Annotated in this window: 42 protein-coding genes and 1 pseudogene (1 of these 43 only partly in view); 15 read left to right on the top strand and 28 right to left on the bottom strand. The window is 67.7% G+C overall.

The genetic code is table 11. The annotated features are described in order from the left end of the window. Positions 1–37 precede the first annotated feature (37 nt). The gene (locus tag ABTW65_RS21325) at positions 38–865 is read right to left on the bottom strand and encodes an arylamine N-acetyltransferase family protein (protein WP_350663762.1); all 828 of its coding nucleotides are present in this window, start codon (positions 863–865) and stop codon (positions 38–40) included. A gap of 47 nt (positions 866–912) precedes the next feature. Between ABTW65_RS21325 and ABTW65_RS21320 the strand changes: the two genes are divergently transcribed. After that, positions 913–1,503, top strand: coding sequence for a TetR/AcrR family transcriptional regulator (locus tag ABTW65_RS21320; protein WP_350663760.1), 591 nt, complete (start codon positions 913–915; stop codon positions 1,501–1,503). Positions 1,504–1,696: 193 nt separating this feature from the next. On the opposite strand, the gene ABTW65_RS21315 is transcribed toward ABTW65_RS21320, so the two are convergent. The 6 genes from ABTW65_RS21315 to ABTW65_RS21290 all read right to left on the bottom strand — a co-directional run bounded on the left by ABTW65_RS21315 (position 1,697) and on the right by ABTW65_RS21290 (position 7,718). Continuing rightward, positions 1,697–2,770 (bottom strand): nitrate- and nitrite sensing domain-containing protein, encoded by a 1,074-nt coding sequence (locus tag ABTW65_RS21315; protein WP_350663758.1) that lies wholly within the window; start codon positions 2,768–2,770, stop codon positions 1,697–1,699. Continuing rightward, complete coding sequence (locus tag ABTW65_RS21310) at positions 2,767–3,279, bottom strand: SigE family RNA polymerase sigma factor (protein ID WP_350663756.1); 513 nt, start codon at positions 3,277–3,279, stop codon at positions 2,767–2,769. Before ABTW65_RS21310 ends, ABTW65_RS21315 begins: the two co-directional genes overlap by 4 nt. A 109-nt stretch (positions 3,280–3,388) precedes the next feature. Next, positions 3,389–4,645: a hypothetical protein gene (locus ABTW65_RS21305; RefSeq protein WP_350663754.1), complete on the bottom strand. Its 1,257-nt coding sequence runs from the start codon at positions 4,643–4,645 to the stop codon at positions 3,389–3,391. Continuing rightward, positions 4,645–5,241, bottom strand: a complete 597-nt coding sequence (locus tag ABTW65_RS21300; RefSeq protein ID WP_350663752.1) for an RNA polymerase sigma factor — start codon at positions 5,239–5,241, stop codon at positions 4,645–4,647. The genes ABTW65_RS21305 and ABTW65_RS21300 overlap by 1 nt, the downstream gene beginning before the upstream one ends. A 135-nt stretch (positions 5,242–5,376) precedes the next feature. After that, a complete protein-coding gene (locus ABTW65_RS21295) occupies positions 5,377–6,960 on the bottom strand; it encodes a hypothetical protein (RefSeq protein WP_350663749.1) in 1,584 nt (527 codons plus the stop codon). A gap of 158 nt (positions 6,961–7,118) precedes the next feature. Further along, positions 7,119–7,718 (bottom strand): TetR/AcrR family transcriptional regulator, encoded by a 600-nt coding sequence (locus ABTW65_RS21290; RefSeq protein WP_350663747.1) that lies wholly within the window; start codon positions 7,716–7,718, stop codon positions 7,119–7,121. Positions 7,719–7,766: 48 nt separating this feature from the next. On the opposite strand from ABTW65_RS21290, the gene ABTW65_RS21285 reads away from it, so the two are divergent. Genes ABTW65_RS21285 through ABTW65_RS21275 form a run of 3 tightly spaced genes read left to right on the top strand, consistent with a single transcriptional unit; the run spans position 7,767 to position 10,653 of the window. Continuing rightward, positions 7,767–9,278 (top strand): flavin-containing monooxygenase, encoded by a 1,512-nt coding sequence (locus ABTW65_RS21285; protein WP_350663745.1) that lies wholly within the window; start codon positions 7,767–7,769, stop codon positions 9,276–9,278. Further along, the gene (locus ABTW65_RS21280) at positions 9,275–10,111 is read left to right on the top strand and encodes an SDR family NAD(P)-dependent oxidoreductase (protein WP_350663744.1); all 837 of its coding nucleotides are present in this window, start codon (positions 9,275–9,277) and stop codon (positions 10,109–10,111) included. Before ABTW65_RS21285 ends, ABTW65_RS21280 begins: the two co-directional genes overlap by 4 nt. Before the next feature lie 17 nt (positions 10,112–10,128). After that, entirely contained in the window at positions 10,129–10,653 is a 525-nt protein-coding gene (locus ABTW65_RS21275; RefSeq protein ID WP_350663742.1) for a DUF402 domain-containing protein, read from the top strand. On the opposite strand, the gene ABTW65_RS21270 is transcribed toward ABTW65_RS21275, so the two are convergent. Beyond that, positions 10,648–11,991, bottom strand: a complete 1,344-nt coding sequence (locus tag ABTW65_RS21270) for a threonine/serine exporter family protein (RefSeq protein WP_350663740.1) — start codon at positions 11,989–11,991, stop codon at positions 10,648–10,650. The genes ABTW65_RS21275 and ABTW65_RS21270 overlap by 6 nt on opposite strands. Before the next feature lie 82 nt (positions 11,992–12,073). Here ABTW65_RS21270 and ABTW65_RS21265 point away from each other — a divergent pair, with 82 nt between their 5' ends. Beyond that, positions 12,074–13,201, top strand: coding sequence for a glutamate--cysteine ligase (locus ABTW65_RS21265; protein WP_350663738.1), 1,128 nt, complete (start codon positions 12,074–12,076; stop codon positions 13,199–13,201). A 119-nt stretch (positions 13,202–13,320) separates the two neighbouring features. Here ABTW65_RS21265 and ABTW65_RS21260 read toward each other — a convergent pair whose 3' ends face one another. The 5 genes from ABTW65_RS21260 to ABTW65_RS21240 all read right to left on the bottom strand — a co-directional run bounded on the left by ABTW65_RS21260 (position 13,321) and on the right by ABTW65_RS21240 (position 17,872). Beyond that, positions 13,321–14,436, bottom strand: coding sequence for an FUSC family protein (locus tag ABTW65_RS21260; protein WP_350663737.1), 1,116 nt, complete (start codon positions 14,434–14,436; stop codon positions 13,321–13,323). A 33-nt stretch (positions 14,437–14,469) separates the two neighbouring features. Next, the gene (locus ABTW65_RS21255) at positions 14,470–15,120 is read right to left on the bottom strand and encodes an HNH endonuclease family protein (protein WP_350663736.1); all 651 of its coding nucleotides are present in this window, start codon (positions 15,118–15,120) and stop codon (positions 14,470–14,472) included. A 109-nt stretch (positions 15,121–15,229) separates the two neighbouring features. Beyond that, on the bottom strand, positions 15,230–16,042 hold the full coding sequence (locus tag ABTW65_RS21250; protein ID WP_350663735.1) for an MBL fold metallo-hydrolase: 813 nt from the start codon (positions 16,040–16,042) through the stop codon (positions 15,230–15,232). A 53-nt stretch (positions 16,043–16,095) separates the two neighbouring features. Next, positions 16,096–17,325: a site-specific DNA-methyltransferase gene (locus tag ABTW65_RS21245; protein WP_350663732.1), complete on the bottom strand. Its 1,230-nt coding sequence runs from the start codon at positions 17,323–17,325 to the stop codon at positions 16,096–16,098. Positions 17,326–17,335: 10 nt separating this feature from the next. Next, a complete protein-coding gene (locus ABTW65_RS21240) occupies positions 17,336–17,872 on the bottom strand; it encodes a hypothetical protein (RefSeq protein WP_350663730.1) in 537 nt (178 codons plus the stop codon). Between the two features lie 77 nt (positions 17,873–17,949). Between ABTW65_RS21240 and ABTW65_RS21235 the strand changes: the two genes are divergently transcribed. Further along, positions 17,950–18,525 carry a mismatch-specific DNA-glycosylase gene (locus ABTW65_RS21235; protein WP_350663728.1) on the top strand — a complete coding sequence of 192 codons (576 nt, stop codon included), beginning with the start codon at positions 17,950–17,952 and terminating at the stop codon, positions 18,523–18,525. A 114-nt stretch (positions 18,526–18,639) separates the two neighbouring features. On the opposite strand, the gene ABTW65_RS21230 is transcribed toward ABTW65_RS21235, so the two are convergent. After that, positions 18,640–19,797 carry a hypothetical protein gene (locus ABTW65_RS21230; protein WP_350663726.1) on the bottom strand — a complete coding sequence of 386 codons (1,158 nt, stop codon included), beginning with the start codon at positions 19,795–19,797 and terminating at the stop codon, positions 18,640–18,642. A gap of 232 nt (positions 19,798–20,029) precedes the next feature. On the opposite strand from ABTW65_RS21230, the gene ABTW65_RS21225 reads away from it, so the two are divergent. The 3 genes from ABTW65_RS21225 to ABTW65_RS21215 all read left to right on the top strand — a co-directional run bounded on the left by ABTW65_RS21225 (position 20,030) and on the right by ABTW65_RS21215 (position 22,954). After that, the gene (locus tag ABTW65_RS21225; protein WP_350663725.1) at positions 20,030–21,856 is read left to right on the top strand and encodes a hypothetical protein; all 1,827 of its coding nucleotides are present in this window, start codon (positions 20,030–20,032) and stop codon (positions 21,854–21,856) included. Positions 21,857–21,956: 100 nt separating this feature from the next. Beyond that, complete coding sequence (locus ABTW65_RS21220; RefSeq protein WP_350663723.1) at positions 21,957–22,718, top strand: DUF2975 domain-containing protein; 762 nt, start codon at positions 21,957–21,959, stop codon at positions 22,716–22,718. Further along, positions 22,718–22,954, top strand: a complete 237-nt coding sequence (locus ABTW65_RS21215) for a helix-turn-helix domain-containing protein (protein ID WP_350663721.1) — start codon at positions 22,718–22,720, stop codon at positions 22,952–22,954. Before ABTW65_RS21220 ends, ABTW65_RS21215 begins: the two co-directional genes overlap by 1 nt. Before the next feature lie 6 nt (positions 22,955–22,960). On the opposite strand, the gene ABTW65_RS21210 is transcribed toward ABTW65_RS21215, so the two are convergent. Beyond that, positions 22,961–23,500, bottom strand: a complete 540-nt coding sequence (locus ABTW65_RS21210; protein WP_350663719.1) for a TOPRIM nucleotidyl transferase/hydrolase domain-containing protein — start codon at positions 23,498–23,500, stop codon at positions 22,961–22,963. A gap of 74 nt (positions 23,501–23,574) precedes the next feature. Here ABTW65_RS21210 and ABTW65_RS21205 point away from each other — a divergent pair, with 74 nt between their 5' ends. Together ABTW65_RS21205 and ABTW65_RS21200 are read left to right on the top strand one after the other, a co-directional pair. Beyond that, entirely contained in the window at positions 23,575–24,324 is a 750-nt protein-coding gene (locus ABTW65_RS21205; RefSeq protein WP_350663716.1) for a helix-turn-helix domain-containing protein, read from the top strand. After that, on the top strand, positions 24,318–25,100 hold the full coding sequence (locus ABTW65_RS21200; RefSeq protein ID WP_350663714.1) for a Fic family protein: 783 nt from the start codon (positions 24,318–24,320) through the stop codon (positions 25,098–25,100). The genes ABTW65_RS21205 and ABTW65_RS21200 overlap by 7 nt, the downstream gene beginning before the upstream one ends. 3 nt (positions 25,101–25,103) lie before the next feature. Here the strand turns inward: ABTW65_RS21200 and ABTW65_RS21195 are convergent, their stop codons facing one another. The 8 genes from ABTW65_RS21195 to ABTW65_RS21160 form a co-directional block, all read right to left on the bottom strand. Beyond that, the gene (locus ABTW65_RS21195; RefSeq protein ID WP_350663713.1) at positions 25,104–25,709 is read right to left on the bottom strand and encodes a nucleoside/nucleotide kinase family protein; all 606 of its coding nucleotides are present in this window, start codon (positions 25,707–25,709) and stop codon (positions 25,104–25,106) included. 5 nt (positions 25,710–25,714) lie between these two features. Continuing rightward, complete coding sequence (locus tag ABTW65_RS21190) at positions 25,715–26,668, bottom strand: hypothetical protein (RefSeq protein WP_350663711.1); 954 nt, start codon at positions 26,666–26,668, stop codon at positions 25,715–25,717. Then, the gene (locus ABTW65_RS21185; RefSeq protein ID WP_350663768.1) at positions 26,661–27,461 is read right to left on the bottom strand and encodes a helix-turn-helix domain-containing protein; all 801 of its coding nucleotides are present in this window, start codon (positions 27,459–27,461) and stop codon (positions 26,661–26,663) included. Before ABTW65_RS21185 ends, ABTW65_RS21190 begins: the two co-directional genes overlap by 8 nt. 52 nt (positions 27,462–27,513) lie before the next feature. Further along, positions 27,514–29,049, bottom strand: coding sequence for an arabinosylfuranosidase ArfA (gene arfA, locus ABTW65_RS21180; RefSeq protein ID WP_350663709.1), 1,536 nt, complete (start codon positions 29,047–29,049; stop codon positions 27,514–27,516). 254 nt (positions 29,050–29,303) lie between these two features. Next, the gene (locus tag ABTW65_RS21175) at positions 29,304–30,326 is read right to left on the bottom strand and encodes a LacI family DNA-binding transcriptional regulator (protein WP_350663708.1); all 1,023 of its coding nucleotides are present in this window, start codon (positions 30,324–30,326) and stop codon (positions 29,304–29,306) included. After that, complete coding sequence (locus tag ABTW65_RS21170; protein ID WP_350663706.1) at positions 30,323–31,180, bottom strand: protein NO VEIN domain-containing protein; 858 nt, start codon at positions 31,178–31,180, stop codon at positions 30,323–30,325. The genes ABTW65_RS21175 and ABTW65_RS21170 overlap by 4 nt, the downstream gene beginning before the upstream one ends. Then, positions 31,164–33,029 carry a DEAD/DEAH box helicase gene (locus ABTW65_RS21165; protein WP_350663703.1) on the bottom strand — a complete coding sequence of 622 codons (1,866 nt, stop codon included), beginning with the start codon at positions 33,027–33,029 and terminating at the stop codon, positions 31,164–31,166. The genes ABTW65_RS21170 and ABTW65_RS21165 overlap by 17 nt, the downstream gene beginning before the upstream one ends. Continuing rightward, entirely contained in the window at positions 32,999–34,405 is a 1,407-nt protein-coding gene (locus ABTW65_RS21160; RefSeq protein ID WP_350663701.1) for a transcriptional regulator, read from the bottom strand. The genes ABTW65_RS21165 and ABTW65_RS21160 overlap by 31 nt, the downstream gene beginning before the upstream one ends. 137 nt (positions 34,406–34,542) lie before the next feature. Here ABTW65_RS21160 and ABTW65_RS21155 point away from each other — a divergent pair, with 137 nt between their 5' ends. Next, positions 34,543–35,241, top strand: a complete 699-nt coding sequence (locus tag ABTW65_RS21155; RefSeq protein WP_350663699.1) for a KpnI family restriction enzyme N-terminal domain-containing protein — start codon at positions 34,543–34,545, stop codon at positions 35,239–35,241. A gap of 54 nt (positions 35,242–35,295) precedes the next feature. Here the strand turns inward: ABTW65_RS21155 and ABTW65_RS21150 are convergent, their stop codons facing one another. Beyond that, entirely contained in the window at positions 35,296–36,309 is a 1,014-nt protein-coding gene (locus ABTW65_RS21150; RefSeq protein WP_350663698.1) for a DNA cytosine methyltransferase, read from the bottom strand. 169 nt (positions 36,310–36,478) lie between these two features. On the opposite strand from ABTW65_RS21150, the gene ABTW65_RS21145 reads away from it, so the two are divergent. Further along, on the top strand, positions 36,479–37,423 hold the full coding sequence (locus ABTW65_RS21145; RefSeq protein WP_350663696.1) for a NaeI family type II restriction endonuclease: 945 nt from the start codon (positions 36,479–36,481) through the stop codon (positions 37,421–37,423). 17 nt (positions 37,424–37,440) lie between these two features. On the opposite strand, the gene ABTW65_RS21140 is transcribed toward ABTW65_RS21145, so the two are convergent. The 4 genes and pseudogenes from ABTW65_RS21140 to ABTW65_RS21125 all read right to left on the bottom strand — a co-directional run bounded on the left by ABTW65_RS21140 (position 37,441) and on the right by ABTW65_RS21125 (position 40,991). Next, positions 37,441–37,587 carry a hypothetical protein gene (locus ABTW65_RS21140; protein WP_350663769.1) on the bottom strand — a complete coding sequence of 49 codons (147 nt, stop codon included), beginning with the start codon at positions 37,585–37,587 and terminating at the stop codon, positions 37,441–37,443. A 75-nt stretch (positions 37,588–37,662) separates the two neighbouring features. Beyond that, positions 37,663–37,887, bottom strand: a pseudogene (locus ABTW65_RS21135) (PDDEXK family nuclease); the annotation flags it as partial. Between the two features lie 500 nt (positions 37,888–38,387). Continuing rightward, complete coding sequence (locus ABTW65_RS21130; protein WP_350663694.1) at positions 38,388–39,521, bottom strand: DNA sulfur modification protein DndB; 1,134 nt, start codon at positions 39,519–39,521, stop codon at positions 38,388–38,390. Between the two features lie 549 nt (positions 39,522–40,070). Next, a complete protein-coding gene (locus tag ABTW65_RS21125; RefSeq protein WP_350663692.1) occupies positions 40,071–40,991 on the bottom strand; it encodes an AraC family transcriptional regulator in 921 nt (306 codons plus the stop codon). A gap of 53 nt (positions 40,992–41,044) precedes the next feature. Between ABTW65_RS21125 and ABTW65_RS21120 the strand changes: the two genes are divergently transcribed. Continuing rightward, complete coding sequence (locus ABTW65_RS21120; RefSeq protein ID WP_350663690.1) at positions 41,045–41,737, top strand: class I SAM-dependent methyltransferase; 693 nt, start codon at positions 41,045–41,047, stop codon at positions 41,735–41,737. Between the two features lie 47 nt (positions 41,738–41,784). Next, on the top strand, positions 41,785–42,550 hold the 5' portion of the coding sequence (locus ABTW65_RS21115) for a DUF429 domain-containing protein (RefSeq protein ID WP_350663688.1). It continues 992 nt past the right edge of the window; the window shows 766 of its 1,758 coding nt (coding positions 1–766); it begins with the start codon at positions 41,785–41,787; its stop codon lies off the right edge, out of view.

Genomic DNA, 42,550 nt, shown 5'->3' with positions numbered 1-42,550 from the left:
CCGTCCGTCCCCCCCCCCCCCCCCCCAGGGGACGCCGTCAACGCCGGATCCTCGTACGCCACAGATCGTCTTGGTGACCGGCTGCCTCCCACAGTTCGTCCACCCCGCTCTCGCCGAGATCGTCGAGAGGCACGAGGAAGTCTCGCGCCAGAACCTCCGCGAACTCATCGCGGCCCGCCAGGGTTCGCGGCTCGCCGCGGGTGACCCCGATATGGCGCACAGTCCGCGACAGCAGCAGAGCGGTCGCGCCACCGACAGGCCGTGCGGCCATCAGCGTGGTCACGTACGGCGAGGACGGGGACGTCGTGAGCTCCCGGGACCGCGCGGCGAAGTCGCTCAGCGCACGCGCCTCGGTTCGCAGGTCGTAGCTGCTGACGGTGCCGCCTGGATGGTGATGCACCCGCCAGGTCGTATGGTCCAGTCGCTCGATGCGGTAGACGAGACCGTCCTGGTCACAGGCCATCTCGCGCAGCGGCAACGGCTCGAGGAACCCGTCCCCGATCCCCGCATCGGCCAGCCACGTCTCTCCATCGATCGTCACCAACAGCGCGTTGTGATTGCCCCACTGCCCATCACCGCGCTGGTCGCGCATGACGCCGGCCTCGACCATCGTCACCTCGAACCCGACTGCTTCGAGCAACAGGGCGAGGGCGCCATTCTGCTCGTAGCAGTAGCCACCCCGGCCGCGCACGACGATCTTGTCGAGCAGCGCTTCCGGATCGAGACGGACCGGCCGACCGAGCTGGACGTCGAGATTCTCGTACGGCACGTGCTCGCGCCACGCACGATGCAGGTTCCGCAGGCAGGCCAGGTTCGGCCCGACGGGCCGCGTTTCTCCGAGTCGGTCGAGGAAGGCGTCGATCATAATTTTAGAGTAACTCTAAAATTAATGTCAGTCTAGGATCAGCCGCTATGGGACTCCGCGACACCAAGAAGGAACGGACTCGACGCCGACTCGTCGAGGTCGCCTACCAGCTCTTCACCGAACAGGGCTATGACCAGACCACCACCAGCCAGATCGCGGCGGCGGCCGAGGTCTCTCCGGCCACCCTCTTCAACTACTTCCCGACGAAGGACTCGCTCGTCTTCACCGACGGGCCAGCGATCGCCGAGGTCGGCGTGCTGGCAGTACGCGATCGGCCATCCGGCGAGCCGCCGGCTGAATGCCTCTCTCGGGCGCTGCGAGCGATGATCGACGCAGCTGCGGGCACGACCCGCGAGCCGGGCACCTCGCTGGAGGCCACCCGCCTCGCATTGGCGACGGCAGTCCCCTCCCTGCGGGCAACCTTCGTCGACAGGGCCCTCACGACCCAGCATGTCTTGGCCGACGCCCTCAAGAACGCGTACGCCGACAGCCTCGATGAGGAGACAGCGCACGCGATGGTCGGCGCGGCCTTCGGCGCCGCACTGGCCGTCGGGATGGCGCCATCGGCCTCCGACCGACCGACGGCCGACCGACTTCTCCGCGCCGCCGCGATGGCCACTGCGGGCTTCACGGCCTGAGCCACTCAGGGAAGAGTGTCGAGGAGAGTCGGCAGCGAACCCGCCAGCAGGCCCAGACGGGTCTTCGCGCGACAGACTCGCCGGAGCCGCCTTCCACGACAGCACCAGCTCTACGACGGGACGTTCTTGTCGGTTACCACTCGGTCGACCGACGAGAACGTCCCGTCGCACTTGCAGATCAGAGGATTCCGAGTCAGTCGACCGAAGCGAGATCGTCGATGATCTCGTTCACCGCAGCGACGAACAGCTCCTGCAGCCCGCGGATCAGCTCGGTGCGGGACGCCGTATACGCGTCCGGCGTGATCGTGACCCGGTCCAGGCTGCCGGTGGACAGGACCATGTTGACCGCCCGGTGCGCGGGAACCCCGATGGCCCCGTCAGTCGCGGTGTTGTAGGTGATCTGGTCGAGGGTCTCGCGCTGTCGCTCCGAGGTCGCGGTGTAGAAGTCCGCGAGCGATCGGCGCCAGGTGGCCTCCGCCCTAGCGAGCTCAACGAGCTCCACGTTGCTGAGAGGCTCATCGAGCGCACCTCCCTGAGCCTGTGCGACCTGGCGCTTGGCGAGCGCCTTCATCATGATGGCCCGCTCCGTGTTGAACGACTCGAACATCAGGTGCACGCGACCGAGCGCCTCGATCTCGGCGTCGATCTCGGCGTCACCGACCCGTGGCACCAGCGTCCCGATCTCGAGGAGCTGGTTGGACAGTGCCGTGTAGGCGAGCATCCCCTCCAGCAGAGTCTCCTGCGTACGGATCTTGGAGCGCGTCTCCGGCAGGGCGTCCACCGACCGCCGGACGTCGGAGATGGCATCCGCGAGCGCCTGGTCCTCTCCGACGTCGATCTGCTCGGCCTTCGCGGTCCAGGTCGTGATGGCCTCATCGGTTTGCGCCTGCAACGGCTTCATCACGACGCCGGGGACGCCCGCCTCGGCGCCGTCGCGCTCGAAGGTCACGTCGATCGCCAGGCCGATGGCGCTGGGCAGCACCTGCGCGACCGACTCGGCCCTGCGCACCGACGACGTCGACGTGGCGGTCGGAGACCCTGCCGGATCGGTGGCCCGGTCCGCGATGACAGGCCGGAGCGCCACCCCGGCGATGCCGATGATCCCGACCGCCAGGACGGTCCCGGCGGTGGCGACCAGGCGGGCCCGGAGCACGCGTCGGCGGCCGCGGCGTACGTCCTCTAAGGGGTCCGCGCGTGGGACCGGAGCAGTGACGCCGATGCGGTGGAGGCGCTCGGTCAGCAGGGTGTCGTCGTCGAAGGTGTTCATCGCCGGCCTCCTCGGGCAGCATCGGGGGAAGCATGGCCGGGACGGAGGGCATGGCGAAGGTTGGCCAGAGCGACCGAGGTCTGGCTCTTGACCGTCCCGGTGCTGATGCCGAGGTCGGCAGCGGTCTCCTCGACCGACAGACCCCAGTAATGCCGGAGCACCACAACTCGACGCTGACCTGCGGGAAGGGATCGCAGCGCCGTCCAGAGCTCATCGAGCTCCTCGGCGCCGAGGCCGACCGGTGCCGGTCGGTCCGTGATCTCTCCGGCGCGCTCGTGCCGCCACGGGCGGCGGCCCTCGTCCAGGTGGCTGTTGATCAGCACGCGGCGTACGTAGGCATCGACGCTGTCGGCCTTCCGCACCTTTCGCCATGCCGCGTACACCTTCGACAGCGTCAGCTGCACGATGTCCTCGGCGCGATGCTCGTCACCGCACAGCAGGTAAGCCGCGCGGTACAGATGCGCGCGTCTGTCCCTGACGTAGGCGGTGAACTCCTCGTCCCTGCTCAACGTCTCTCCTCCTCCGATTCCAACCCCCGACGCCCTATTGACGTAGCCGGTTGCCGATCGGTTGGGGTCGCGGGGCTGTTCGCGGGTCGCCGTCAGCGACGCCTGACGCTCAGCCCTTCGGCTGCCATGTCTGATCGAGTACGAAGTCGACAGCGCGGTCCACCGGGATCGCGCCGTCGCCGTACACGCTGACGGTGTAGACGGGACCCTGGAAGACGACGAGGTTCACCGGGTCAGCGGGCTTGCCCATCCAGCGGCGCTTCTTGCCGAGTCCGATGAAGACCTCGCTGCCATCGACGGTGCGGATGATGCAGCGCTTGTAGTCGGCGCGGGCGCACGCCTTGTCCATCTGGATCGGGTTGAGCGTCTCCTCCAGCCGCACGTCGACAGTTCCCGGCTCCCCGCTGGAGGAGCCGTCCGACGTGTCCTTCTTGACGTCGGTCAGAACGACGTACGCCTCGTGGTCGAAACGCATCGGCATGCCGTCGTACGACTTCGCCGGGGTTCCGGGCGGGACCAGCACCTTCAAAGCGGTCCTGCCCAGCTCCTTGGCGTCGACCTCAGGCGGCAGATCCAGCTCCGGTACGACCAGCCGGGGGTCGGCTGCGGCCGCCATGACCTCCTTCTCCCCGAGGTCGACACCGGAGACGGGGATCGACGAGTTGTTGCCGAACAGCGAGTCGAGCGTGATCGCGACGACCGTCCCGTCGGATCGCTCGACGGCATAGGTTCGCGCACCGTCGTGCGTCGCGATTCTCGCCACCTTCACCCCCGGGCGGTCGGCGTCCTCGCAGGTCCAACCGGGGTCCTCGCACAGGAGGCCGGCTCCATCCCAATCGAGCCCGACTGCCAGCTGAACCATCCCGAGACCGTCCTCGCCTTCGACGGTCCACCCCAGCTTCGTACCGATGGTGCGCCCGCTGCCGGCGTAGCTGCCCTGCATGTTGGAGACGGTCTTCTCGAGATGCTCTCCGGTGGGATCCAGGTACTCGGCGAGGACGTCTCGGTACTCCTGAAGCACCGGGACGTCGCGAGACCACCCGACTCCGTTCCCGTTGAAGGCCGCGGGCCACAGCCCCCTGCCGTCGCCCCCAGGGACCTTCACCGGCGCAACCACCCGGTCGGGCACCGGCGACGGCTTCCCCGACATCTCCAGCGGACCTGCGATCTGCTTGTCACCGCTCAGCAACGACGTTCTCTGGGCGACCACGACACCCCCGGTCGCCACGACCGCCACCGCTGCGGCAGCCGCGACGGGCACCATCCACTTCTTCGTACGACTCTCCTGCGAGATCGCCTGCATCAGTTCCGCCTCTCGCCGCGCCTTCACGTGGGGCCGCAGCCTGCGTTCAGGAATTCCGGTCATCACTTCTCCCCCTCACCCATGAGCGCGGCGACCCGCTTGCGTGCGCGGGAGAGCCGGCTGCGTACGGTCCCGACAGGGATGTCGAGAGCCTGGGCAACTTGCAGATACGAGAGGCCGTCCCAGGCGATGAGCATCAGGATCTGACGGTCCTTGCGGCCGAGCCGGTCGACAGCCACGAGGAGCTCGGACATCCGACGCTCCTCGTCGAGGCGGCGTACGACTCCGTCCGCGTGATCCTCGGCGTCGTCGAACCGCACCAGCTGCAGCCTGCCCGCCAGCGCGTTCTGCCGGCGGGCACCACGGGTGGCGTTGCGGCAGACGTTCTCGGCGACCGTGTAGAGCCACGGCATCAGCGAGCCGTCGTAGGCCACCGCCCGGTCCCGCACCCGCCAGACCTCCAGGAACGCCTGGGACATCACGTCCTCGGCGAGGTTCCAGGAAGCCACGCGGCGGAAGCAGAAGTTGTAGACCGGGTCCGCATAGCGCCCGAACAGCTCCGCCATCGCCTCGTGGTCGCCCCGGCGCAGACGCTCCGCCAGACCGCTGTCGTTCTCCGTCACCACGAGCCCGAAGCTCTGCGACTCACTACCTCTCACGCACCCTCTATGTCCGGGAGGCCCGAAGTGGTTCCAGCTCGGGCCTCCCTTTGTCAGGCCGTCATCTGCGTGCCGGTCCTGGGGTGACCGGCTCCTGGCGATGGTCGGCACGGGCAGCGGGGGTGTAACAGCAGGTCAGCCGCGGGTCGGCGCCGGCGGCAGGTTCTTCGCGGGGTCGGGGATGACGAACACCTTGCCGATGAGGACGTCCTTCGTCGTGACCGGGACGAAGCGGATCCGCTCGTGCGCCTCACGCGTCGCGGTGAGAGTGACCCACTTGGTCCCTACCGTGGAGGAGTAGGCGTTGATGGTGCCGAAGTACGTCCCACTGACATAGACCTTCGCCCGACCCCACCTCGGGCCGACTCGGTATTGGATCCGCAGCTTCTTGGCCGAGTAGCGATCTTTGGTACGTGCCGGCCGGTGGTAGTAGTCGTCGAGCATGCGCACCGACGTCCAGGCCTTGCCTGCCACCGCAGGACCGGCGCTCGCGGTCCAGTCGGTCATCGGCATCAGCGGCGCATGCGAGCACTTCCAGCTCGTCCACGGCGAGAAGTTTCCGGCCGCGTCGAACGCCCGGACCCGGTGGCAGGTTGCCGAGCCGGCCCAGTCGACGATGACCGGCATCGACGTGCTCGTCGTCGCACCCGAGCCGCCGTCGTAGTAGGAGGTCGAGCCGCCGTGCTTGGTCGCAACCTCGTAGCCGGTGACCTTGACGTTGTCACTGCCTCTCCACGACGCCTTCACGCTGTAGAAGCCGTTGCTGTTCCGGGTTGTCGGGAACGTCGGAGACAGCGAGAAGCCGATCATCTTCGGGCGCGTGGTGTCGGAGCTCTCCACCGGGTCGGTGACCGGCCACAGCTCGCTAGGCGACTGCCGGGTGACCACCCTGCTCGACCCCAGTGGGGCCGTCGACCGCAGCGCCCACAGACCGACGAACCTGAACGGTCGGGAGTCGTCGGAGATCGCCCGGACCTTGATCGCGCCGGTCAGGTTGGCGGACTTCTGCAGCGTGACGACCTTGTAGCCGGACTTGCTCGCATAGCCGCTGACCGTGCCGAGCAGCGTCGAACCGATGAGGATCCGCGCCTTGCCGTACTTCGGGCCGGTGCGCACCTTCACCCGCACGCCCTTGGCGAGGTAGCTCGCGGACCGAATCGGATTGTTCGACGCCCCGTTGTTCCTCGCGTAGTAGTCGAAGACACCGTTGTCGAAGCCGTATCCCGGCACGAACTCCTCGGTGCCGAGCGGCGCGTAGCTGCACTTCCATCCCGACCACCGGCCGACAGTCCCAGCACTGTTGACGGCCCGTACGCGGCGGCAGACCTGATCGCCGGAGTAGATGTGCCCGGCGACCGAGGTGCGCGAAGCCGGGTAGTTGGCGATCCTCGACTGGTAGCCAGAACCCATGGAGTCCATGCCGACCATCGATCCCCGCCGCTTCCCGTGCCAGGTCTGCACCTGGTACTTCGCGACGCCTGCCGTGGTCGTCGGCGTCCACCGGAAGGACGGAGTCGCGCTCCAGTGCGTGCCACGCCAGCGCATCGAAGAGGACTCGACGAACTTCGGGTACGAGGTGGAGGCGATCGACGGCGGCGCCGTATCGGCGGACGCGCTCGGGGCACTGGTTGCGACCGGGGTGAGCACGGCCGAAACCAGTGCCACCGCACCGACGAGACGCATCTTGCGCGCACCTCGAGCGGCGGAAATCCAAGACATGGGGGACTCCTCGAGTTCAACCGGCTCACGGGCACTCCCGGAGCCTGGCCAGCGGAGCATAGCGAACACCCACCGGGGTGTATGCGCACCCGTGTAACACGTCGTTCGCAGCACTACTCGCCCGTTCGGAGCGACCGGATAGTGCTACGAACGACGTGTTACAGCTCGCCCGGACCCGCCCCGGGCAGCAGCTCCAGCAGCACCGGCAACGACCCCGCCAGCATCCGCAGCAGATCCTCGCGCGACAGCCCGGCGGGATCGGCCTTCCAGGAGAGCACCAGCTCCTCGGACATCGCCTGCCAGCCCCTGACGATCAGGCGGGCAGCCGGGGTGTCGACGACGAAGTCGACATCAGCCTTGAAGATCCGGGCCCCCAGAGCACCGAAGGCCTCGTCGTAGATCTGGCGCAGGACCGGGTCGCTGGCGGCGCCGCGGACCATCGAGACGTACCCCTCGTAGTTGGCGTCGACGAAGTCGACGTAGGCGGTCATCGACGCCAGCAGGCGCTCGACCGGCTCACCCGTCTCCGGCGGGGCGGTCTGGGCGACGAGCGCGTCGGCGGCGCGGCGTACGACCGCCTCGCGGAAGGCCATCTTGTCGCCGAAGTAGTGGTAGAGGAGCCCGCGCGAGATGCCGGCCTCACGCGCCACCACGTCGATCGATATCTCGTCGAGGGAGTGGTTCGCGAAGAGGCGAATGCCCAGATCGAGCAGCTGCTCGCGGCGCTGCTCGGGCGTCAGTCTCGTCCGTTGGCTCATGCCGACCATTCTATTGACATCTGTTCAATAGGCAAGAATACTCTCGGTATGACCACTGCTGACCTCACCCCTGTCGACCACCTGATCGTCGGTGCCGGCTTCGGAGGCCTGTGCGCGGCGATCAAGCTCGAGGAGGACGGCGAGCGTGACTTCGTCGTCATCGAGAAGGGCTCCGGCGTCGGCGGCACCTGGCGCGACAACACCTACCCCGGTGCCGCCTGCGACGTCCCCAGCCAGCTCTACAGCTACTCCTTCGCGCTCAACCCCGACTGGTCGATGAGCTTCTCTCCCCAGCCGGAGATCGAGGCGTACATCAACAAGGTCGCGGAGCAGTCCGGCACGCTGGACCGCTTCGTCTTCGACACCGCGATGACCGCCGCGACCTGGGACGAGAGCCGGCAGCGCTGGCTCGTCGAGACCGAGGGCAAGGCCGGGAAGAAGACGTACGCAGCGACCACCGTCATCGCCGGCCCGGGCGCGCTCTCCGAGCCCAAGCTCCCGGACATCGCGGGCATCGACACCTTCCAGGGCGAGATCTTCCACTCCGCCCACTGGAACCACGACGTCGACCTCACCGGCAAGCGCGTCGCGGTGATCGGCACCGGCGCCAGCGCGATCCAGATCGTCCCCGAGATCCAGAAGAAGGCCGCTCGCCTCGACGTCTACCAGCGCACCGCGCCCTGGGTCCTCCCCCGCAACGAGCACCGCTACTCCAAGCTCGAGAAGGCCGCCTTCCGCCACGTCCCCGGCGTCCAGCGGCTCGCCCGCGCGGCGGTCTACTGGGGCCTCGAGGTCCGCGTCCTGGGCCTCGCCGTGCAGCCCAAGCTCACCCTGGCCCACCAGCTGATGGCGAAGAACAACATCCGCCGCGGCATCAAGGACCCCGAGCTGCGCCGCAAGGTCACCCCCGACTACACGCTCGGCTGCAAGCGCACGCTGATCTCCAACGCCTACTACCCGGCGCTGGCCGCCGACAACGTCGATCTGATCACCGACGGCATCGCCCGGGTGAGCGAGAGCGCGATCGTCGCCAAGGACGGCACCAGCCGCGAGATCGACGTCCTCGTCGTGGCGACCGGCTTCTACACCACCGACCTGCCGATCGCCCACGCCGTCACCGGCAGCAAGGGCCGCACCATGGCCGAGCGGTTCGTGGAGACCGGGATGAGCGCCTACAAGGGCACCACGGTCCCGGAGTTCCCCAACCTCTTCTTCGTGGTCGGCCCCAACACCGGCCTGGGCCACTCCTCGATGGTCTACATCATCGAGTCGCAGGTGGCCTACATCCGCGACGCGATCCGCACGATGCGCACCAACTCCTACGCCACCGTCGAACCCACCGAGGACGCCACCTCCGCCTGGAACGACGACCTGCAGCGCAAGATGGAGAACACCGTCTGGTCGGAGGGCGGCTGCGCGTCGTGGTATCTCGACGAGCACGGCCGCAACACCACTCTGTGGCCGAGCTTCACGTTCCTGTTCCGCCACCTGACCAGCAAGTTCGACGTCGACAAGTACGCCGTCACCGCCGCCACGACCAAGGAGAGTGTCCCCGCATGAAGTCCTTCGACGACAAGGTAGTCGTACTCACCGGAGCCGGCTCCGGGATCGGCCGCGCCCTCGCGGTCAACCTCGCCGGCCGTCGCGCCCGGCTGGCGCTCTCCGACGTGAACGAGGCCGGTCTGGCCGAGACCGTCGAGCTCGCCAAGCAGGCCGGAGCCCGGGAGATCAAGGCGGACAAGCTCGACGTCGCCGACCGCGAGGCCTTCACGACGTACGCCGAGGGCGTCATCGCCCACTTCGGCCAGGTCAACGTGGTGATCAACAACGCCGGCGTCGCACTGTCGGGTCGGGTCAACGACCTCGACTGGGAGGACATCGACTGGATCATGGGCATCGACTGGTGGGGCGTCGTGCACGGCACGAAGCTCTTCCTGCCGGCCCTGATCGAGTCCGGCGACGCGCACATCGTGAACATCTCCTCGCTGTTCGGGCTCGTCTCGATGCCCGACCAGGCCTTCTACAACGCGGCCAAGTACGCCGTACGCGGCTTCACCGAGGCGCTGCGCGAGGAGATGCTGATCGACGGTCACAACGTCGGCGTCACCTCGGTCCACCCCGGTGGCATCAAGACCGCGGTCGCACGCAGCGCCCGCGTCTCGGCCAAGGACGACCAGGCCGCGACCGCGAAGTTCTTCGACGAGAAGCTCGCCAAGATGGAGCCGGCACGTGCCGCCGAGATCATCGTCAAAGGCATCGAGAAGAAGCAGGCCCGCGTGCTCGTCGGCCTCGACGCCCACGTGATCCACAACTTCGGCAAGTTCACCGGCTCGCGCTACCAGGACCTCATCGCGATGGGGGCCAAGTACGTGATGCCGAAGAAGAACGGCTGATCCCTAGACTGAGCGCCATGCGCTTCGAGGCCGGTCACCCTGTTCGTGTCGAGTTCACGAAGTGGGGTGGCCGGCCTCATTGGTCCTTCACGGGCCTCTACCTCGGCGAGGACGAGCACGGCGAGTGGATCGGTCACCCGGTCGGCACCGAGTTCGCCCGCCCGGGGCGGGGCTGGATCGCCGACTGGGAGTCGGTCAGCCTGGTCCCCCACCACGACGCGGCCCACTTCCCCGCGTTCAACCGGCCCAACGGGAAGATCAGCTCGCAGATCTACGTCGACATGTGCACCCCGCCGATGTGGCAGGACTCGACGGTCACCTGCATCGACCTGGACCTCGACGTGGTCAAGAAGTTCGACGGCTCGGTCTACATCGATGACGAAGACGAGTTCGAGCACCACCAGATCGAGTACGGCTACCCGCCCGAGATCATCTCGATGACCGAGGACTCCGCTGAGCGCGTCTTCCTCGCGGTCAAAGAGAGCCAGGCGCCGTACGACACCACCCCCGAGCGCTGGTTCGAGGTGCTGAGCGGCCTATGAGTCGATGTCGGCGGCAGGCACCGGGGTGGTCCGGTCCTTCCGCAGCGGACCGACGAGGCGCGGCCCGGACAGGCGCGTCTCGATCCGCCACGACCGGCGACTGAGCGGCTGGGCGATGTATTCGCCCAGATAGACGCCGGAGGCGAGGGCGAGCGCAACCGAGGCCGCGGTGAAGAGGGCGACCAGGCCGACCGAGGTGGTCGTGGGCGTCTCTTGGGCGAGCATCGTCAGACCGCGGTAGATCGAGTAGCCGGGCAGGAACGGCACGACCGACGAGACCACGATGACCAGCGGCGGCACCTTCAGCCGGGTGGCGACCGAGTAGGCGATCAGACCGATGAAGAGCGCGGCCACGGCCACCCGCCACGTACGCCCGACGTCGCCGGGTACGACGATGGAGAGGATCACGGCGACGCCCGCGATGACCGCGATGGGGGCGAGCGTCCGCTTGGGCGCGTACGCCGCGTAGGCGAAGGCCGCGGCGCCGACCGCACCGCCAACGGTGGCAAGGGTGATCGACTGCAGCGAGGTGACGCTTCCCGTCACCGCGCCGCTGATCGGCACCCCGACCGCGCCCGCGAAGACCAGACCGCCCGTGACCCCGGCGATGATCCCGGCCGTGGAGACGAGCGCCTCCATGATGCGCGCGCTGGCGGTGACATGGAACCCGGTCAGGGCGTCCTGGAGGGCACCCATGAAGCTGATCCCGGCCAGCATGACGGTGATGTTGGCGGTGATCGAGGTGGAGACGTCGAGATCCAGCGGCAGCGCCGCGGCGATGACCGCGAGCAACGTGGCCACGCCCGCACCAGCGACCTGCAGGTAGAAGAGCGGCAGCCGCCAGCGGCGGTGGAGGAAGTGCTGCAGCTGGTCGATCGCCGCGCCGGAGATGAAGGCGAGGACGACCACGCGGAGCTCACCGCCGACGTAGACGGTGAACGCGGCGGCCATCACCGCCATGCCGAGCGTCACCGCCCAGCGTGGCCGGCGGTGGCCGCCGGAGATGATGCGACCGAGCGCGATCCGGGCGCCCTGGAGGTCCACCTCGTCGCGTACGACCTGGCGGACCAGGTGGTCGACGGCGGTCAGGTGGTCGTAGTCGATGGTGCGGTTCTTGACCTGGCGGGTGGTGTGGATCGGGATCGCCTCGGGATCGGCCTGATAGCTCATCGAGAGGCTGGTGTAGGTGACGTCGACCTCGGCCTCGCGAAGGCCCAGATGCTGGGCGAGCGACCTCATCGTCGCAGTCACGTCAGCGGCCCCGGCGCCGGTCGAGATCAGCAGCTCACCGACGCGGAGGCAGAAGTCCAGAGTCAGGTTCACCTCACGCGCATCCACCGTCACAGGGTGCCATTGGGCCGGTGACCGACAGGCATTCACGATGCTCGACAAACGGGCCCGTGCAAGGAACGCTCAATACATGCGGATCGACTTCCATCCCTCCCCCCGGCCGACGCTCGGCGTCGAGTGGGAGCTCGCGCTCGTCGACCGCGAAACTCGGGACTTGGTCAACGTCGCCGACCACATCTTCGCGCGGGCCAAGGCACGGGTTCCCCACCCCGGGCGGATCCACAAGGAGCTGCTGCGCAACACCGTCGAGGTCGTCACCGGGGTCTGCGAAACGGTCGAGGAGGCCATGGACCAGATCCGCGAGACGACCACCGGTGTGGTCCGTGCCGGAGACGATCTCGGCGTCGACCTCTTCGGTGCCGGAACCCACCCGTTCGCGTCCTGGACCACGCAGGAGCTGTCCGCGGGGCACCGCTACCAAGAGCTGATCAACCGCACCCAGTGGTGGGGCCGGCAGATGCTGATCTGGGGCGTACACGTGCACGTCGGTATGCCGGAGCGAGACCGGCTGCTGCCGGTCCTCAACGGCCTGCTGACCTACTACCCCCACTTCCAGGCGCTGTCGGCCTCGTCACCGATCTGGGCGGGCATGGACACCGGCTATGCCTCCAACCGGGCGCTGATGTTCCAGCAGCTGCCGACCGCCGGGCTGCCGTTCCAGTTCGCGACGTGGCAGGAGTTCGAGGCGTACGTCTCGGACCAGACGGTCACCGGCGTGATCGAGGACATCAGCGAGATCCGCTGGGACATCCGGCCCTCGCCCCGGATCGGCACCATCGAGAACCGGATCTGCGACGGGGTCTCCACGATCCAGGAGCTCGCCGCCATCGCCGCCCTGGCGCACTGCCTCTGTGTTGACCTCGACTCGCGGGTGGCCGCCGGGGAGCCGATCGCGACGATGCCGCCCTGGCACGTCCAGGAGAACAAGTGGCGCGCCGCCCGCTACGGCCTGGACGCGATCGTGATCCTCAACGACGCCTCCGAGGAGCGGCTGGTCACCGAGGACCTCGCCGACCTGCTGGTACGCCTCGAGCCGGTCGCCGCGCGCCTGGGCTGCGAGAAGGAGCTCGCCGGGGTGCACGACATCATCCACAAGGGTGCCTCCTACCAGCGACAACGCGCCATCGCGGCGTCGACCGAGGGCGACCTGGTCGCGGTCGTCGACTCCGTCGTACGCGACCTGCGCGGGTCGCTCTAGCGCGGATGCTGACCGAGTTACCTCGGTCAGACGTCACTTCCCTCGTGGAGTTCCCCGAGGTGAGTACGCGTTCACCGAGTTACCCTTCGACAAGCTCAGGACATCGCCTCGGTGAACATTCAGCGCGGCGGCAGCGGCGGCAGGGCGTCGGTCGCCTCGAACTGCCCCATCCCGGTGACCCCGAGCAGGTCGACGATGATCGACCTGATCTGCACGAGGATGACCTCGGCGTTGAGCGATTCCGTACGCTCCACCTCGGCCGAGTGCTCGCCGACCGCGAGCAGCACCGACCTGGCCTCCAGGCTCAGCCCGTCCGGGCTGCGGCCCGCGGCGAGCTCGGCCTCGACGACATCGACGGCGTCGGCAAGACCGAAGGCCAGCTGGTAGTAGCTCTCCGGCACCACGTCCCCGCGGTAGGCCGACACCGCCGCGCGCCGCACCAGCACCCGGGTGCTGCGCAGCGCGCGGTCGAGCGGCTCGACGAGCTCGGCCATCCGATGTACGTGGCTGCGATGTCGGAACCGGAACGGCGAGACGGCCAGCACCGACATGCCCTCGTCGGAGGCGTCCTGCAGCTCGCGGATCAGCGGGTCGGTGGCGCGCGCGTCGGCGAGGACCTTGAGCCCGTGGACCGCGTCCGCGTCGAGCATCACCTGGCCGGCGGCGCGCAGCAGCGAGGCGATCTTCTTGGCGACCACGGCTGCCTGCTCACCGGGCCGCCGCAGCGGTGCGGCGGGCACGATCGAGGCCGCCACCAGCGCGACCGCACCGCCGATGAGAGCGTCGGTCCAGCGCGTGAAGGCCGCACCGGGCGTCGGCAGCAGCCCCATCACGAAGATCGACTGCACGGCCGCCTGGTTGCGGAAGACCTGCCCCGAGGAGATGAAGATCCCGACCGCCATGGCCATCGCGACCACCAGGGTCATCTGCCAGGCACCCTCGCCGATGACCTGCACCACGACGTCGCCCAGGAACACGCCGAGCGCCACCCCGATGGTCACCTCGGTCACTCTCCTCAGCCGCTGGCCGTAGGAGGTGCCGAGGCTGACCACCGCGGCGATCGGCGCGAAGACGGGTTGTGCGTGGCCGAGCAGGGTGGCCGCGATGAACCAGGCCGCCCCGGCTGCCCCGGCGGCCTGCAGCACGTGCCAGCGCTTCGACTTCAGCCGCGCCAACCGGCGGCGTACGTCGGACTCCACCTGCTCACGTGTGACCCGTGGGGCAGAGAACGCCATGCGCAGAATCCTAGGGCAGCCGGGGCCCGGGGGTCAGCGCGCGAGGGTCACCGAGACGGACTGGCTGCCGCAACCGTTGGCGGAGGTGAGGTTGGTGAGAGCGGACTTCTCGGTGCTGTCGACGGAGAGGCGCCAGCGGATCTTCACCGAGACGTACTCCTTCAGGTAGCGGCACTTCTGCAGGTCGGGCATCCACTCGGCCGGGTCGGCGTCGGACTTCTCCTGGTTCTCGTTGTCGGTGACGCCGACGAGCGAGCCGTAGTAGCCGAGGTCGTTGGCGTAGTTCTTGCGCTCGGTCGAGGTCCAGGTGCGGGCCCCGGAGTCCCAGGCCTCCGCGAGCGGGACCATGTGGTCGATGTCGATGTCGCTGGTGGCGGTCCAGGAGAGACCGTCGTAGTAGGAGTACCAGCGGCCGCCGGACAGCGAGCAGCTGGAGCCGACCGTGGGGGCCTCCTCAGCCTCCGCGATCAGCACCTCGTTGCGGGTGCTGCAGCCGTCGCCGTCGGCGTCGATCCAGTGCTGGAAGAGGTCACGGCTGTAGCCGGTGCGGTTCTCGGTCGCGACCGAGAGGTCACCGATGGCGGTCGAGAGCGGCTGGGAGTAGGACTCGGCGTGTGCTGCCGCCGGAATCGTGAGCGGCACGAGGGCGCCGCAGGCGAGGATGAACAGGCCACGGAGTTTCATGGGGGTCTCCCGAGGTGAGGTGTTCGGTCGCCCCCAGACGATGCCGCTTTTTACGCGGCCCGTGTAACTCGGTTACCAGATGTTTCGAGAAGTTCACCAAGAGGCGCGATCACACCGAGATGAACGGCTCCGTCAGATGTGGCGTCGCCAGGTGAAGCGTGGTGGAGGCGTCGCGGCTGAGCATGCGCTCCCTCGAGTGCCTGGCCACCTCGGGATCGATCTCGTGTGAGTAGGCGAGCTCGGGGTGGAGCAGTTGGAGCGCGTGCACCAGCAGGTCGCCGGTGACAACCGCCAACTCGCGCCCCTCGGCGACCAGCACGCTCTGGTGCCCGGGCGTATGACCGGGCGTGGCGACCGCGCGCCCGGCGCGCAGGGGCGTGTCACCGTCGAGGAGCCGGAGCCGACCGACCGCCACGAGCGGGTCGGTGAGGGTCTCGCGCAGCTGGGGGTTGAGCGCGTCGATGGCGTCGTACTCGGCCCGCTGGAGCAGGTAGTCAGCGTTCGGGAAGTAGGGTCGGTGGCCGTTGGCCTCGGTCACGACCGCCCAACCGACGTGGTCGGTGTGCAGATGCGTGAGCACCACGGTGTCGACCTCAGCCGGGTCGATGCCCGCGGCGTCGAGCGACTGAGGAAGCACCCCGGGCACGGGCGCCCACGAGGCGGCCGGGCCGTCGGCCGGACCGATCCCGGCGTCCACGACGGTGATGCCCTTGTCGCCGCGGATCGCGTAGGCACGGAACTGGAGCCGCCAGCGGCCCTCGGTGTCGACCGCGTCCGGATCGTAGCCGTCGACCTCGGCCCACTGAGCGGCCGTGGCCCTGGGGAAGGCGTCGGCACGCGGGGAGAAGAACACGCCCTCGCCGTCGGCGAGGGCGATGATCTCGGTCGAGCCGATCCGGAGGCGGGGAACGCTGAGGGTCATGGCCGCGATCCTGCCAGGCCTTCCACGCAGTGGGGAGGTGTCCGGTCGCCACCTCACGATGCAGATGTTTCGAGAAGTTCACCCATGTCGCGTTCGACCAACCCCTCCGCGCCGCCGTTCCCGTGGGCCGCGACCACGGCGCGCAGGCGCGCGCGGGTGACATCGGAGACGTACGCCATCTCGGCCTTGGCCGCGTTCGAGCCGGGCCGGGTCGTCTCGGCGATCTGCACCGACCAGCACGTACGCCGCGCCCCGTCCTCCACGTTGGCCAGCGCGACCGCGTGGCCGGTGGTGCCGGAGCCGGCGAAGAAGTCGAGGACCCTCGCGTCGGTCGGCATCGTGGCCAGGATCCGCCGGATCAGACCGGTCGGCTTGGGCGACTCGAACAGCGGCCCCACCAGGGACTTCAGCTCCGCGACGGCGGAGTCGGTCGAGCCGATCTCCTCGGCCATCCAGATGGTGGTGAGCTTCTTGCGCCTCGCCTCACCGGAGGCGTCGCGGGAGAGCCAGTCGCGCTGGTAGACGTCGACCCGCTCCCCCAGCTTCCCGCGTACGCGACGGCACATCAGGTCGTCGGGACGGGCCGCGATCAGCGGGGCACTCCACCGCCAGACCGCCGGGCGACCGTCGCCGAAGACCGGCCAGATCTCCTGACCGCCGTCGAACGGCTCGACCGCGACGCGACCGGACTCCGGGTCACCCCACACCGGGAAGTGCAGCGTCCTGGCGGTCGCCGGGTTGAACTTCTTGTTCGTGTTGCGCAGCGGCAGCCGCCGATAGTGGCGCCCGTCGTCGGTGACGAGCGGGAAGTCCTGCTCGTTGACGGCCTCCGGGATGCTCGACTCCAGCGCGCAGGCCCGGGCGTCCTTGGCGTAGACCAGCAGGTACTCGTGGGACGTCGCGAACCCGTTGCCGAGCTGGCGGCCCTTGGGGTTGAGGTTGACCACGATCTGCGCGAGCTGGTTGCGCTCCTCGAAGACCTCGTCCATCAACACCTTGAGGTGGGCGGCCTCGTTGTCGTCGATGGAGACGTAGATCGCCGCGCGCTCCGACATGACGGTGCGCGCCGCCTGCAGCCGGGGCCTCATCATGGCGACCCAGGCCTCGTGGCGCCCGGCTCGCCGGCCGTCCTCACCGCGCCGGTCGTCGTGGTAGGCGAAGAGGCTGCCGGTGTTGTAGGGCGGGTCGATGTAGATCAGGTCGAACTTCTCCCCCGCCACCGAGAGCGCCCGAAGAACATCGAGGTTGTCGCCCTCGACGAAGGTGTTCCACGGCTCCCCCACGCGGGGAACGTTAGCCGACGGGCAGGTCGGTGCTCAGCAACGCGACCGATCGCTCCGCCACCAGGCACTGGATCTTGGTGCTCTTCGGCGGGGTGACGCTCAGAACCACGTCATCGCCGGTCGTGCCGGCGGTGATCGTCGCCGGGTCCGGGGCCTCGCAGCCGTCGTAGACCGTCTGGGCATAGAGCCGCTGGCCCGACGGGACGTGCGCGAGCAACCTGGTCGCCTCGGTGGTGAAGGATGCCTGCAGCGAGGTGCCGAGCGTCGCCGCGTACGCCTTGATCGCAGCCTCGTCCGGAAGGGGCGTCGCGGTCTTCTCCAGGTCACCCTCGGCCGCGCCGCCGGCGGAGACCAAGCCGCGTACGGGCTTCTCCGAGCTGGGCGGGCGAGACGGCTCGGGCTGCGGCTTCGGCTTCGGCATCGGTGTCCCGGACAGCGACGCCGACGGGCTCGAGGCCGGGTCGGTCGCTTCATCGGGGGTGCCGCAGGCGGAGACCAGGAGCGCCGTCGCAGCGACTGCGAGTGGGAGAAGACGCGTGGGGTGCATATTTCACATACTCCCCACGGCACTCGGCTGTTGCACCCCCGGACGGTCGGTCGTTACGCAGATGGAAGGATCACGCCGTGGCCCGCTTCACCCAGGCCGAGCTCCAGACCTACTACGGCGCCTCGGTCCCCGACCTCCTTCCCGCAGACGACCAGCCCCTGCGCCTCCTCTTCGTAGGCATCAACCCCGGTCTGTGGACCGCGGCGACGCAGACCCACTTCGCGCACCCGCTCAACCGCTTCTACCCAGCGATCTTCCGGGCCGGGATCACCACCCGTCCGATCGACGCCTCGGCGGGGATGACGACGGAGGACCGCGACTACTTCCGGGACCGGGGCATTGGCTTCACCAACATCGTCCGTCGCGCCACGGCGAAGGCGTCCGAGCTCACGAACGCCGAGCTCAAGGAGGGCGGTGCCGAGCTGTTCTCCCTGGTCGCACGGAGGAAACCGATCGTCGTCGCGATCGCCGGGATCACCGCCTACCGCACCGCGTTCAACCGCCCCAAGGCCAAGCAGGGCCTCCAGCCGGAGCCGCTGGCCGGCGCCGAGCTCTGGGTCGTGCCGAACCCGTCGGGCCTCAACGCCCACGAGACCGTCCCGACCCTGGCCGCCGCGTACGCCGAGGCGGCTCGCGCCGCTGGCCTGATCTGACCCCCGCCGAAGAGTCGATTTTTGGCGTCGAATGGTCCATTCGCCGTCAGAAGCTGACCTCTCGGCATCAGCGATCGACCTCTCGGCCTCAGAAACTGACGTCTCGGCGGGAGGTCAGAAGCCTGTCGGGGCTTCCGGTAGGTCGGGGACGCCTAGTTTGGCCAACAGCGCGACCGCGTCGTTCGGCGAGACCCGCGACGACTGGGAGTGGAGCATGTCGTCGACGGCGAGATCGACCTCGCCGGTGAGGCAGACGAGCACGTCCTCGCCCTCGGCCTCGGCAGGCCCCTGGAACGCGAGCACGGGCAGGTAGGCGAGGTCGAGCGAAGCGGTCTTCTGGAGGAGGCGTACGGCGGAGAGCACATCGGCACGCGGATCGGCGACCTCCAGCGGGCGGCCGTCGACGGACGCCGCACCCGAGGCCGGAACCTCGACCATGCCGGCGGTCGAGGGGATGTCGTGCTGCTCGATGACCGCGACCCCACCTGGATGCACCACGACCGCCTCGAGCTCCCGCGAACCGATGCTCACGTTGAGCACGACCAGCGCCGACTCGAGCTGACCGAGCGCTTGGCGGAGCTTCTCCTCGCCGAAGGTCTCCGGCGCGCCGAGGTCGAGCATCCAGCCGCCCGCAGCGGTGGCCACCCACGAGGCGGTCTCCTGCTCCTTCAGCGCCACCAGCTTCTCGGCCTCCTGCCGCAGCCGGTCCCGCTCGAGGGCCGCGTCATGGGCCCGCCGCCGCTCGTCGTCGAGCTCGGCGCGCAGCATCGCGACCTCGCTCTCGGCCAGCTGCTGCAGCTCACGGCGCCGCTCCGCCTCTCGGGCACGCTCCTCGGCCTGCTGCTTCTCGGCCCGCAGCCGGGCGACCTCGAAGCGGCGTACGCCCTCCTCGAGCAGCCCGAGCGTGCGGTCGGAGACCGCCACATCGGCGCCCGACTCGAGCCGGTCCCGCAGCGCACCCCAGTTGACCTCGGGATGGTCGGTCACCAGCGCGTCCAGCACCTTCACGAGTACGTCACCCTCGACCCCCACACGCGAAGCGAGCGAGGCCTGGTTGAACCGAGCCGGTGCGGGCGCCGGGGTCGTGGCAGGAGCCAGGCTCCACTGTCCCGGCGGCCCCTCGACGAAGCCGCCCGACTTCAGCACGCCGAGCAGCTCATCCTCGGTCAGCAGCACTCGCTTGCCCTTCAGGGCGGCGCGCAGGACCTGCAGGCTCAACGGAGCCCGCAGGCGCAGGATCTCGGCGACGGCCGGCATGGAGGAATGAGGCATAGGGGCTGGTTAGGGGTTGTTCTCGCAAGCGCCGCGATCGTACACCGGAGCACCGACATTCGAGCCCAGTCGGAGCGGTTCCGAACAAACTCGCGAAAGCCTGGACACCCGTTAGGGCCCAGGGCATCGCTGTCGAGCCGGTCGAGCTGCTTCACGTCGAAGTCGTAGACGGGCCGGGTCGTTGACGTAGGTCCGCTTTCCGTTCGCTGTACGTTTTTGTAAAAGGAGGGGCATGTCTGCGATCAAACGCGTGACGAACACGTCGGAGGCCGAGGCGCTGGCGGCGTTGCTCAACGGCGACTCCCGCACGAAGCCGACCGTGGTGGTGACGGTCGCGTCAGGACACACCGAGCCCTACGCCGACGTCGAGCGGATCGCGGCCGAGATCGGCGACCTCGCCGACCTCTACCTGGTCACGACCGGCGGACACACCTGGGCCTTCTCCAACAAGATGACGCCGGGCACGCAGGTCTACGGCGGCGCCGGGCGGGTCTACCCGGTAGGCCTGGCGTGGAACATCGATCTGAAGCTGGCCCCGCTGCGGTTCGCGTGGAGCAAGTCCGAGGGCCCCAAGCTCACCGGGCAGCTCATCGACGACGCCCTCGACATGGCCGCGGCGGCGGGTCTCTTCGACAGCGCCCGCACCGCCTCGACCCGCGAGCGCCGCGCCGGCACGGTGCGCTCGATCATGAGCGAGCGGGCGCTGGTCGACCTCGTTGGTGGCGACATGGCATCGGTCCCGCCCCAGCTCGCCCAGGCCGGGGTGCCGATCGAGCGCGTCCTTGCCCCTGGGATGCACGTCGACGGCGTACTGGAGAAGAAGTCGCGCTGGCTCGATATCCGGGAGAGCCGCCCCACCGCCGAAGAGGCATTGAAGACGTACGCCGCCGGGGACGTCGTCCCCGCCGAGGTCCGCTCCGTGCTGGCCGGCTCGGCCGACCTCCGCCTGCACCCCGATGTCACCGTCGAGCTCTTCCGCTCCGATGTGACCGGCGACCCCGACGACGACCTCTCGGCGCTCCTCACCCCCGGTGAGGTCGTGCTCGCGCGGGTCGTCGCCACCGGGCCCAAGTGGCGGCTGTCGCTGCGCGAGGTCCGCGAGCACGACACGGCCCGCGAGGCTCTCGCCCTGTACGCCGGTGGCCCGCCCTGGCTCGACCCGGATGCTCCGCCGCCTGCGGTCGTCGAGCATGTCGAGACCGAGCCATCGCCTCCGGAGGTCGCTTCCGTGGCCGAGCCGGTCGAGCCGGTTGAGATGGCTGCCGAGCCCGTTGCTCCGGCCAAGCCGGCGATGCCGACCCCCGCGATGATGCCGCGCCGCAAGGGCGAGCCGGTCCGCGCGCTCCGGCCGCTGCCTGCGCCGTCGCCCGAGCCGGTGCCGGAGAAGGAGCACCCACCGGCGAAGAAGGCCGCGGTGCAGTCGATGTCGCTGCAGGTCACCGCGATCAAGGCGGAGAAGGCACATCTCGAGGCTGAGCTGACCGAGCTCCGCGACCAGGTCTCCGGGCTGCGCAACGAGCGCGTGCAGTTCGCCAAGGACCTCGCCCGCGCGGCCCGTCAGGTCGAGACCCGCGACGCCGAGCTGGCCCGGATGCGCTCCCAGCTGCGCCGCGCCAAGCAACGCACGGCGCCGCCCGACGTCGCCCTGCCTGTCTTCGCCGACCGCGAGCGCGGCTTCCGTCACCTGGTCGAGGCATCCTGGGCCCGCCGGATCCCGGTCGGCGAGCAGCCGACCCGGCCGCTGCCGGACTACGCGATCGGCGAGCGATTCCTCGACAGCGTCGACGCGCTCGAGGGCATCGCCGTCGACAAGATCGCCGACGTGGTCATGGAGGTGCTCACTGGCCTCGCGGAGCAGTCGACCGGACGGGAGCTGCACCAGCTGCGTACCTCTGCCGGGGGCAACGCCGCGCCACAGTCCCGCACCGACGGCGCCGTCTGCTACCGCGTCTCGATGCAGATCCACACGCCCAGCGCCCGCCGCCTTCACTTCTGGAAGTGCCCCGACGGCACCATCGAGCTGTCCCGCGTCGTCGTCCACGACGACATGGAGCCCTAGCTCGGGCTCCGGCCGACCCGAGATCGGCAGTTCTCGGGACGTCTGTCATCGATCGATCTATATTGTTTTTCGATAAATCTCTATCGAAAAACGGAGAGCCATGCGCCACAATCGCGCGTTCGCCATCGCCGCCTGGATCGCCCTCGCGGCAGCGGCGGTCACCACCCTCGCGGCGCTGGCGGTAGCCGCAACGGCCGCGTCCGGACTGTCCGGGCGCACCGAACTGCCCCAGCGGATCAGCCTCATCCCCGGCACCGATCTGATCGACCTGAACTACCAGCCGTCGTGGGAGGTCTCGGCGTACGCCGACATCTGCCCCCGAATCGATCTCGACGTCGACCCCACCAACCTGGATTGCGAGTACGCCCACTTCCACCACCTGGAAACGCAGCAGGAAGATTACGTCGTGATTCCGGACGATGTCCGGGCCGTGGGAGTCTTGTTCGAGGGCCGCATGTACTTCGAGACCGACCCCGGCTGGAACCCATTGATCGCGTCGTTGTACGCGATGACCGCGCTCAGCCTGCTCATCGTCGCCTTTCTCCTCACCCAACTGTGGCTGCTGCTGCGCGCGGCCTCCCAGGGCGAACCCTTCACCGACCGCGTCGTCCGCCGGCTTCGGATCATCGGTGCGACCCTGATCGCCTGGGAGTTCGTGGAGCCGTTCCTGTGGTTGTTCCTCAGCCCGAAGGCCTGGGACTACCACCTTGCGACGTACAGCGACGTCAACAACCTTGAACTAGGCTCCATGGAGCCCGGCATGGAGCTCACCCCGATCGCCTTCGGGATCCTGCTGCTGCTCCTGGCCGAGGTCTTCAAACGTGGTGTACGCCTGGAACACGAACAGAGGCTGACGGTCTGATGGCGATCGATGTCCGACTCGATCACGTCCTGCTCGACCGGAGGATGACCCTCACCGAACTGAGTGACCGGGTCGGGATCACCCTTGCCAACCTCTCGATCCTCAAGACCGGCAAGGCGCGGGCGATCCGCCTCTCCACTCTCGACGCCATCTGCCGCGAGCTCGACTGCCAACCCGGCGATCTGCTGATCCATGTCCCGGACGAGTCCAGGCTCCCGCGTTCGTCACCACGGTGACCGGCGTCAGCCCCAGCACCAGGTCAGCAGCCCGATGAGCGGGTCCGGGATCGACTCGAGCTCGACGGCCTCGCCGAGAATCGCGCCGTAGCGGATCTTGCGTCCAGACGCGGTGCCGAAGAAGCGGTGCAGCTGGTCGGCGACCTCCTCGCCGCGGTGCTCGGGCTGGTTCTGCAGCGTACGGAACTTGCCACCCTCGCCGTTGGCCTCGAGGATCTCGACGATCCGCGCTGCCCCGATCGCTCGGATCATCTCGTCCTCGAGGTCGCGCCGGCACGCGAAGAACCCCTGCCCGGAGAGGTCCTCCCCGACCTGCCGGCCGAGCGCGTTGGTGACGAAGTGCTCCTCGGCCTCGTCGTAGAGTCCGCCGACCCGATGCCCCGCCGCAGTCGTCTCCCGGATGAACCGCCCCGCGTTGCCGGCGCCGTTCATGGAGACGACCTCGATCCCTAGCTCGACGAGCTCCACCCCGTAGCGCGGAGCCAGCGCCTCCACCAGAGCCTTGTCCGACTCCCCCTCGACAAGCAGCGTGATCGGTCGCGTCATGGCGCACACCTTAGAAGAAGGTACGCCGCCGCGCCTGTTCCATATATGCAACAAGTCGCCCTAGGGTTGCATATATGGAACAGGACGTCGGCCGCCTGGTCGCGGAGTGCATCGAGCACTCGGGCCTCAACGCGCGCCAGGTGGCTGCGCGCGCCGGCGTGGCCGCATCGACGGTCCACCGGATCCTCAACGACCAGGTCAGTCCGTCGGTCGCGACCCTCCACAACATCACCGCCGCCTGCGGACTCGACCTGACGATGAGCACCTCGACGCTGGCCTCCCCGGCAGCCGCCGCGGCGGCGCGAGCCATCCTCGACGAGGACTACCCAGCCGACGTGACCTCCGAGATCGACCAGTGGGCCGCTCGGCTCGACACCTGGACCGACGGCGACCCGGTCCAGATCATCGAGGAGGCGGGGCGCGCCTCCGGCGTACTCCACCGCACCGACGCGATCCGGCTCAGCGGAGAAGCCACCATCGGCCGGCTCGCCTCCGCCGGCGACGCCTCGGGCCGGCGTTGGGCGCTCTCCGGCGCGGCCGGGCTGGACCTCCCGGCTTTCGACGAGGCCGTCCCCCGGATCTCGGTTCTGTGGTGCGAAGATCCGAGCGCGATCCGACCCCTGCTCACCGGCGGAACCCTCCGGCCGGCGTCCGCCCCGCACCGTTCCACCGTGGTCATCGCGGCCGCCGAACCCGACCTGTTCCTCGGTACGTTCGAGCGCGACCACGTCGTCTACGCGGCCCCGATCCAGATCGCCATCGATGCCATCTCGGTCGGCGGTGACGCCGCGGCCCGCGCCCGCGAGGAGATCCGGACATGGTGACAAAGCAGCCCCGCTGGGCCCCGGACCCCGAGACGTACGCCGCCCGCAAGCCGACCACGAACGACACCTACCGTGAGGTCGCGGACCGCGACGCCCAGGTGCGCGACACTGGCGTCTGGTGGACCGAGGTCGACACCGCCCGCATCCTCCCGAGCGACACCGACCGCGCCTGGCGCCGGTTCCGCGCGCGCCTTCCCGAGCTGATCTGGAACGCCGCGACGCTCGAGGGCAACAGCTTCACCCTCCCTGAGGTTCGCTCCCTCCTCGACGGCGTCACCGTCGGTGGCCACCGTGCCGCGGAGGAGCTGCAGGTGCTGGCGCTGAACGAGGCGTACGGCGCGCTCCGCGACCTGGTCGGCTACGGCAGGTTCCATATCGACAAATCGACGTCCGACCGTCTCAACCGGATCGTCGCCCGCCGCGAGACGCTCGATGCCGGGAGGTTCCGCGGCGAGGGCACGCTGCGGCGCAATGGGAGCGAGCTGCTCCGAGCCCGCTTCGCCACGCTGCAGGAGCGCCTTGCCGGGACGGACGACCCACGGCTCCAGGCGCTGATCTACTTCTGCTCCGCCGCCCGGACCCGGTACTACGCCGGCGGCAACAAGCGCACCGCCCTGCTGATGATGACCGGCATCCTGATCTCCAACGGCTTCGACGCCATCACCGTCCCCGGCGCCCGGCGTCTCGAGCTCGACCACGCCCTCGACACCCTCGTCACCGATGACGCCACCGAGCTGATGGCCTTCCTCATCGACTGCGCCGCCTCCGAGGGCTGACGGCTACAGCACCAGATCCGCCCGATCCCGCGTCGCCCGCACCAGCGCCGCGCTACGCAGATCGCTGTCGGCGATCTTCGCCTCCGCCTCCTCCCGCGACCTCCCGCCGGCAAGGAACCGCTCGAGCAACCTGGGCACGAGGACGGCATCCGGAACATCGACGAACCACACCTCGTCCAGCAGCTCGCGTACGTCCTTCCACGGCCCCTCGTCCAGCAGCAGGTAGTTGCCCTCCGTGATCACGATCGGCTCGTCCTCGATCACGACCCCACCGCGGACCGGCTCGTCCGTGATCCGGCTGAACGTCGGCCACTCGACTCGTCCTTGCCGCGCCCGCACCTGTCGCAAAGCGGCCACATACCCCTCGGCGTCGAAGGTGTCCGGCTCCCCCTTCCGCCCCCGCGCCCCCATAGCGTCCAGCTCCGCGTTGCTCCGGTGGAACCCATCCATCGGCGCGACCACCGCAACGTTCCCGGACTCGTTGAGTACGTCCCGAAGCCGCTCCGCCAACGTCGACTTCCCGGCCCCCGGAGGCCCGACGATCCCCAAGACATGCCGGCCCGAACCCGCACGCTCCCGCACCCGTTCAGCCAGATCAACGAACTGCATTGTTGTCACGCCCTGAACGCGCGAAACCATGTGCTGATCGTGTCGCCGACCTCGTCAGGAGGCGCGAACACTGCCAGATCCGCGGTTGCGAGGGTCCGGATGTGGCCGTCCCCGACGATCGTCTCCAGATAGCGCAGACCGCGACGGACTGCCTCACCGCACCGCTCGTCATCGCTGTGCTCGTCGAACTTCGCGCGCACAGCCGCACCATCGCTCACCGCCAGCAGTCGCCAGACGTCAACCGCATCCTTCGGACGTACGCGATTCCGACCGTTCCCATCACGCTCGCGGATCCGCTCACCGAGCTTGTAGGCCTTCGCGCAGAGCAGTCCGGCGTAGCCTGCCACCCAGGCATCCCGGATCGAGCCGTCGACGAAGTTCTCGATCTTCATCAACGATCGATCCAGGACAACGAGCTCCAGCCCCGGCGTGTGGCGCGTGGCCTGTTTGCCGTGGCTCTTGAGCGCGTGGGCCGACCGACGCCCGCCGCCCGCGATCGAGGTCGGCACCAGGAGATCGACCTCACCGATCGGCTCGCCCGAGCTCGCCATCCCGGTTGCCCACAGACCGGGCTGTGCCTCGTACCGGCGGCGCAGTCCAGGATCGTGCTGACGCGCCTCGCCCTCGAGCTCCGCGAGTGTGCGAAATCCTGCCCCGCGCATCGCTGCCTCCAGACGAGGCTCCTCCGCCACCAACGCGGGCGTCAGCGCTAGGTCTCCGTCCTTCGTCGCATCTGCGGCGATATCCAGATCGCGGGTGCGCTCGAAGACCGCATGGGCACCTGCGACGGTGACGGCATCGCGATGCGGGGCGATGGCATCCAGCGCAGCACACAACGCAGCACGGCTCGGAGCCATCGCCGCATTGACGCCCCCGTACGCCCCCGATGGGGCTGGCGTTCGCAGCCTCGCCGCGTCCCCCACTGCCGGGTTGATGGAGCGTCGGGATGCATCAGGCACTTTGCACACCTTCGCCTTCGGGTCCGGGTGTCAACAGCGCCTCGAGAATGCTGTCGGCCTGCTCCGGCACCCGATCGTTTCCGCCGTAGCAGTCGAGGACGATCTGCCAGGGTGCTGCGTACCAGCGGCCGTCGCCGTCCTGCCAGCGACCCATCTCGCAGAAACCGTCGAACGGGAGCAAGGTGATCGGTTTGCCCCATTCCCGCGGTCCTTTGAAGACCAAACCGAGTGCGCCGATCGAAGCGTCGATGTCTTCCACGTAGAACGTCGGCTGACTCTCGCTCGCCGAATAGACCAGCCGATTGGCCGCCCGATCCCCCGTTCCGGCCCACGCGAGGTCAGCCCGGGTCAGCCCGTCGGCGACGTCGTCCCAACTGCGATCCTGGCGAACTCTGACCACCTTGGGCCGATACGCAAGGACCGCGGCGCGCCCAGCCCGGAAGGCGAAGGTCTGCAGGTCAGGGACGGTGACGTCCCCCACCGCGTCGAGCTTCAACGTCCCGGTCATGATCCACCGATTGATCCAATAGTCGACCTCGGGCGGTTCCTTCCCTACGCCGAGGATCCAGCGCGCCGTGGCCACCGCGAGAGGGTCGGATACCGGGTCGAACCGCTCGTCGAGCCCGACCGCGTCGAGCAACTTGAGAACCACGTCGTACGTCGGGTTCATCTTCCCGGACTCGACCCGGGTCACCGTCGACGGGGACACGCCGGCCAGTGCCGCGACCTGGCGCGCGGACAGAGCGTTCATCATCCGCGCGCCGCGGAGACGCTGTGCGAGAGTCCCTTCCATACACACAACGTATGTCGGGCGTTGCGGATCTGCAACACCCGACGCAATGAGGTCAGGACGTGGCAACCTCGAACTCGATGGCTGCCCAGGACAGTGGCGGCAGGGTCATCCGCACCGAGCCGTCCTCGACACCGACACCGCCAAGCGGGGTGAGTCCTACCGCGTCAGGGGCCGACTCGACGTTGGACGTGTGCCGGTCGCCGCCCTCGGGGGTGGTGAGCACCTCGGCGCTCCGCACAGCTGTCACCCCGAGCCCGCGTAGGTCGACCGCAACCTCCGATGGCTCCGAGAGGCCGCGGTTGGCGACGAAGAGCGCGACCCGACCGTCCGCCTCGGACCAGGTCGCGGCGGCGTCGATGACGTCGACGTCGCCGAACTTCTCGGTCGGGATCTGGTCGGCGGAGACGGCGAGCCGCAGGATCTGCCCGCGAGCGAGGGAAGCCATCCGGGCGAACGGCCAGAAGATCGTCTGCCGCCAGGCCGGGCCGCCCTCCTCCGAGCGGATCGGGGCGATCACGTTCACCAGCTGCGCCTGGTTGGCGATGCGTACGCGGTCACCGTGGCGCAGCAGGCTGTTGAGCAGGGTGCCGACGACCACGGCATCGGTGACCGAGTACTCGTCCTCGATCAGCCGCGGGTGCTCGCGCCACTCCTTCCTCACCTGATCGGGCTGGTCCTCGGAGTCGGAGCCCTCCATGTACCAGACGTTCCACTCGTCGAAGGAGATGTCGACCTGCTTGGTGTGCTTGCCGGCCGCCTTGACCGCGTCGATCGTGGCGACGACGCCATCGATGAACGCGTCCATCCCGACCGCCTCGGCGAGGAACGACGCAGCATCGCCCGACCTCTCCTGGTAGTACTCGTGCATCGAGATGTAGTCGATCTCGTCGTACGCGTGGGTCAGGACGGTGTGCTCCCAGGACCCGAACGTCTCCATGTAGCGGTTCGAAGAGCCGACCGCGACCAGCTCGATCGAGTCGTCGACGAGCTTCATCGCCTTGGCCGTCTCCTGGGCCAGCCGGCCGTACTCGTGCGCCGTCTTGTGGCCGATCTGCCACGGCCCGTCGAGCTCGTTGCCGAGGCACCACAGCTTGATGTCGAAGGGCTCCTCGGCTCCGTTCTTCCGCCGCAGATCCGACCAGTACGTCCCACCGGGATGGTTCGCGTACTCGACCAGCGCACGCGCGTCCTCGACCCCACGCGTACCGAGGTTGATCGCCTCCATCACCTCGACACCGGCCTCGCGGGCCCACCCCATGAACTCGTGCAGCCCGAACTCGTTGGTCTCGATCGTGTGCCAGGCGCCGTCGATGCGGCGGGGCCGGTCCGCGACCGGGCCGATGCCGTCCTCCCAGCGATAGCCGGAGACGAAGTTTCCCCCGGGGTAGCGCACCACCGTCGGGCCCAGCTCCCGGACGAGCTCGAGCACGTCCTTGCGGTAGCCACGGTCGTCGGCGGTCGGATGGCCGGGTTCGTAGATGCCGGTGTAGACGCACCTCCCCATGTGCTCGACGAACGACCCGAAGAGACGTCGGGGTACGTCGGCGATCGTGAAGTCACGGTCGATGGTGATGCGTGCGCGGGTCATGGCTCGAAACTATTACATCGTTGTAATAACGCTGGCAAGAGCCTCCGCCTCCCCTATTCGGGGGATCCCCTCCGACCCCGACCGACCACGCCTGGATCGCGAGTGCCAATGGGAAGCATGAAGTCCCGAAGGCCACGCTCCCGATGAGTACGACGCTGCTCATCGCCGCAGGTATGGGCTACCTGCTGGGCATCCTCGTCGGCGTCTGGATCGCGCACGGCCGCTGGACCGCGCACTAGACCGCCGCGGCCGAGCTACCGCGTCGTGCTCGCACGGACGACCAGCTCGTGCGGGATCGCCACCGCGCGAGGAGGGTTCGTCCGGTCCCCGATCCGGGTCAGCAATAGGTCGACAGCCGCCTCGGCGAAGGCGTGCCGGTCCAGGGCGATGGTGGTCAGCGACGGGTTCATGAACCGGGCGTGCTCGACGTCGTCGAACCCGGTCATCAGTACGTCGCCGGGCACCGAGATCCCGTGCTCCTGGAGCACGTGCATCGCGCCGAGTGCGATCGAGTCGGTGAACGCGACGATCGCATCGAAGCCGGCGTTGCGCGCCAGCAACTCGGCGGCCGCCTCGGCGCCACCCGCCATCGACCACTCCTCGACGTACACCTCCAGCCGCGGATCAGGCTCGATCCCGTGCTCGCGCAGCGCCCGGTGACAGCCCTCCAGCCGCTGGATGCTGGTCGCCGACGCACCGGTCGCGCCCGTCTTCCCGCCCAGCGCCGCCACCCGTCGCGCGCCGCGCTCGAGCAGGTGCTTCGTCACCTCATACCCGGCTCGCCGGCTGTCGATCAGCACCCGGTCCACCTTGTGCTGCTCGACCTCACCGATCAGTACCACCGGCGGCAGCTGATCGTCGTGGACGACGATGCTGTCCTGGAGCCGGATCGGGTTGAGGATCAGCCCGTCGATCTGGTGCTCACGGGCCCGCGAGACGAGGTCGTACTCCCGCTTCGGCTCGGCCCCCGTCTCCTCAATCTGGACCGCCATCCCGCGCTCGTGCGCCACCTGCACCACCCGGTGCACCAGGTCCGCCGAGAACGCCGTCGCCAGATCCGGCAGCGCCAGCGCGATCACCCCCGTCCGACCGTTGCGCAGGCTCCGGGCACTCAGGTTCGGTACGAACCCCAGCTCCTCGACCGCCGCCAGCACCTTCTCCTGCGTGTCGGGACGTACGAACACCGTCCCGTTCATCACGTTCGAGACCGTCTTCGGCGACACCCCCGCCAGCGCCGCGACATCCTTCACCGTCGCCCGCCGCGGCCCCCTGGTCATGGGAACAGCCTTGGTTGCGTCGACCAGATCGGCATGGGTGAGTGGAGGACCGGGGCGAGCATCGGCGTGCCGCTCTCCACAGCATCGTCGGGTATCTCAAGTTTGCAGGATGCCCACTGAGCGGAGACACCTCGGTCTGCAGGCACTTGGCTGCTGAGCCATTGGCGGTCGACCGTACCGACTGAGTCGACTCTGAGATCGTCGGAAAGACGGACAACGACGAGTGCCCATACTGTGTCTCGCCGACTCACCTCGTACTCATGCCGCGAGAGGAACGCTGTAAACCGGTTCCGGCGGGTGGTTGTCTTGACCTCGAGGTGCGCAGCGAACGCCGGCGCGGAAACCGCGATGTCGTACCCGAAGCCGTCTGACCATTCAGAGACACGCTCGACTTTTGCGTGGGTGCATGACCGCAGGCCCCGGACAAGCGCCTCTTCCCCGGCGGCGCCGACTCGTTCACGCGCCGCTGTATCAACCTTGCCCCAACTCGATGTCAGCTGAGCAAAGATCTCGTCCGCAGTGAGACCGAGCGCAGACCCAGCGCTGACGATGTCGCTCGGCAGCTCGTCTGGGCCGCGAACCAGGAGATCAGCATCGCGGACCCAGGCTGGTGCGGCGTTCTCGAAGATCGCACCAATGATCCGCACGGCAGGGCTTCCATGGGTGCTGGTGCCTTCAAGGATGCCTACGCTGCTGAGCCATGCAAGCGCGTTCGCGTACTGCGTGGGCGTCAGGTCGTCATATGCAGGGTGACCTGTTAGGAGTGCTCGGGCACGCGGGATGCCCCCGCTCGACGGCAGCAGGTCCAGCCAGCGCTGTGCGGCCCTCAGGAGCGGTTCAGGTGGAAGCCGCATGGAGGTGCCCCATTAGCGCCTTCAAGTCGTCATGATCGATTCCGCCCCCCACCATGGGTTCTTCGTCAAGGTCCGCCAGTTCCCGGACGGCGGGGTCGTCGAGCACGCTGCCCATGAACTCCAGCTTGGCGGCCAGTCGAGCCTCAACGACCTCGTCGATGGTTCCTGCCGATGCCAGGACGGTGATGTTGGTGGTTACGTCTGGCCCAAGGCCAAGCCGGTGGATGCGGTCGAGACTCTGCAGGAAGCGGCCGGCGGCGAAGTCGCGGTCAACATAGACAGCGTCGTGGCACTCGTGGTGGAGGCTGATGCCCTCTCCAAGGGTGGCAGGGTTCGACAGGAGGACGAGGCAGTCGGGGTCTGTGCGAAAGCGCCTGATCTGTTCGTCGCGGTCGACTGTGCCGCCATGCACCATGGCCGGGCTGAACTGGGCAAGCACTCGGTCGAGAGTGTTGAGGCTTCGGATGAACGTCGACCAGACCAGCGTCTTCCGCCCGAGTTCGGCGTTCTTCTTCACGATGGCAAACGTCTCGTTGTACTTGGGCGACATCTCATACGCGGGAAGGTCCTGCATCAGCTCGAACAGTGCTGACTTCTCCGGCACGGCGAGCGGCGGCACTTGATAGGCAAGCGGCTCATACCGAGTAGTTCCGATGGCGAGGAGCGCGGGGCTCGTGGCAGCCATAAGCATGTAGACGATAATCTTGCCGAGGGCTTGGAAGTCTCCCTCGGATCCTGCTGCGCGTGCCGAAAACTGCCCGATCAGTGCCCGGTAGATCTCTGCATGCAGGGGTGGTAGCGGAAGGACCCGAAGCTTGGGGGTCAGCGGAGGGAGCCCAAGCTCTCCCTTGGTCGTGCGCGTGAACAGTGGCTTGAGCGACTTGCTTGCAGCGCCCAGGTCTCCGCCCGCAACAGCCTGAACGACGCTCTGGCGCCCGGACCCCGGCCATACGAACCCGAAGAGATTCTCCAGATCCCTCACGCCGTTGGGGGCGGGGGTTCCTGTCAGAATCAGCCGTCGTCGGGATCGTGGCCCTAACGCGAGGCATGCGGCCCCATACTTGCCATCGGCCCCGAGTTTCATGCGATGTGCCTCGTCGAGGACGATCATCGAGGGGCGCTCGGCTAGCCACCGAGCGAGGCCGTTAACCGCGCCGGGCAGGCGTTCATAGTTGACGATCAGCGCTTCAGCCGTCGCAGGTGGCAGCCCGTCCACGACCTCCATCGCCAGTGGGGGCTGGAAGCACTCCTGGTTCTCCTCCTGCCACGCCTCGTAGCACGACTTGGGTCCGACGATGAGGAGTCGCTCGAGCCCTTCGGACTGTCGGAGGGCTTGGAATACGGCTAGCCCGACGCGGGTCTTCCCAGCGCCTGGGACGGAGAAGTTTGCGCCGTGACGGAGTGAGAGCAGCTTCGCGATGTCCCGCTTCTGGAATCCAGTCAGTGGCCCGACCCAATCTGGTCCGAGCCGTCCTACGACCTCCTGAGGGTCGACGGTGGCGGTCATGGCCGGCGATGCGAGTTCACCGGAAACTGTTTGAGCGTCTTTGAGAGAGTCGACCACCAGAGTTCGGAGGAGAGGATCCCATGAGACATCACCACTCCCCTGGTGTGGCCACTCACCAAGTGTCGCCAGGTTCGTCAGAAGGTCGTCGATCTCGATCTCGACGACTCCGGGCGACCGCTGGGTGCTGCTTTGGAAGCTGAGCGCGAGTCGACGCAGGTCGGCTTCGCTGCCTGGACGCGCTGTGAGCCGTACTTTCGTCGCCTCTGGCGCCAAGTTGAGTGTGAGTGACGCGGTCGGGGCTCCGGTGTGCATCACTTGGCCCGGACGGCTGCGAGCAGCCACGCGACGCCCTCACCTGGCGTTGTGAAAGTGCGCCCAGCCTGACGTGCGAGTCTTTCTAGACTGTCTCGAAGAACGATCAGCGCGTCGTCGAACGCCTCTTCATCGAGGGCTCTCTTTGCCTTCGCTTCGGCGAACTCGTTTGCGCTCTGGGCGACATGGTCGGCGGCGTCCGTGAGCCGGTCTGGGACCGCGGTCTGGCGTTTGACGAGCTCGGCGTTCTGGCCAGCGAGCTTCACGGCAACGTCGAACGTCTTCTTGGCGTCGGTCATCAGGGCTGCCGCCTTCGAGACGGACTGGGGTGTCGCGTTGGCGCCGTCCTGGGCGGTGGCCTTGGCTTGAAGCAGGGACCGCGTCAAAGCCTCGACCGCCTTCGTATCGGTGCTCGGGCTAGGAAGCGTCGCCTCGGGGATCCCGGGAACGGAGGCGGCCGGCGCGGGCGCGATCGTGGGACGCAGGCTGTCGGGAAGCCGGGGGTCGAGGTAGCGCGAGTGGAAGTCGGCCTCGGCAAGCCGAAGCGAGGTCTTGGGATAGTCGAGCAAGACCAGCGCGAGACGGGACTGCTTGAGCTTCTCAGCGGCGTCCGGATCGGTCTTCTTTAGCTTCATGTAGTCCCGGTGGAGTTCACGAAGCTTCTCCTGGTGCTGCTCGAAGTCGACAAGGCGAAGCTGCGCGCCATCCGGGGTGCGGCTGTCCTTGATGGCATCCAGGATGAGCCGGTAGACCCAGATGTCCCGCTGGAGCGTGGTCAGCTTGATGTTGAAGTCCTTGGCGACGTCGGCCTGGGAGCGGCCGTTGCCAATCTCTTCGTCGATGGCGATGAGGCGGTTGATGTAGGAGTAGTCGCGCCGCCGGTCCTTGCGGAGCTGAAGCGACAACTCGACGCTATTGATGTCCTTGCGGGTGGTGTCCTCGGGGAGGACTCCCACTCGGATGTTCTGCACGCCGAGATCGCGCAGTGCCGCCGCGCGGGTGTTCCCGTCCACGAGGATCCCGTAGGGGCTGACGATGCCAGGTTCACGCTGCCCGTTGTCGTCGAGCTCGTCTTTCAGTGCGACATAGTCAGGATCGATCTGGTCGGGATTCGCCGGGCGCTGCCTCAGCAAGTCGTGGAGGTACGTTTGGGCGGCCTCGCCCCAGGGATCGCTGTCGATGGTCTGGTTGCGGTCGACATCGAGCGTGCGCTGCGCGCGGATCCGGTGTGTGTCCGGGTTGAAGTAGAGCATGTCGACCGGCATGGAGATTACGTAGAGGTGCCGGGTCTCGCCCCGCCAGTCGATGGTTACCTTCGCTCCATCCTCGCTGCGGGCCTGCTTTAGGCGCTGATCGATGATCGTCTTGATCTCGTTGCCGCGGGGTGGGACGCCGAAGTCGGCCATGGTGATTCTCCTCGGGTGCAGGTCTGTGAGGCAGGTAAAGCTCGCCGTCGCCAGAATGATTGCACTAAGCACCGACAGTCTGACTCACACTCGTTAGGCTTTGGCTCCCGACATACCCAAGGAGCGTGATCGGCAGAGTGAATCAGCCAGCGTGGGACGACGCGGAGTACAGCGCCGGGGCCATGGTCAAGGGTGCACTGTGGCTGGTGCAGGTCGTGGGCGAGGGAAACACGTTCACCAAGACCGAGCTGCGCGAAGCGTTCCCAGGGATCTCCCAAGTGGACCGCAGGATCCGGGACCTTCGGGACTACGGCTGGGTCGTCTACACCAGTACGGAGGACGCCACGCTTTCGCGCGAGGACCAGCGCTTCGTGAAGATGGGCGCCCCGGTCTGGGACCCGAAGGCTAGGCGAGCAGCGGCCCCTGACAAGGCAGTGTCCAGCAAGGACCGGCAGGCCGCCATGGCGCGCGACGGGTACATGTGCACGTTGTGCGGCATCGCCGGCGGCGAGCCATACCCCGACGATCCGGTGATGACGGCGGTGCTCGCCGTCTCCCGAAAGCCGTCCACAAGTGAGTCAGGGGGACGTCGGGACGTCCTCGTGACTGAGTGCAAGCGCTGCAGGGCCGGCGGGCCCGCGGCTCCTAGTTCGCCTGAGGCCGTGGTTTCAGTTGCGCGCGAACTGGACGTCCGCGAACGGCGCCGCCTGCTGGGTTGGATGGAGCGGGGGAGGCGTGGGCGCACCGAGCTCGACCGCGCCTGGGCTGCGTTCCTCCGAGTGCCTGAGGACGCCCGGCCCGGGTTGCTGGAGTCCGTGAAGGCACTCGACGGATAGGTCGACTATAGGCAGATGCGCCCGCGCGTGGGCTCAGGGCTCAGGGCTCAGGGCTCAGGCAGCAGTTTCGCTCCGAGCGCCGCCGGCCCAAGCAGGCTGGAGCGCTCGGCGGATTGCGATGCCCATTGCGCGGGCGACTGGTGGGGGAAAGGCGTTGCCCATTGTCTTGTATGCGTTGGTCTTCCGAAGCACCTGGTCGATCTTCCACGTGTCCGGGAAGCCCTGGATCCTCGCAGCCATGCGAACGTTGAGTTTGAAAGGCTTGTCGGGTGGCCAGCCGGGGTCTGGTGCCCAGCCGTGGTCGGCAAGCCCGAGGCCATCGACGCCAAGCTGGAGCCACTGAGCGCGTGCACGCGTCGGGCCCAGGTCAGCACCACCGTGCTTCTCAGAGCCTCCAACAAGTGTGGGACCGACGCTGGTTGCCACCTCCGTCGCCCAGGTGTGTGCGTCCCATCCTCGTGCGCCAACGAGGTCCTTGATCGCCTCGCCAACGGTGACACGCGCCTCGCCCGGCGTCTCTGGCTCGGGCCACTTGAACCGGTTACGGTCATCAGCGTCGCGAAACGCGACAAGCACGGAGCGTGGTCTGAGCTGGGGCACCCCAAAGTCAGCGGCGTACACGAGTCTCCACTCGGGATCCTTATATCCAAGCTGCTCCAGGCGGTCGATGGTCTCCTGCCGCCAGTCGGCAAACTTGGCGTCCATCAGGCCGCGTACGTTCTCGAACATCGCCACCCGAGGCTCGACCTCCTCGACCATGCGAAGAGCGTCTGGCCATAGGTTGCGCTCGTCGGACGCTCCGAGCTGCTTCCCCGCCTTCGATGCCGGCGTGCAGGGAACACCACCAGCGACCAGGTCGATCTCCTTCGACTTGAACTCTTTGAAGGAGTAGCCGCGTACATCCTCATGCTCGACGCGCCAGTCGCGGCGGTTCTCCTCAAGGATCGTGCACGCCGGCTCCCAATACTCAACCAGAAGTTCATGCTCGAACCCGGCGTCCTCCAAGCCCAGCGCCTGCCCTCCGGCGCCAGCACAGATCTCGATCGAAGTAAGCGGCCCGCTGGTCATGGCGGAAGCCTACGTTGTGCCACCGACAGGGTCGGGAGGCGCACCGTCGAACGCACGTTCCCAGCGGCTTTAGTTCTGGGAACATGCGTCGCGGAACACCTAGGTGCAGATGCCGCCCTGGGAGGCGCGGCTACGTGAAGACGCCTCCCGGTTGCGCTAGCGTCACCGCGTGCCGCCAACTTCCCCTCTCGTGGAGCCCGGCTCCCTTTGTCAGCCAGACGAACGGAAAGGCGGCCGAGCGGCACCTCACCGGGTGGTGGATCCGGCTGACGACGAGGACCTGCAAGCAGTCCATTCATGGCTCGTAGCGCAACCAGTCGATGCCCTCCTTCGCACTGCGACAGACGACGCTGTCCGGTATGTACTCGACGGTGCACGCACCTGGCGTTTCGACCTGATGGATCCCAAAGTCGACTCTGACGAGCGGTCATCTGTAGGCACCAAGCTCCAGTACCACATCATCGAGAGGCTGGGTCTGGCGAAGGTGCCGCCCCTCGACACCGAGATCGTCGGCGTGGCGGTCGAGATCAAAGGCACCGTCAGAGACGGATACCAATGGATGATTCCCCGCGAGGGCCAGTGCCAGGTCACCCTCCTGGTCCGCATCGACCCCAAGGCCCACCGATTCGCGGCGTGGCTGATGCGTACCCACCGTGTCTGGCTCGCTGGCGGCAGCGGGAACCAGGACAAGAAGCGCTCAACCCTGGCAGGACCGGTCCGTGCGTATGCGCTGGAGGTCGTCAGGTGGACCAGCCTCCCACCTGAGCCACTGAGGCTGCTTACCCGTGACCAGCTCGATGTCGTCTTCGGACGCGACGGCCTTCGAAAGCGAGCGACCGAGCTGTTCTCGTACTTGTCTGAGACAGTGGTGCCGCGGGCATCCCTCGCCACAGTCGGTGCAGGACTTCACGACCCAATGAAACGCATTCGCGAGGCCAAGGTGTCGCTGCGCGAGGACCACGACCTCATAGTTCTTGTCGGCACGTGGGTCGATGAGCGTGAGGCGGCTCGTCGGCTTGGACACGATATTAGCGTGGAGGACTGGGTGGCGGTCCCACGACACAGATTCGTTGACGCTGGTGTTGCGGTTCCGCCGCTCCGCACCTCGGAATGAAGCGATCGATTCAGAAGTCAGTCCCGCGAGCGATGAGCAAGAACTGCAGCCGCAGCGGCAGCCGGATCCTCGCGTACCTGGTGCTCCCAGACGCGTACGGCAACCCAGCCCAGATCCTCGGCCGTTGCTACTGCCTCCGCGTCTCTCTCACGTGTCCGTGCCATCTTGGCCTCCCACATGGTTGCGTTAGGTCCCGTGAATGGCGTGCGACGGCCGTGGTCGGGGCACGAGTGCCAATAGCACCCGTCGACCCAGACCGCGATCCGAGGTCCTGGCATCACCAGGTCAGGTGTGCAGGCACGTGCGAGGCGCCGGTGGAGCCGAAAGCGGGCGCCCGCGGCGTGCAGCGCCCGGCGGAGGGCGATCTCCGGAGCGGTGTCTCTGCTCGACCGCCCGGACAGACTCGGACTCGATGCCGTCGGAATCCAATGCTCAGGCACGTTGCTTAGGCTACCCGGGCACATCCCCGATCAATTCCCAAGCGACCCGCCGCCCTCGTCTTCCCAGATGACCACGCCACACATCACGCTAGCTGAGCCTAGCGTCTCGCGGCTCTACTTGCGGCCCGCCGACCCAGCACCACCGCGGTGGGGCCAGCGAGCGGCTATTTGATCAGGTCTCCAAGACCCGATCAGGTTCGCCACCCGCGTAGCGGCCTCATCGATACATGCCTGGTCAGGCAATCAGACCCAGAGACATGACGCGGCGACGATCCCCTCGATAGCCGGCGTGATCCGGTGCCCGCGAGAGCGCATGCCAATCACGACCTCGACCAACTGGAGCAGCAGCGTGCCGAGGAGATCGCGATAAGGAGTCATCGCTGCTGCACAGTCGGGAGCGCCCAGCCCGTAGGCTATGACGCTCCCGACGCTGATGCGATTAGCTCGGGCCGGAACTATTCAGTGAACCGGCGGACCTTCGACTCGCCCGCTTCAGCAGTCCATCGCGGTCTCCTCGTCACCGGTCAGGTGAGACTGATCGCGTCACGTAGTGCCTTGGTCGCAGCGTAGACCTCCTGATTGCGCGCGGACGGCGTCCCCCCACGGCCCACGAAGTTGACCTCCTCGCTCGTGAATAGCTCTGAGGTCGGGCTGAAGTCGACCTTGCTGAGTGCCTTGCGGTACTTCGTGACGTCGGTGATTCCATCGTCCTTCATCGCTTCATGAAGGGCACCGGTGATCACGCGAAGCGTAGTTGTCGAGGCGAGGAGTGTACGTCGACGGAAGGCCTTGATTGCTTCGCTCTGCTCCTTGACAGAGTCGAGGGCCGCGATCTCAGCCCTCATCTCGCCGAACTGCGGGAGCGCCTGGTCGATGAGGTCGAACAGAGCGTTACCGAGCTCGACGATCTCTTCTGGCTGGTGGTTTTTCGGCGAGCGCCCCCGTGGTAGCACCATGCCAAGGTCGAATCGCTTCAGACCATCGTAGACGCCTGCTAGCGAGAAGATCTTGCCGTCGGTCGAGGTGACCCGAGCCTTGGTCAACTCCACGAGGCCTCGCAGGAATGGGTGGCTCGACGCGAGCTCTTGGGCGGCGCGAGCGTACGGGTCGCGAGAGTCGAACGTGATGTTGAGGCCCTTAGACACAACCTTCGGTGTGGCGTTCATGTCGCTGAACATCTGACGACGCTTTGTGTAGTCGTCTTCGACGTAAAGCACGATCGCGCTGAAGTCGTCGAGAACTCGATCGTCCTCGCGTGCCGCCTCGGCGATCGCGTGCCGACGGTGCTGCCCATCCAGGCATCGAAGCTCCGCATCCATCGGAAGGATCAGAGTTCCGATTTCACTGCCCGAGTAGGCGGGGACGAAATGGTCGTCTCCAACGACGTCGATCGCGTATGTCATGGCGCCGAGGATGTAGTCCTCAGTGTTCTCGGTGATGTAAGTGACGATGTCACTAGCGTGGCGCTTGTCCATCGTCCGCTGCACCTTCTTGCCTTGGTCGGCGATCTCTGCTTCGGCCGCAAAGTTGCGAAGCAGGACGCGATTGGTGACCAAGAGCAAGTACATCGGGCGGTCCCCCTGCTTCCCGCGCATAGCGGGAATGTGAATCCCCTGAATCGGCGGAGCTGAGGTCACGATGTTGGTGTCGGTGTTCATTCTGATTCCGTCCCCTCTGGGTTCTGTGGGTTTCGCTTGATTTCCACAACTCCGCAGGAGATTTTCCCGTCGGAGATCCTGCGGGCGGTGAGCGAGTGTGGACCTTGCCCACCGTGCGCCCGCACTGGTCCTCCACAGACCGAGGCTGTGGACACCTCGAGCCAATGCAGCTATGTTGTCATGATCGCGATATTACTCGCGACGGCTGAGTGGCGAGCGTTCTCCCTAGGCTCGGATTGGAGCCCCAGCCATAATAGGAATACTTGTCTCGCCACTCGACATGCTGAATTGGGGGAATCAATGTCCCACGACTGCGTCGCGCCCAGCAGGCCTGCCATACACGCTACGGCCTAGTCACGAAACCGTGTACTTGACCGCATGCGTCTACAGTAGCATCCGCGAACGACTCTCGCAACCATCGTAGTGAGGTGAATTTGTATTTGATTAATTATTTGGGAAGTCGATACTGCGTAGCTACGCTCCCATTGCTGCATAGCTGCCTGCGCAGCAATTGCCGGGATCGTGTGAACGCGACGAACATCAGGGCTCTCACGCCTCCCGGCGCCAGCGGTCGGGGGTGGTGCCGTAGCGGGCCTTGAAGCGGCGTACCAGGTAGCCGGGGTCGGTGAGGCCAGTGCGGGTGGAGATGACCGAGAGCGGGAGGTCGGTTTCGCGGAGGAGGCGGCGGGCTTCGGTGAGGCGGCGCTCGGTGAGCCAGTCGAGGAGCGTGCGGCCGGTGCGTTGGCGGATGACGGTGGTGAGGTGGCCTGGGGTGTAGCCCAAGGTGCGGGCGAGGTCGCCGGCGGAGACCTTGGTGGCGTACGTCCTCTCGATCTCGTCGAAGACCCGGCTGACCAGCGGGTCCGGGGCGATAGGGGCACTTGGAGCGAGGCGCGCGGACGCGACGAGGAGCTGGGTGAGGATCGCGGTGACGGTGTCGTGGGAGCCGAGGCGTTCGGGGTGGCGTAGCTCGTCGTCGAGCTCGGTGAGCCACGCCCGCCAGCGCGGGCGCTCGGCCTCGGGGACCATGCCGCTGCGGCCGTCGGCGGCGAAGAGGGCGAGCAGCGGGTGGTGGGCCCAGGTGAGCGGGGAGATGGAGGCGAGGGAGGGGATGGCGTCGGGGGTGAACGCGACCGACCAGGCGCGCGCGTGGGTGAGCTCGGCGAGCGACTCTGCGGCCACGACCTCGCCGGGAGCCACCGCGTGGACCTCGCCGTCACGCAGCGCCACCTGCTTTCCGTCGAGGCCGACGGCACCGCCGCCGCGCTCGACATAGGCAAGCACCCAGAAGTCGTGGGCGTGCCGGTTATCGGGCGGCAGGTGCTCGACGTCGCAGTCGGGATCGAGGGGTACGACCCTGACAGCAGGTCTGCCCGGGCGCTGGTCCCAGGCGTAGACCGGGGTGCCGTCGGCGCGCACGGTACGCACAGCTCGGGCGAGCACCGAGGTCGAATCCGAAGAACGTCCCATGCCTACCGACTTCCCTCCCACTGAAGATCCGCAAGATGTCCCATCGTGGATGTATGACCACCATACAGATCATCGACGGCCGCGCCGAGGGCGAACGGGACCGCCCGTTCCTCCCTGGCATGGGCCGCACCTGGCTCCTTCCCCTCTACGACCTCTTCACCCGGCTCGCCCGCGTGCGCGCGCTCCACGAGCGGACGGTCGAGCTCGCCGGCATCTCGCCTGGGCAGACGGTGCTCGACGTCGGCTGCGGCACCGGCAACCTCTCCTTCTCGGTGCTTCGCGCCGTCCCGGGAGCCGTCGTCACCGGACACGACCCCGACGCCGGCGCGCTGCGGATCGCCGCTCGGAAGGCGGGTCGGCGAGGCGTACGTCTCTCGCTGGTGCAGGGGTACGCCGACCGGTTGCTGCCCGAGGACGGCAGCGTCGACCACGTCGTCTCCTCGCTCGCGCTGCACCACGTCGACGACGCCGGTCGCGAGGGGTTCGGACGTGAGGCTCACCGAATCCTCCGGCCCGGCGGGCGGGTCACCATCGTCGACTTCGGCGCTCCCGACCACGGGCCGGGCCACAACCACGACCACGGTCACGGGAGCCGTCGGCATCGCGGGATGAACGCCTACACCGAGCGCAACCTCGACAACGCGCTCGTCAGCCTGCTGACCGACGCCGGGTTCACCGACGCCCGCGAGGTCGACCACATCGACCACCGATTCGGTCCGATCACGATCGTTCAGGCGACTCGCTGACGGCCCGGGGGTTAGACCCGCGCCTCTTGGGCGGGCAGTCTGGCCCCATGTACTTCCTCGGAGTCGACCTCGCCTGGGGCGTGCGCAGGCCCACCGGCCTGGCCGTCCTGGACGAGGAGGGCCGCCTCGTGCACGTCAGTGCCGTCAAAACCGACGATGAGATCGTCGCCGCTCTGGAGCCCTACGTCGACGACAGTCTCGTCGCGATCGATGCTCCCCTGATCGTCACCAACGCCACCGGGAACCGTCCGGCGGAGGCGGCGCTCAACAAGGACTTCGCTCGCTTCGACGCCGGCGCGCACCCGTCCAACACCAGCAAGCCGGAGTTCAGCGAGCAGCCTCGAGGCGCCCGGATCGCGGCTCGGCTCGGGCTCGACATGAACCCCCGGTCGGGGCGGCGGCGCCGGGCGATCGAGGTCTACCCCCACCCCGCGACGGTGGCCCTCTTTCGCCTGGGCCGGACGCTGAAGTACAAGCACAAGTCAGGCCGTGACATCGACCAGCTCCGCGCCGAGCTGGTCATGCTGCTCGGCCTGCTCGAGGGTCTCGCCAGCGCCGACCCGCCGCTGCTGCTCGACAACAACCCGTCCTGGCACGCCCTTCGAACGGCCGCCGAGAATGCCGTACGCAAGAGCGAGCTGCGAGTGGTCGAGGACCAGGTCGACGCGGTGCTGTCCGCGTACATCGGCCTGTTCGCGACCCGCGCACCGGACCGCACCACCACCTACGGAGACTTCGCCACCGGCTACGTCGTCACCCCGACGTTGCCCGACGACCTCCGCCCGACACCCCGCGGGCGAGCCGGGGCGAGGG

The organism is Nocardioides sp. NPDC127503, from assembly GCF_040302165.1.
Taxonomy (GTDB): Bacteria; Actinomycetota; Actinomycetes; order Propionibacteriales; family Nocardioidaceae; genus Nocardioides.
Note: the sequence above shows the minus strand (reverse complement) of the source record. Positions and strands in the feature narration are given on the sequence as shown.

What these genes read in the sequence shown, in the direction of transcription:
- ABTW65_RS21290 (WP_350663747.1), bottom strand. Translation starts at nt 7,718, where the DNA reads ATGAGCCAACGGACGAGACTGACGCCCGAGCAGCGCCGCGAGCAGCTG.
- ABTW65_RS21150 (WP_350663698.1), bottom strand. Translation starts at nt 36,309, where the DNA reads ATGACCAGCGGGCCGCTTACTTCGATCGAGATCTGTGCTGGCGCCGGA.
- ABTW65_RS21200 (WP_350663714.1), top strand. Translation starts at nt 24,318, where the DNA reads ATGGTGACAAAGCAGCCCCGCTGGGCCCCGGACCCCGAGACGTACGCC.
- ABTW65_RS21195 (WP_350663713.1), bottom strand. Translation starts at nt 25,709, where the DNA reads ATGCAGTTCGTTGATCTGGCTGAACGGGTGCGGGAGCGTGCGGGTTCG.
- ABTW65_RS21125 (WP_350663692.1), bottom strand. Translation starts at nt 40,991, where the DNA reads ATGGGACGTTCTTCGGATTCGACCTCGGTGCTCGCCCGAGCTGTGCGT.
- ABTW65_RS21175 (WP_350663708.1), bottom strand. Translation starts at nt 30,326, where the DNA reads ATGACCAGGGGGCCGCGGCGGGCGACGGTGAAGGATGTCGCGGCGCTG.
- ABTW65_RS21225 (WP_350663725.1), top strand. Translation starts at nt 20,030, where the DNA reads ATGTCTGCGATCAAACGCGTGACGAACACGTCGGAGGCCGAGGCGCTG.
- ABTW65_RS21305 (WP_350663754.1), bottom strand. Translation starts at nt 4,645, where the DNA reads ATGACCGGAATTCCTGAACGCAGGCTGCGGCCCCACGTGAAGGCGCGG.
- ABTW65_RS21210 (WP_350663719.1), bottom strand. Translation starts at nt 23,500, where the DNA reads ATGACGCGACCGATCACGCTGCTTGTCGAGGGGGAGTCGGACAAGGCT.
- ABTW65_RS21275 (WP_350663742.1), top strand. Translation starts at nt 10,129, where the DNA reads ATGCGCTTCGAGGCCGGTCACCCTGTTCGTGTCGAGTTCACGAAGTGG.
- ABTW65_RS21265 (WP_350663738.1), top strand. Translation starts at nt 12,074, where the DNA reads ATGCGGATCGACTTCCATCCCTCCCCCCGGCCGACGCTCGGCGTCGAG.
- ABTW65_RS21185 (WP_350663768.1), bottom strand. Translation starts at nt 27,461, where the DNA reads ATGGAAGGGACTCTCGCACAGCGTCTCCGCGGCGCGCGGATGATGAAC.
- ABTW65_RS21280 (WP_350663744.1), top strand. Translation starts at nt 9,275, where the DNA reads ATGAAGTCCTTCGACGACAAGGTAGTCGTACTCACCGGAGCCGGCTCC.
- ABTW65_RS21325 (WP_350663762.1), bottom strand. Translation starts at nt 865, where the DNA reads ATGATCGACGCCTTCCTCGACCGACTCGGAGAAACGCGGCCCGTCGGG.
- ABTW65_RS21250 (WP_350663735.1), bottom strand. Translation starts at nt 16,042, where the DNA reads ATGACCCTCAGCGTTCCCCGCCTCCGGATCGGCTCGACCGAGATCATC.
- ABTW65_RS21285 (WP_350663745.1), top strand. Translation starts at nt 7,767, where the DNA reads ATGACCACTGCTGACCTCACCCCTGTCGACCACCTGATCGTCGGTGCC.
- ABTW65_RS21220 (WP_350663723.1), top strand. Translation starts at nt 21,957, where the DNA reads ATGCGCCACAATCGCGCGTTCGCCATCGCCGCCTGGATCGCCCTCGCG.
- ABTW65_RS21160 (WP_350663701.1), bottom strand. Translation starts at nt 34,405, where the DNA reads ATGGCCGACTTCGGCGTCCCACCCCGCGGCAACGAGATCAAGACGATC.
- ABTW65_RS21205 (WP_350663716.1), top strand. Translation starts at nt 23,575, where the DNA reads ATGGAACAGGACGTCGGCCGCCTGGTCGCGGAGTGCATCGAGCACTCG.
- ABTW65_RS21255 (WP_350663736.1), bottom strand. Translation starts at nt 15,120, where the DNA reads ATGAAACTCCGTGGCCTGTTCATCCTCGCCTGCGGCGCCCTCGTGCCG.
- ABTW65_RS21120 (WP_350663690.1), top strand. Translation starts at nt 41,045, where the DNA reads ATGACCACCATACAGATCATCGACGGCCGCGCCGAGGGCGAACGGGAC.
- ABTW65_RS21215 (WP_350663721.1), top strand. Translation starts at nt 22,718, where the DNA reads ATGGCGATCGATGTCCGACTCGATCACGTCCTGCTCGACCGGAGGATG.
- ABTW65_RS21315 (WP_350663758.1), bottom strand. Translation starts at nt 2,770, where the DNA reads ATGAACACCTTCGACGACGACACCCTGCTGACCGAGCGCCTCCACCGC.
- ABTW65_RS21295 (WP_350663749.1), bottom strand. Translation starts at nt 6,960, where the DNA reads ATGTCTTGGATTTCCGCCGCTCGAGGTGCGCGCAAGATGCGTCTCGTC.
- ABTW65_RS21170 (WP_350663706.1), bottom strand. Translation starts at nt 31,180, where the DNA reads ATGCGGCTTCCACCTGAACCGCTCCTGAGGGCCGCACAGCGCTGGCTG.
- ABTW65_RS21140 (WP_350663769.1), bottom strand. Translation starts at nt 37,587, where the DNA reads ATGGCACGGACACGTGAGAGAGACGCGGAGGCAGTAGCAACGGCCGAG.
- arfA (WP_350663709.1), bottom strand. Translation starts at nt 29,049, where the DNA reads ATGACCCGCGCACGCATCACCATCGACCGTGACTTCACGATCGCCGAC.
- ABTW65_RS21130 (WP_350663694.1), bottom strand. Translation starts at nt 39,521, where the DNA reads ATGAACACCGACACCAACATCGTGACCTCAGCTCCGCCGATTCAGGGG.
- ABTW65_RS21320 (WP_350663760.1), top strand. Translation starts at nt 913, where the DNA reads ATGGGACTCCGCGACACCAAGAAGGAACGGACTCGACGCCGACTCGTC.
- ABTW65_RS21240 (WP_350663730.1), bottom strand. Translation starts at nt 17,872, where the DNA reads ATGCACCCCACGCGTCTTCTCCCACTCGCAGTCGCTGCGACGGCGCTC.
- ABTW65_RS21230 (WP_350663726.1), bottom strand. Translation starts at nt 19,797, where the DNA reads ATGCCTCATTCCTCCATGCCGGCCGTCGCCGAGATCCTGCGCCTGCGG.
- ABTW65_RS21260 (WP_350663737.1), bottom strand. Translation starts at nt 14,436, where the DNA reads ATGGCGTTCTCTGCCCCACGGGTCACACGTGAGCAGGTGGAGTCCGAC.